Annotated in this window: 48 protein-coding genes, 1 tRNA gene, 5 pseudogenes and 1 riboswitch (2 of these 55 running past the window's edge); of the genes and pseudogenes, 17 read left to right on the top strand and 37 right to left on the bottom strand. The window is 73.8% G+C overall.

Features of this window, described 5'->3' with window-relative positions:
* Window positions 1-401, top strand: partial view of a glycosyl hydrolase family 18 protein gene (locus tag AB0D08_RS06140; protein ID WP_359886396.1) — the 3' portion only. It extends 1,858 nt beyond the left edge of the window; only the last 401 of its 2,259 coding nucleotides appear in the window; the start codon falls outside the window, past its left edge; it ends in the stop codon at window positions 399-401.
* Between the two features lie 46 nt (window positions 402-447).
* Here AB0D08_RS06140 and AB0D08_RS06135 read toward each other — a convergent pair whose 3' ends face one another.
* The 7 genes from AB0D08_RS06135 to AB0D08_RS06105 form a co-directional block, all read right to left on the bottom strand.
* The gene (locus AB0D08_RS06135) at window positions 448-1,146 is read right to left on the bottom strand and encodes a spermidine synthase (RefSeq protein ID WP_051812427.1); all 699 of its coding nucleotides are present in this window, start codon (window positions 1,144-1,146) and stop codon (window positions 448-450) included.
* 135 nt (window positions 1,147-1,281) lie between these two features.
* Window positions 1,282-2,331 carry a putative sulfate exporter family transporter gene (locus AB0D08_RS06130; RefSeq protein WP_359886407.1) on the bottom strand — a complete coding sequence of 350 codons (1,050 nt, stop codon included), beginning with the start codon at window positions 2,329-2,331 and terminating at the stop codon, window positions 1,282-1,284.
* Window positions 2,332-2,344: 13 nt separating this feature from the next.
* On the bottom strand, window positions 2,345-2,911 hold the full coding sequence (locus tag AB0D08_RS06125) for a cysteine dioxygenase family protein (RefSeq protein WP_359886393.1): 567 nt from the start codon (window positions 2,909-2,911) through the stop codon (window positions 2,345-2,347).
* A gap of 132 nt (window positions 2,912-3,043) precedes the next feature.
* Window positions 3,044-3,952 (bottom strand): LysR family transcriptional regulator, encoded by a 909-nt coding sequence (locus AB0D08_RS06120; protein ID WP_033820506.1) that lies wholly within the window; start codon window positions 3,950-3,952, stop codon window positions 3,044-3,046.
* A gap of 108 nt (window positions 3,953-4,060) precedes the next feature.
* Window positions 4,061-4,309: a lipopolysaccharide assembly protein LapA domain-containing protein gene (locus AB0D08_RS06115; protein WP_051812428.1), complete on the bottom strand. Its 249-nt coding sequence runs from the start codon at window positions 4,307-4,309 to the stop codon at window positions 4,061-4,063.
* Between the two features lie 144 nt (window positions 4,310-4,453).
* Window positions 4,454-6,226 (bottom strand): ABC transporter ATP-binding protein, encoded by a 1,773-nt coding sequence (locus AB0D08_RS06110; RefSeq protein WP_033820507.1) that lies wholly within the window; start codon window positions 6,224-6,226, stop codon window positions 4,454-4,456.
* Entirely contained in the window at window positions 6,223-8,016 is a 1,794-nt protein-coding gene (locus AB0D08_RS06105) for an ABC transporter ATP-binding protein (RefSeq protein WP_359886390.1), read from the bottom strand. The genes AB0D08_RS06110 and AB0D08_RS06105 overlap by 4 nt, the downstream gene beginning before the upstream one ends.
* A 370-nt stretch (window positions 8,017-8,386) precedes the next feature.
* Between AB0D08_RS06105 and AB0D08_RS06100 the strand changes: the two genes are divergently transcribed.
* A complete protein-coding gene (locus AB0D08_RS06100) occupies window positions 8,387-9,241 on the top strand; it encodes an aldo/keto reductase (protein WP_033820509.1) in 855 nt (284 codons plus the stop codon).
* Between the two features lie 124 nt (window positions 9,242-9,365).
* Here AB0D08_RS06100 and AB0D08_RS06095 read toward each other — a convergent pair whose 3' ends face one another.
* Window positions 9,366-10,232, bottom strand: a complete 867-nt coding sequence (locus AB0D08_RS06095) for a MarR family winged helix-turn-helix transcriptional regulator (RefSeq protein ID WP_233289030.1) — start codon at window positions 10,230-10,232, stop codon at window positions 9,366-9,368.
* Between the two features lie 467 nt (window positions 10,233-10,699).
* Between AB0D08_RS06095 and fabG the strand changes: the two genes are divergently transcribed.
* The 4 genes and pseudogenes from fabG to AB0D08_RS06075 all read left to right on the top strand — a co-directional run.
* Window positions 10,700-11,461: a 3-oxoacyl-ACP reductase FabG gene (fabG, locus tag AB0D08_RS06090; protein ID WP_033820510.1), complete on the top strand. Its 762-nt coding sequence runs from the start codon at window positions 10,700-10,702 to the stop codon at window positions 11,459-11,461.
* Window positions 11,462-11,598: 137 nt separating this feature from the next.
* Entirely contained in the window at window positions 11,599-11,790 is a 192-nt protein-coding gene (locus tag AB0D08_RS06085) for a hypothetical protein (protein WP_033820511.1), read from the top strand.
* A 162-nt stretch (window positions 11,791-11,952) separates the two neighbouring features.
* Window positions 11,953-14,694: an NPCBM/NEW2 domain-containing protein gene (locus tag AB0D08_RS06080; protein ID WP_359886385.1), complete on the top strand. Its 2,742-nt coding sequence runs from the start codon at window positions 11,953-11,955 to the stop codon at window positions 14,692-14,694.
* Between the two features lie 332 nt (window positions 14,695-15,026).
* A pseudogene (locus tag AB0D08_RS06075) lies at window positions 15,027-15,614 on the top strand (phosphatase PAP2 family protein); the annotation flags it as partial.
* A 201-nt stretch (window positions 15,615-15,815) separates the two neighbouring features.
* On the opposite strand, the gene AB0D08_RS06070 reads toward AB0D08_RS06075, so the two are convergent.
* Window positions 15,816-15,998 (bottom strand): I78 family peptidase inhibitor, encoded by a 183-nt coding sequence (locus AB0D08_RS06070; RefSeq protein WP_033824334.1) that lies wholly within the window; start codon window positions 15,996-15,998, stop codon window positions 15,816-15,818.
* Window positions 15,999-16,065: 67 nt separating this feature from the next.
* Here AB0D08_RS06070 and AB0D08_RS06065 point away from each other — a divergent pair, with 67 nt between their 5' ends.
* Both AB0D08_RS06065 and AB0D08_RS06060 read left to right on the top strand, forming a co-directional pair.
* On the top strand, window positions 16,066-16,341 hold the full coding sequence (locus AB0D08_RS06065) for a DUF6343 family protein (RefSeq protein ID WP_033824333.1): 276 nt from the start codon (window positions 16,066-16,068) through the stop codon (window positions 16,339-16,341).
* An 89-nt stretch (window positions 16,342-16,430) separates the two neighbouring features.
* Window positions 16,431-16,940, top strand: coding sequence for a hypothetical protein (locus AB0D08_RS06060; RefSeq protein WP_033824332.1), 510 nt, complete (start codon window positions 16,431-16,433; stop codon window positions 16,938-16,940).
* A gap of 35 nt (window positions 16,941-16,975) precedes the next feature.
* Here AB0D08_RS06060 and AB0D08_RS06055 read toward each other — a convergent pair whose 3' ends face one another.
* The 17 genes and pseudogenes from AB0D08_RS06055 to AB0D08_RS05975 all read right to left on the bottom strand — a co-directional run.
* Window positions 16,976-17,710, bottom strand: coding sequence for a YoaK family protein (locus AB0D08_RS06055; RefSeq protein WP_051813977.1), 735 nt, complete (start codon window positions 17,708-17,710; stop codon window positions 16,976-16,978).
* A 21-nt stretch (window positions 17,711-17,731) separates the two neighbouring features.
* Entirely contained in the window at window positions 17,732-19,132 is a 1,401-nt protein-coding gene (locus AB0D08_RS06050; protein ID WP_033824331.1) for an aspartate aminotransferase family protein, read from the bottom strand.
* A complete protein-coding gene (gene dxs / locus AB0D08_RS06045; RefSeq protein ID WP_359886380.1) occupies window positions 19,122-21,032 on the bottom strand; it encodes a 1-deoxy-D-xylulose-5-phosphate synthase in 1,911 nt (636 codons plus the stop codon). The genes AB0D08_RS06050 and dxs overlap by 11 nt, the downstream gene beginning before the upstream one ends.
* A 122-nt stretch (window positions 21,033-21,154) precedes the next feature.
* Window positions 21,155-22,180: an adenosyl-hopene transferase HpnH gene (hpnH, locus tag AB0D08_RS06040; RefSeq protein WP_359886377.1), complete on the bottom strand. Its 1,026-nt coding sequence runs from the start codon at window positions 22,178-22,180 to the stop codon at window positions 21,155-21,157.
* Window positions 22,181-22,182: 2 nt separating this feature from the next.
* Window positions 22,183-22,866 (bottom strand): hypothetical protein, encoded by a 684-nt coding sequence (locus tag AB0D08_RS06035; RefSeq protein WP_063794500.1) that lies wholly within the window; start codon window positions 22,864-22,866, stop codon window positions 22,183-22,185.
* Entirely contained in the window at window positions 22,863-24,830 is a 1,968-nt protein-coding gene (shc, locus tag AB0D08_RS06030; protein WP_033824349.1) for a squalene--hopene cyclase, read from the bottom strand. Before shc ends, AB0D08_RS06035 begins: the two co-directional genes overlap by 4 nt.
* A gap of 82 nt (window positions 24,831-24,912) precedes the next feature.
* Window positions 24,913-25,989: a polyprenyl synthetase family protein gene (locus AB0D08_RS06025; protein ID WP_033824348.1), complete on the bottom strand. Its 1,077-nt coding sequence runs from the start codon at window positions 25,987-25,989 to the stop codon at window positions 24,913-24,915.
* Window positions 25,990-26,090: 101 nt separating this feature from the next.
* Window positions 26,091-27,497, bottom strand: coding sequence for a hydroxysqualene dehydroxylase HpnE (hpnE, locus tag AB0D08_RS06020; protein ID WP_359886374.1), 1,407 nt, complete (start codon window positions 27,495-27,497; stop codon window positions 26,091-26,093).
* A 109-nt stretch (window positions 27,498-27,606) separates the two neighbouring features.
* Window positions 27,607-28,464 (bottom strand): presqualene diphosphate synthase HpnD, encoded by an 858-nt coding sequence (gene hpnD, locus AB0D08_RS06015; protein ID WP_082527054.1) that lies wholly within the window; start codon window positions 28,462-28,464, stop codon window positions 27,607-27,609.
* Between the two features lie 41 nt (window positions 28,465-28,505).
* A complete protein-coding gene (hpnC, locus tag AB0D08_RS06010; protein WP_359886403.1) occupies window positions 28,506-29,432 on the bottom strand; it encodes a squalene synthase HpnC in 927 nt (308 codons plus the stop codon).
* A 254-nt stretch (window positions 29,433-29,686) separates the two neighbouring features.
* Window positions 29,687-30,481 (bottom strand): ABC transporter ATP-binding protein, encoded by a 795-nt coding sequence (locus AB0D08_RS06005; RefSeq protein WP_233289320.1) that lies wholly within the window; start codon window positions 30,479-30,481, stop codon window positions 29,687-29,689.
* A gap of 19 nt (window positions 30,482-30,500) precedes the next feature.
* Window positions 30,501-31,433, bottom strand: coding sequence for an ABC transporter permease (locus AB0D08_RS06000; RefSeq protein ID WP_033824327.1), 933 nt, complete (start codon window positions 31,431-31,433; stop codon window positions 30,501-30,503).
* A gap of 143 nt (window positions 31,434-31,576) precedes the next feature.
* A complete protein-coding gene (locus tag AB0D08_RS05995) occupies window positions 31,577-32,482 on the bottom strand; it encodes a glycosyltransferase (protein ID WP_051813976.1) in 906 nt (301 codons plus the stop codon).
* Complete coding sequence (locus tag AB0D08_RS05990) at window positions 32,479-33,216, bottom strand: CDP-alcohol phosphatidyltransferase family protein (RefSeq protein WP_199520484.1); 738 nt, start codon at window positions 33,214-33,216, stop codon at window positions 32,479-32,481. The genes AB0D08_RS05995 and AB0D08_RS05990 overlap by 4 nt, the downstream gene beginning before the upstream one ends.
* Window positions 33,217-33,310: 94 nt before the next feature.
* Window positions 33,311-34,372: an iron-containing alcohol dehydrogenase family protein gene (locus AB0D08_RS05985; RefSeq protein ID WP_033824326.1), complete on the bottom strand. Its 1,062-nt coding sequence runs from the start codon at window positions 34,370-34,372 to the stop codon at window positions 33,311-33,313.
* Complete coding sequence (locus AB0D08_RS05980; protein ID WP_033824325.1) at window positions 34,360-35,115, bottom strand: phosphocholine cytidylyltransferase family protein; 756 nt, start codon at window positions 35,113-35,115, stop codon at window positions 34,360-34,362. Before AB0D08_RS05980 ends, AB0D08_RS05985 begins: the two co-directional genes overlap by 13 nt.
* 188 nt (window positions 35,116-35,303) lie before the next feature.
* Window positions 35,304-35,378: pseudogene (locus tag AB0D08_RS05975) on the bottom strand (DUF5941 domain-containing protein); the annotation flags it as partial.
* Between the two features lie 484 nt (window positions 35,379-35,862).
* On the opposite strand from AB0D08_RS05975, the gene idi reads away from it, so the two are divergent.
* A complete protein-coding gene (gene idi / locus AB0D08_RS05970; RefSeq protein WP_033824324.1) occupies window positions 35,863-36,501 on the top strand; it encodes an isopentenyl-diphosphate Delta-isomerase in 639 nt (212 codons plus the stop codon).
* Window positions 36,502-36,588: 87 nt separating this feature from the next.
* Here idi and AB0D08_RS05965 read toward each other — a convergent pair whose 3' ends face one another.
* Together AB0D08_RS05965 and AB0D08_RS05960 are read right to left on the bottom strand one after the other, a co-directional pair.
* Window positions 36,589-37,140 (bottom strand): ATP-binding protein, encoded by a 552-nt coding sequence (locus AB0D08_RS05965; protein WP_063794499.1) that lies wholly within the window; start codon window positions 37,138-37,140, stop codon window positions 36,589-36,591.
* Between the two features lie 454 nt (window positions 37,141-37,594).
* Window positions 37,595-37,717: a hypothetical protein gene (locus AB0D08_RS05960; protein WP_255369538.1), complete on the bottom strand. Its 123-nt coding sequence runs from the start codon at window positions 37,715-37,717 to the stop codon at window positions 37,595-37,597.
* A 356-nt stretch (window positions 37,718-38,073) separates the two neighbouring features.
* On the opposite strand from AB0D08_RS05960, the gene AB0D08_RS05955 reads away from it, so the two are divergent.
* The 3 genes from AB0D08_RS05955 to AB0D08_RS05945 all read left to right on the top strand — a co-directional run bounded on the left by AB0D08_RS05955 (window position 38,074) and on the right by AB0D08_RS05945 (window position 39,208).
* Window positions 38,074-38,158: transfer RNA gene (locus AB0D08_RS05955), tRNA-Leu, on the top strand.
* 135 nt (window positions 38,159-38,293) lie between these two features.
* Window positions 38,294-38,734 (top strand): AraC family transcriptional regulator, encoded by a 441-nt coding sequence (locus tag AB0D08_RS05950; RefSeq protein ID WP_033824322.1) that lies wholly within the window; start codon window positions 38,294-38,296, stop codon window positions 38,732-38,734.
* A 54-nt stretch (window positions 38,735-38,788) separates the two neighbouring features.
* Window positions 38,789-39,208 (top strand): VOC family protein, encoded by a 420-nt coding sequence (locus AB0D08_RS05945; protein ID WP_033824321.1) that lies wholly within the window; start codon window positions 38,789-38,791, stop codon window positions 39,206-39,208.
* Window positions 39,209-39,326: 118 nt separating this feature from the next.
* On the opposite strand, the pseudogene AB0D08_RS05940 reads toward AB0D08_RS05945, so the two are convergent.
* From AB0D08_RS05940 to AB0D08_RS05930, 3 genes and pseudogenes are all read right to left on the bottom strand, one after another.
* Window positions 39,327-40,442 (bottom strand): annotated as a pseudogene (locus tag AB0D08_RS05940) (ATP-binding SpoIIE family protein phosphatase); the annotation flags it as partial.
* A 213-nt stretch (window positions 40,443-40,655) separates the two neighbouring features.
* Window positions 40,656-41,159, bottom strand: a pseudogene (locus tag AB0D08_RS05935) (ATP-binding cassette domain-containing protein); the annotation flags it as partial.
* Between the two features lie 27 nt (window positions 41,160-41,186).
* A complete protein-coding gene (locus AB0D08_RS05930; protein ID WP_233289317.1) occupies window positions 41,187-43,331 on the bottom strand; it encodes a SpoIIE family protein phosphatase in 2,145 nt (714 codons plus the stop codon).
* Window positions 43,332-43,598: 267 nt separating this feature from the next.
* Here AB0D08_RS05930 and AB0D08_RS05925 point away from each other — a divergent pair, with 267 nt between their 5' ends.
* Window positions 43,599-45,149, top strand: coding sequence for an MFS transporter (locus tag AB0D08_RS05925; RefSeq protein ID WP_359886366.1), 1,551 nt, complete (start codon window positions 43,599-43,601; stop codon window positions 45,147-45,149).
* A gap of 25 nt (window positions 45,150-45,174) precedes the next feature.
* Here AB0D08_RS05925 and AB0D08_RS05920 read toward each other — a convergent pair whose 3' ends face one another.
* Window positions 45,175-46,050: an SDR family oxidoreductase gene (locus AB0D08_RS05920; protein WP_359886363.1), complete on the bottom strand. Its 876-nt coding sequence runs from the start codon at window positions 46,048-46,050 to the stop codon at window positions 45,175-45,177.
* A 121-nt stretch (window positions 46,051-46,171) separates the two neighbouring features.
* On the opposite strand from AB0D08_RS05920, the gene AB0D08_RS05915 reads away from it, so the two are divergent.
* Window positions 46,172-46,666, top strand: coding sequence for a MarR family transcriptional regulator (locus AB0D08_RS05915; RefSeq protein WP_051813973.1), 495 nt, complete (start codon window positions 46,172-46,174; stop codon window positions 46,664-46,666).
* 62 nt (window positions 46,667-46,728) lie between these two features.
* On the opposite strand, the gene AB0D08_RS05910 is transcribed toward AB0D08_RS05915, so the two are convergent.
* The 3 genes and pseudogenes from AB0D08_RS05910 to AB0D08_RS05900 form a co-directional block, all read right to left on the bottom strand.
* Window positions 46,729-49,089 (bottom strand): PQQ-dependent sugar dehydrogenase, encoded by a 2,361-nt coding sequence (locus AB0D08_RS05910; protein ID WP_359886360.1) that lies wholly within the window; start codon window positions 49,087-49,089, stop codon window positions 46,729-46,731.
* 114 nt (window positions 49,090-49,203) lie between these two features.
* Window positions 49,204-49,611: a carbohydrate-binding protein gene (locus AB0D08_RS05905; RefSeq protein WP_233289318.1), complete on the bottom strand. Its 408-nt coding sequence runs from the start codon at window positions 49,609-49,611 to the stop codon at window positions 49,204-49,206.
* A pseudogene (locus tag AB0D08_RS05900) lies at window positions 49,591-50,421 on the bottom strand (hypothetical protein); the annotation flags it as partial. The gene AB0D08_RS05905 and the pseudogene AB0D08_RS05900, both read right to left, overlap by 21 nt.
* A gap of 384 nt (window positions 50,422-50,805) precedes the next feature.
* A riboswitch (cyclic di-AMP (ydaO/yuaA leader) is annotated at window positions 50,806-50,960 on the top strand.
* A gap of 4 nt (window positions 50,961-50,964) precedes the next feature.
* On the opposite strand from AB0D08_RS05900, the gene AB0D08_RS05895 reads away from it, so the two are divergent.
* The 3 genes from AB0D08_RS05895 (at window position 50,965) to AB0D08_RS05885 (ending at window position 54,580) form a co-directional block, all read left to right on the top strand.
* A complete protein-coding gene (locus AB0D08_RS05895) occupies window positions 50,965-52,023 on the top strand; it encodes a transglycosylase family protein (protein WP_359886357.1) in 1,059 nt (352 codons plus the stop codon).
* A 114-nt stretch (window positions 52,024-52,137) separates the two neighbouring features.
* Window positions 52,138-53,100, top strand: a complete 963-nt coding sequence (locus tag AB0D08_RS05890) for an AEC family transporter (protein WP_033821395.1) — start codon at window positions 52,138-52,140, stop codon at window positions 53,098-53,100.
* A gap of 130 nt (window positions 53,101-53,230) precedes the next feature.
* Window positions 53,231-54,580 (top strand): M14 family metallopeptidase, encoded by a 1,350-nt coding sequence (locus tag AB0D08_RS05885; protein WP_033821394.1) that lies wholly within the window; start codon window positions 53,231-53,233, stop codon window positions 54,578-54,580.
* 52 nt (window positions 54,581-54,632) lie between these two features.
* On the opposite strand, the gene AB0D08_RS05880 is transcribed toward AB0D08_RS05885, so the two are convergent.
* Together AB0D08_RS05880 and AB0D08_RS05875 are read right to left on the bottom strand one after the other, a co-directional pair.
* Complete coding sequence (locus AB0D08_RS05880) at window positions 54,633-55,286, bottom strand: DUF6875 domain-containing protein (RefSeq protein WP_051812803.1); 654 nt, start codon at window positions 55,284-55,286, stop codon at window positions 54,633-54,635.
* Window positions 55,286-56,358, bottom strand: the end of a protein-coding gene (locus tag AB0D08_RS05875; protein ID WP_359886353.1) for an amino acid adenylation domain-containing protein. 7,210 nt of this gene lie beyond the right edge of the window; the window shows 1,073 of its 8,283 coding nt (coding positions 7,211-8,283); its start codon lies beyond the right edge, outside the window; its stop codon occupies window positions 55,286-55,288. The genes AB0D08_RS05880 and AB0D08_RS05875 overlap by 1 nt, the downstream gene beginning before the upstream one ends.

Below are 56,358 nucleotides of genomic sequence, written 5' to 3'. Positions count from 1 at the left end.
TCAACGCCTACGTCGGCGGCGGGGCCCCGAAGAGCAAGCTGACCCTCGGCATCCCGTTCTACGGCCGCGGCTGGACGGGCGTGCCGCGCGGCACCACCAACGGCCTGTTCCAGACCGCCACCGGCCCCGGCCCGGGCACCTACGAGCCCGGGTACGAGGACTACCACAAGCTCAAGGACATGGCCACGAGCGGCGGTTACACCATCTACCGGGACCCGGTGGCCGGCTTCTCGTACATCTACAACGGCAGCGTGCTCTACACCTACGACGACCCGACCGAGATCGCCCGCAAGACCGCCTGGATCAAGTCCCAGGGGCTGGCCGGCGCGATGGTCTGGTCCTTCGACGGTGACACCGCCAACGGGGAGCTGATGACCGCGGTCAGCAACGGCCTGAAGTAGCCGCCTCGACAGCGGCCCGGGGCCACAGCGGCCCGAGCGGCCCGCGTCACGCGCGGCGTGCCAGATGGACGACGTCCGGCACGCCGCGCACCACGTCGATCTCCAGCGTCCGGACCCCGGTGAACCCGGCCTCCGCCAGCGCCCGTTCGAAGGACGCGGACGGCCGGGCGCTCCACACCGCCAGCACCCCGCCCTCGGTGAGCCTGCCGTACGCGGCGGCCAGTCCGGCCGGGCCGTAGAGACCGGAGTTGGCCTCGGTGACCGTCCAGTCGGGACCGTTGTCGATGTCCAGGCAGAGCGCGTCGAAGCGCTCCCCGGGCCCGGCCAGGTACGCCAGCAGGTCGGTGGCCAGCACCTCCACCCGCGGATCGGCCAGCGCCCCGGCCGAGAACGCGCCGAGCGGGCCGCCGCGGTGCCAGTCGATGACGGCACTCTCCCGCTCGACCACGGCGATCCGCCGCCAGCACGGTTCGGCGGCCGCGTACGCCAGCGAGAAACCCACCCCGAGGCCCCCGATCAGCACCGACGGGCGGGCCCCCCGCGCCGCACCGCCCAGCTCGTCCAGGGCCGCCTGCACCAGCAGCCGCTCCGAGCGGCCGTCGGCGGTGTCCATCAGGAAGCAGCCGTTGGCGATGATCTCGTAGTGCTCACCGCGCTGCCGCAGCACCACCTCCCCGTACGGCCCGTCCCGCCGGTCGAGCGTCGCGGGGGTCTGCTGGCCGTCCCGGCTGGGCAGTTCGGACATGGTAGGGATTCCTTCGGGCTGGGGCGGCTTCCTCACCGACGGGCATCGGTCGTGGCCGATCAGCCGACTCTAACCGAGCGGGTGCGGCGGGCTCAGCGGTTTTCACCCCGCCGGCCGGCCCGGCCGCAGACGCCGTCAGGTGGTGAGCAGCACCCCCGCGTACGACACCCCGGCGACCACCACCCAGGAGGCCAGCCCGAGCGCGGCCACCCGGCCGCCGGTGCGGGCCAGGGTGGGCAGGTGGACGGCGCTGCCGAGGCCGAACAGGGCTGCGGCGAGCAGGAGTTCCTGCGCCTGCTGGGCGCCGTCCAGCAGGCCGTCGGGCAGCGTCAGGACGCTGCGCACCACGACCACCAGCAGGAAGCCCGCCACGAACAGCGGGACCACCGGCGGCCGGCGCGCGGCCGTCGTCCCCGCCCCCTGCCCTGCGGTGCGCCGCCGCTCGCGCAGGGCGAGTCCGACACCGGCCACCAGCGGGGCCAGCAGCGCCACCCGCATCAGCTTCACGAGGACCGCCTCGCGCAGCGCCAGCGGCCCGCCGGTCTGCGCGGTGGCGACCACCTGGCCGACGTCGTGCACGCTGGCGCCGACCCAGCGGCCGAAGCCGGTCGGGTCCAGGCCGAGCGGCTGGTGCAGCAGCGGGAGGACGGCGATGGCCAGGGTGCCGCAGAGCGTGACCAGGGTGACCGAGGTGGCGGCGTCCTCCTCGTTGCTGCCGGCCGCCTCGCCGACCGCGCCGATCGCCGAGGCCCCGCAGATCGAGTACCCGGCCGCGACCAGCAGCGGCTGGTCACCGGGCAGGCCGAGGCGGCGGCCCAGCCACAGCGTGCCGGTGAAGGTGGCCGCGACCACCGCGAGCACCATCACGACGGTGGCCCAGCCGAGGCCGAGCACGTCGTGCAGGCTGAGCTTGCAGCCGAGCAGCACGATGCCGATCCGCATCAGCCGCCGCCCGGCGAGCGAGAGCCCGGGCCGGGCGGCGCCGCGGACCAGCCCGCGCAGGCCCGGCAGGTGGGCGGCGGCGACACCGAGGGCGACGGCGGCGGTGAGCCGGGGAACGGCGGGCACCGCGGCGTGCACGCCCCAGGCGGTGGCCACGCCGAGGGCGGCCAGGGCGAGGCCGGGGCCGTTGCGGCGGAAGGCCGGGGGCGCGGTGACGGGGCGGGCCGTGGCGCGCAGGGTCAGTGCCACGGTGCGGTCAGACCTCGTCGGCGGGGAGGCGGTAGACCCGGCGGATGCTGCTGCCCAGACGGGCCAGGTCGGCGCCGTAGACGTGCAGGGAGATGGCGGTGGAGCTGCCGGAGTTGCGGACCAGGTGGATGTCGCCGGGCGGGGCGAAGCCGCAGACCTCGCCCTGCCGGTTGACCACGTCCTCGGTCGGCACCAGCCGGGCGGTGCGGCCGTCGGAGATCAGCCGGTAGCGGCGCTCGCTCTCCTCGCCGAGGTGGACACCGGTGGTGCACCAGGAGAGGTGGTCGTGGATCGGGGTCCGCTGGCCGGGCAGCCAGACCAGGGCGACCACGGAGAAGCTGCCGTCGGTCTCGGCGTGCAGCAGGTGCTGGCGGTAGCGGTCGGGGTCGCCCTCGCAGTGCTCGGGGCCGAGCAGGTCCGGCGCCCCGAGGTGCGGGGCGATGCGTTCACCGACCAGGTAGGCCGTCAGCTCGGGGGGCAGCCCGCGCCCGACGGTCTCCCGGATCTCCTCGACGAGGCCGCTCATGCGCCGGGTACAGGCGGCGGTGACTGCCCTGGGTGCGGTGGTTGTCATGCTGGCAGGGTCGGACCGGACGACCCATCACGTCCAAGGAGGGATTCTTGGCGAACTCCCCCTTCCCGCTTATGGATGGGCCGTCCTACAGCTGTCCCGCGGGTGGGCCGTCCCGGCGGCGTCCTGCGCCGCTCAGCAGCCGGACCGGGCGGCGGCCGCCCGCCGGAGCTCCTCGACCACCACCGCGGTGGCGGGCACCCGCAGGTGCTCGCGCAGCACGTACGCGCAGACCCGGCGGAACTGGTGCGGCTCGACCAGGCGACCGGTGACCTTCTGGTGGCACATGAAGGCCAGCACCAGCGAGGGCATCAGCGCGATGCCGACCCCGGCGGCGACCAGGCTCTGCACGGCGAGGTTGTCGTCGGTGGTGAACACCACGTCCGGAGCGTAGCCCTGGTCGGCGCAGATCTGCAGCAGATTGGCCCGGCAGCGCGGGCAGCCGGCGATCCAGCGGTCCTCGGTGAGGTCGGCCAGGCGCACCGCGTGCCGCCGCGCGAGCGGGTGGCCGACCGGGAGCAGGACGGTGAGCCGGTCCTCCAGCAGGGGGATCTCGGCGAGTTCGTCCGGGACCGGGACGCTCCCCGCACCGGCGTAGCTGAAGGAGAGGGCGACGTCGCACTCGCCGCGCAGCAGCCGCTGCACCGACTCCGGGGGTTCGGCCTCGGTCAGCTCGACCCGTACGCCCGGGTGCTCGGCCAGCAGCCGGGCCATGGTCTCGGGGATCAGGGTGGCGTTGGCACTGGGGAAGCCGCAGATCCTGACCCGCCCGGCCCGCAGCCTGGCGAGCGCGCCGAGTTGCTGCTGGGCCGCGGCGAGCGAACCGAGGATGGTCCCGGCGTGCCGGGCCAGCGCCTCGCCGGCCTCGGTCAGCCGCAGGCCGCGCCCGGCCCGGGTGAACAGCGGGACGCCCGCGGTGCGCTCCAGCGCCTTCATCTGCTGGGTGACGGCGGGCTGGGTGTAGCCGAGCTCGCGGGCCGCTGCGGAGTACGAGCCGCTGGTGACCACCTGGTGAAAGGTCTTGATGTGCCGTGAGTCGAACACCCCTCAATGATAAGCAGAATTTGGGGTACCGAGGTCAAGTCCCCTCAGCCGCTTTGACATCACCCGTCACGGACCGGCCGCGTCACCGGCGGCGGTCACCCGCGGCCGTCACCGGTCGCGCCGGCCCTTGGCCAGCCAGCCCAGCGCCGCGCCGGCCAGCAGCGTGGCCGCCAGCGCGATCCACAGCGGGGCCGTCACCGTGAACACCCAGAACTGGATCTTCACCCGCTCCAGGTTGGCGAACAGGAACCAGACCGCCAGGATGACGATCACCACGATGGCGATCACCCTGGTCGGGACGCCCGCGATCTCACCGCGCTTGTTGGCCCCCGAGGAGCCGTCGGAAATCTTGGTCACCCCCGCAGTCTGCGCCGCACCCACCCGGACCGGGGCTGCGCCGCCCGGGGTTGGCCCGGGCGGCGCAACGCGGTACACCCGTACGGGCCACCGCGCCCGCCCGGGCCCTCACTCCTGCTGCTGCTCCTGTTCCTCCCCGAGCCGTCAGCGCTCGTCCCGCCAGGACCGCCACAGCGCCGCGTACGGCCCCTCGGCCGCCACCAGCTCGGGGTGACTGCCGTACTCGCTGATCCGGCCCTGCTCGACCACCGCGATCACATCCGCGTCGTGCGCGGTGTGCAGCCGGTGCGCGATGGCGATCACCGTCCGGCCGTCCAGCACCCTGGCCAGCGAGCGCTCCAGGTGCCGGGCCGCCCGCGGGTCCAACAGCGAGGTGGCCTCGTCCAGCACCAGGGTGTGCGGGTCGGCCAGCACCAGGCGGGCCAGTGCCAGTTGCTGCGCCTGGGCCGGGGTCAGCGCGGTACCGCCCGAGCCGACCTCGGTGTCCAGCCCGGCGGGCAGTGCGTCGGCCCACTCGACCGCGTCCACCGCGGCCAGCGCGGCGCGCAGCTCGGTGTCGTCCGCCTCCGGGCGGGCCAGGCGCAGGTTGTCCCGCAGGGTGCCCACGAACACGTGGTGCTCCTGGTTGACCAGCGCCACCTGGGTGCGGACCCGCTCGGCCGGCATCCTGGACAGCTGCGCCCCGCCGAGCGTGACGGTCCCCCGGCCGGGGGCGTAGATCCCGGCCAGCAGCCGGCCCAGCGTCGACTTGCCCGCCCCGGACGGACCGACCAGCGCGACCCGGCTGCCGGGCGCCACGTCCAGGCTGATGCCGTGCAGCACGTCGGCGCCCTCCCGGTAGCCGAACCCGACCTCCCGCGCGGTCACCCGCAGCCCGTCCGGGTGCGCGCCCTCGTCGGTGTCCGGGTCCGGCACCTCGCGCACCCCGACCAGCCGGGCCAGCGAGGCCTGGCCGACCTGCAGTTCGTCGTACCAGCGCAGGATCATGTCCACCGGGTGGGTGAGCGCCTGCGCGTACAGCACGCCCGCGGTGAGCTGGCCGACGCCGATCCAGCCGTTCAGCGCGTACAGCCCGCCGAGCACCAGGGTGCCCAGCATCGCCAGCGCGTACGTCGCCTCCACGGTCGGGAACCAGGTGACCCGCAGCCAGAGCGTGTACCGCTCCCAGGCCAGCCACTCCCGGATCTTCCGGTCGGTCAGCGTGACCCGCTCCTCGCCGAGGCGCAGCGCCTCGACCGTCCGCCCGGCGTCCACCGTCTCGGCCAGCACGGTGTTGACGGCCGCGTACCCGGCCGACTCCGAGCGGTACGACTGCGGGGCGCGGCGGAAGTACCAGCGGGAGGAGGCCAGCAGCAGCGGCAGGCCGATCAGCGCGCTGACCGCCAGCAGCGGTGAGGTGAGCACCAGCGCCCCGGCGACCAGCACCAGCGAGACCACCGCGACGGCCAGCTCCGGCACCGCCTCGCGGACCGACTTGGCGAGCCGGTCGACGTCGGTGGTGCCGCGGGAGACCAGGTCGCCGGTGCCGGCCCGCTCCAGGACACCCGGCGGCAGCGCCACCGAGCGGACCAGGAAGTCCTCCCGCAGGTCGGCCAGCACCTCCTCGCCGAGCACCCCGCCGCGCAGCCGAGACAGCCCGGTGAACGCGGACTGCACCACCAGCGCCGCCAGGTACCAGCCGACCGCGGCCAGTACCTCGCCCTCGGCGGTGCCCGTGCTGAGCGACTCCACCAGCGACCCCAGCACCCACGGCCCGACCAGCCCCGCCAGGGTGGCCACGGTGTGCAGCAGCACCACCCCGGCCAGTCCCGAGCGGTGCCGGCGGGCCATCAGCCGCACGTACGCGCGGACCGCGGCCGGCGAGCCGACCGGCAGCATGGTGGCCGGTCCGCTCTCCTCGACGACGGGCGGCTTCATACCGGCTCCTTCACGGGTCGGTCCCCGGTCACCGGGGTCTCGTCCTCGCGGGTGACCACCGCGCGGTAGTGCGGGTCGGCGGCGAGCAGCTCGCGGTGCCGGCCGGTGGCGGCGACCCGGCCGTCGCGCACCAGGACCACGGTCTCGGCCCGGTCCAGCAGCAGCGGGCTGGTCGCGAGGACCACCGTGGTGTGTCCGGCGCGCAGGCCGGCGAGCGCCGCGGCGATCCGCGACTCGGTGTGCGCGTCGACCGCGCTGGTCGGCTCGTCGAGCACCAGCACCGGCGGGTCGGCCACCAGCGAGCGGGCCAGCGCCAGCCGTTGGCGCTGGCCGCCGGACAGGGAGCGGCCGCGCTCGGTGATCCGGGCCGCCATGGCGTCCCCCGCGCACTCGGGCGAGCCGTCCACCAGGGCGTCCAGCACGTCCCCGGCCTGGGCCGCGGCCAGTGCCTCGGCGGCGGTCACCCGGCCGGAGCGGGGGACGTCGAGCAGTTCGGCGAGGGTGCCGGAGAGCAGCACCGGCTCCTTGTCGTGCACCAGGACGGCGGCTCTGGCGTCGGCCAGCGGGACCTCGTCCAGGACCGTCCCGCCGAGGCGGACCCCCGGCCCCGCCGGCTCGCCGTCGGCCGGTGGCAGGTGGCCGCCGAGCCGGGCGGCCAGTTCACCGGCGAGGTCCGGGTCGCCGCAGACCACGGCGGTCAGCCGGCCGGCCCGGGCGGTCAGCCCGGTGGCCGGGTCGTACAGGTCGCCGTGGCCGGGTCGGGTGAGCGCGGCGGCCGCACCGGTGCCGTCGGTGCCCCTGGTCAGGGCGAGCACCCGGGTGGCCCGCCCGGCGGAGACCCGGGCGACGCTGTAGGCGTGCGCGGCCTCGCCGAGGATCCGCAGCGGGGCGGCCAGGAAGGCGGTGGCGCCGTACACGGCGACCAGCTGGCCGATCCCGATCCGGCCGGTCACGGCGAGGTGAGCGCCGTACCAGGTGACCCCGACCACGAACAGGCCGGGCAGCAGGACCTGCTGGGCCTGCATCAGGGCCCAGATCCGGCTGGCCCGCACCGCCGCGGCCCGCACCCGCTGGGAGGCGGCCCGGTAGCGCTGCAGGAACAGCTCCTCGCCGCCGATGCCGCGCAGCACCCGCAGCCCGGCGACGGTGTCGGCGGCCAGCTCGGTGGCCTTGCCGCCGAGCGCCCGCTGCTCGTCGTAGCGGCGCTCGAACGGGCCGAGCAGCGGCCAGACGGCCACCGCGAGGACCGGGACGCCGAGCAGCACGGCCGCGCCCAGCAGCGGCTGCTGCACCAGCACGACCAGGCTGACCCCGAGCCAGACCAGGACCGCGGCGCGGACCCGGGCGACCAGCTCCACGTACCAGCCGATCTTCTCGACGTCGCCGCTGCTGACGGCGACGATCTCGCCGGTGGCGATCGAGCGGGACAGCCCGGCGCCCAGGTGCGAGGCCTGGCGGGCCACCAGCTGGCGCAGCTGGGAGGCGGCGGTGATCCAGTTCCACACCGCCTGGCGGTGCAGCAGTACGCAGCCGGTGGTCTGCAGGACGGACAGCACGAGGGCGAGGGCTCCGGCCCGCCACAGTCCGGCCCGGTCGTGCTCGACGACGGCCTGGATGCCCAGTCCCAGGGCGGTGGGCAGGGCGGCCATGCCGCCCAGCTCCAGCACGCCCCACCAGGTGGCGAGCAGTTGGCCGCGGCGCTGGCTGCGGCGCAGCCAGCGCAGGAAGGCGGTCGGGGTGGAGATGTCGGGGGTGCCCGGATCCGGCATGGGCAGGGGTTCGAGCGGCATGACGCTCCGATTGCGCTGTGCTGACAGGGGCTACGCGGCGAGCTGCCGGGGCTACGCGGCAGGGTGCCGGGGTCGCGCTCCGGCGGGCGGGCGCGGCGACGCGCCCCGGTTCGCGGATGCGCCGGGGCGGAGCTCTGGGGCTGGGGGGCTGGGGTCTCGTCAGGACGTCATGGGCACCGAGCGTGCCGGTCCGGTGTGACGTACGCAACAGGTTTTCCGGTCGGGGTGGTGCGGTTGCGGGCGCCGTGGCCCCGGGGTCGCGGACGGGTTCACCGGATCCGGTGAAATCCGGCCGGGCGGGAATCATCCGCCGCCCCCGGGAGTTCGCCAATGACGGAATCATTGGACGACCAGAGGGGCACCCCTTCTCGTGAGCACCATCCCCAGCGTCACCCTGAACAACGGCGCGGTGATCCCGCAGCTCGGCTTCGGTGTCTGGCAGGTCCCGGACGCGGAGGCCACGCCGGCCGTGCGCACCGCCATCGAGGCGGGCTACCGCTCGATCGACACAGCCGCGATCTACGAGAACGAGGTCGGCACCGGCCGGGCCGTCGCGGAGGCCGGCGTGCCCCGCGAGGAGCTGTTCATCACCACCAAGCTGTGGAACTCGGGCACCCGTGACTGGTCGGGTGCGGCCGGCCGGGCGGCCGTCCGGCAGGAGTTCGACGCGTCGCTCGAGAAGCTGGGCCTGGACTACCTCGACCTGTACCTGATCCACTGGCCGCGCCCGATGCACGGCACCTTCCTGAACGTCTGGGAGGCGGTCGCCGGGCTGCTCGACGACGGCCGGGTCAAGTCGGTCGGCGTCTCCAACTTCGGCATCCCGCAGCTCGAGACGCTGATCAAGGAGAGCTCGGTGGTGCCCGTGCTCAACCAGGTCGAGCTGCACCCGTACTTCCCGCAGCAGGAGCTGCGCGACTTCCAGGCCCAGCACGGCATCGCCGCCGAGGCCTGGAGCCCGCTCGGCCAGGGCGGCGAGCTGCTGTCGGAGCCCGCGCTGGTGAAGATCGCCGAGAAGCACGGCCGCACGGTCGCCCAGGTGGTGCTCCGCTGGCACCTGCAGAGCGGCGTGATCGCGATCCCGAAGTCCGTGACCCCCTCGCGGATCCGGGAGAACCTCGCGGTGACCGGCTTCGAGCTGGACGCCGAGGACCTGGCCGCGATCGCCGCCGTGCAGACCGGCGTACGGATCGGCCCGGACCCGCAGGGGTTCGACTGGAACTGACCTCCCGGCTCCGCACCCGGGCGGTCGAAGCCTGATGGGCCGTCACCCACGTAGGGGTGACGGCCCATCGGGCGCCCTGGCGAATCGTTACAGCCGATCCGCGGTCGAGATCGAGGAGGACCGGCTACAGCCGGGCCGCCTTGGCCAGCAGGGCCATCGCCGGCTCGTGCTCGTCCGCGTCGAGCGGGGCGAGCAGCAGCTGCTGGACCTCGCGCACGCCCGCCGCCGAGCGGTGCAAGAGGTCCTGGCCGTCCGGCGAGAGCGAGAGCAGGTTGCGCCGGCCGTCCGAGGGGTCACGGCGCCGCAGCACCAGGCCCCGGCGCACCAGCCGGCTGACCATCTCCGCCATGGTCGCCTTGTCGAGCGAGGCCAGCTCGCCGACGGTCCGCTGGTCCGCACCCGGCTCGGTCTCCAGCGCGTCGAGCACCGCGTACTGCGGAGCCGTCAGTTCGGAGCCGACCTTCTCGGACCAGAGCTTGGTGTGCACCTGCTGTGCCACCCGGATCAGATAGCCGATCGCCCGCTGGGCGTCCAGCATCGGCCGGGCGTCGGTCATGACGGCGACCGCCGCAGGCTCCAGCCTGGCTATCTTCGACATCACCCGGACGATTTCGAGCTGCTCGTCGGGGTTGAGCGGTTCGAACAGCGTGCGCTGCACGCGGACCACGCCGCCGGTGGCCTCGCGCACGGCCTGCGCGCCGTTCTGCGAGAGGGCCAGCAGCTTGCGCCGGCCGTCGGCCGGATCGCGGCGGCGGAGCACCAGGCCGCGCCGCACCAGGCGGGCGACCATCTCGGCCATCGTGGCCTTGTCGAGCGAGGCCCGCTCGCCCACCGTGCGCTGGTCGGCGCCCGGTTCGAGGGCCAGTACGAGCAGCACGGCGAACTGCGGAGCCGTCAGCTCGGTACCGACGAATTCGGACCACAAGCGGGTGTGTACCTGCTGGGCCACGCGGATGAGGTGGCCGGGCGACTGCTGCAGTCGGCCGGTCACGCGGGTTGTCGGGATCTCCCCCAGCACCATGAAATCCGTCCCGGTGTCACGCCCGGTGTGTGTGGGACACCCGAGCGGGGCAGTAACGGCGAGTGAGCATCCCGCTGTGATGGAAGGCACGCCAGCCGTGCAGCCGGTGGCTGCTGGCGCACACTATACAAACGGTCGGCCTGTGCTGGCAGGCAGGGGCCAATAGTAGACGCATGTTCGGTGAAGTTGGCATATTTCCCCGGCCTGTCGGGGTCGTGTCAGACGGTGGTTCACCCGCTCGGATCCGAGCCGCCCTCACCCTCCGTCACCTGCGGCGCTGCCCTCTGGCCCGGAATACTACTCGCCGGTAAGGTGGCCGCGCACACGCAGCGCCACCATCCCCCGCCCCGGCCCCGGCCCGGACGGAGCACCCGGGGGAGGCCGCCGTCAACGCTCCGGCCTCGCCCGTCACCCCACCGAGAGAGACGAGTACGAGCATGACCGAGCAGATCACCAGGGTCGCGATCGTGACCGGCGCGGCCCGCGGCATCGGCGCCGCCACCGCCCTGCGGCTGGCAGCGGACGGCTACGCGGTCGCGGTGGTCGACCTCGCCGAGGAGGCGGCCGGGGAGACCGTGCAGCGGATCACCGCCGCGGGCGGCCGCGCACTGGCGGTGGGCGCCGACGTCTCGGACGCCGGCCAGGTGCAGGCCGCCGTCGACCGGATCGCCGAGGAGCTGGGCGCCCCGGTGGTGCTGGTCAACAACGCCGGCGTGCTCCGCGACAACCTGCTGTTCAAGATGTCCGAATCCGACTGGGACACCGTGATGGACGTGCACCTCAAGGGCGCCTTCCTGATGACCCGCGCGGTGCAGAAGCACATGGTGGACGCCGGCTTCGGCCGGATCGTGAACCTCTCCTCCTCCTCCGCCCAGGGCAACCGCGGCCAGGCCAACTACTCCACCGCCAAGGCCGGCCTGCAGGGCTTCACCAAGACCCTGGCGATCGAGCTGGGCAAGTTCGGCATCACCGCCAACGCGGTCGCACCCGGCTTCATCGCCACCGACATGACGGCCGCCACCGCGGCCCGGGTGGGCATGGGGTTCGAGGACTTCAAGGCCGCCGCGGCCACCCAGATCCCGGTCGGCCGGGTCGGCGTCCCGGAGGACATCGCCAACACGATCTCCTTCCTGACCGGCGAGGGCGCCGGCTTCGTCTCCGGCCAGGTCATCTACGTGGCCGGCGGCCCGCTCGACTGAGCACCCCCGGCGGGCGCCACCGGTCGCGACACGCCGGGCGGCTCGCCGTGCGGGCGGCGGGCCGGAAGGTCCACACTCGAGAGGAGGCCGGTCGCCCGCCCGGCGGCCTGCCGACACCCTCTCCCCGGAGGCCCTACATGTCCAAACCCAGTGACGTCGACTCCATGCCGACCCCGGACCACCTGCTGCACACCGGCGCCGAGAACCCCGTCGACCCCGAGGACCTGGTGCGCGCCTCGGGCCGCGAACCCACCCCGGAGCTGATCGAGAAGGCCCGGCAGGATCTGGCCAAGTACGGCGCCGCGGCAGTGGAGCGCCTGCTGCCCTGACCGGCACCGGTAAAGCACCCGTCCGGCACCCGAGGCCCCGCAGTGATGCGGGGCCTCTGGCATGTCCAGACATGGACACTTCACGTCAGAACTGTGGTCAAGCGCCTTGGGCTGCGCTATACCTGCTCAGAGTTGCTCATTACTGCACCGTGAGAGGTGATTATGCGCAAATCTGTGCACCATCCGCTCATACGGCCGGCCGCTCTGGCTCTCGCCGCCGCACTAACCCTCACCGCCGCCGGTCTCACCACCGCACTCGCCCCCACCGCCGTGGCGGCGGTCACCAGCGCGGGCGCCGTCACCGCGTTCAGCGCCGACGGCGCCGTCTACTCGATCTCGGCGGGCACCGCCCGGGCCCGGGTCAGCTTCACCACCGACCGGGTCTTCCGGATCGAGCTGGCCCCGAACGGCACCTTCACCGACCCGACCGGCAGCGACATCGTCCTCCCGCAGGGCGCACCGCCGGCCACCACCTGGCGGGACGCCGGCGACCGGTATGAGATCTCCACCACCGCGGTGACCCTGCGGGTCTACAAGTCGGCCCTGCGGTTCGCGCTGTACCGGGCCGACGGCAGCCAGGTGTGGTCCGAGTCCAAGCCGCTCAGCTGGGACGGCAAGGCCACCACCCAGACGCTGGCCCGGGGCGCCGCCGAGCAGTTCTTCGGCACCGGCGAGCAGAACGGCTCGTTCACCTACCGCGGCCGGACCGTCCAGGTCGGCCAGGACACCAACTGGAACGAGGGCGGCCACCCCAACTCGGTGCCGTTCTACCTCTCCTCGGCCGGCTACGGCGTCTTCCGCAACACCTACGCCCCCGGAAGTTACGCCTTCACCGACCCGGTCGCCACCACCGAGCAGGAACTGCGCTTCGACGCCTACTACTTCGCCGGCCCGAGCGCCAAGGACGTGATCGGCCAGTACACCTCGCTCACCGGCAAGCCCTTCCTGCCGCCGGTCTACGGCCTGGAGATGGGCGACTCCGACTGCTACCTGCACAACGCCAACCGCGGCGAGCGGCACACCCTGGACGCGCTAGCCGTCGCCGACGGGTACCGGGCCAACGACATGCCGAACGGCTGGATGCTGGTCAACGACGGCTACGGCTGCGGCTACGAGGACCTCGCCCGGACCGCCCAGGGCCTCCAGCAGCGCAAGATGCAGCTGGGCCTGTGGACCGAGAACGGCCTCTCCCAGCTCGCCGACCAGGTGAAGGCCGGCCAGCGGATCGCCAAGCTGGACGTCGCCTGGGTGGGCTCCGGCTACAAGTTCGCCCTCGACGGCTGCAAGGCCGCCTACCGGGGCATCGAGGACAACAGCGACGCCCGCGGCTTCACCTGGGCCCCGGAGAGCTGGTCCGGCGCGCAGCGCTGCGGGGTGCAGTGGAGCGGCGACCAGTCCGGCAGCTGGGACTACATCCGCTGGCAGATCCCCACCTACGCCGGCGCCACCATGTCTGGCATGGCGTACAACAGCGGCGACGTGGACGGCATCTTCGGCGGCAGCGCCAAGACCTACACCCGCGACCTGCAGTGGAAGTCCTTCCTGCCGGCCATCATGTCGATGGACGGCTGGGCGCCCAGCGACAAGCAGCCCTACCGGTACGGGGATCCGTACACCGCGATCAATCGCAAGTACCTCAAGCTCAAGGAGTCGCTGCTCCCCTACATGTACAGCTACGCCGCCGAGGCGACCCGCACCGGCGTCGGCCCGGTCCGGCCGCTGGCGCTGGAGTACCCGGACGACCCGGTGACCGCGACGGACGCGGTGAAGTACGAGTTCCTCAGCGGTGCGGACTTCCTGGTCGCGCCGGTGTACTCGGACACCTCGGTGCGGGACGGCATCTACCTGCCCAAGGGCACCTGGGTGGACTACTGGACCGGCCGCAGCTACCAGGGCCCGACCACCGTCAACGGCTACCAGGCACCGCTGGACACCCTGCCGCTGTTCGTCAAGGCGGGTGCCGCGGTCCCGATGTGGCCGGGCGTCAGCTCCTACCTCGACCGCACCGCCGCCTCGCCGCTGGCCTGGGACGTCTATCCGCAGGGCCACAGCTCCTTCACCCTGTACGAGGACGACGGCGTGACCCGGCAGCACCGCAGCGGGAAGTCCGCGACCCAGACCGCCACGGTGGACGCCCCCGCGAGCGGCGCCGGTCAGGTGCGGATCGACGTCGGCGCCAGCGTCGGCGACTTCACCGGTAAACAGACCGCCCGGCCGTACGCCTTCACCGTGCACTCCACCACCGCGCCCACCCGGGTCGCGCTGGGCGGCCGGGCCCTGCCGCAGCAGGCCTCCAAGGCCGCGTTCGACGCGGCGGCCGAGGGCTGGTGGTACGACCCGGCGGACCGCGCCGGGGTGGTGAACGTGAAGACCGCGGCGCTCTCCACCGGGTCCGCGTTCCAGCTGGTGCTGGACGGTGCGAGTGCGGTCGGCGGCACCACCACGCCGCCCGACCCGGGCGGCCCGCGGGCCGACAGCTGGGCGAGCGACCTGCCCTGGGTCAGCTCGGTGAACGGCTGGGGCCCGGCCGAGCGGGACCGCAGCAACGGCGAGCAGGGGGCCGCGGACGGCGGGCCGATCACGCTGAACGGCACCGTGCACCAGAAGGGGATCGGCGCGCACGCCGCCTCCGACATCGAGTTCCTGACCGGCGGCCACTGCTCCTCCTTCACCGCCTCGGTCGGGATCGACGACGAGATCAGCGGCTACGGGGACGTCACCTTCTCGGTCCGGGCGGACGGGGCCACCCTGTGGACCTCCCCGACCCTGGGGTCCTCGTCGGCGCCGCTGGCGGTCGACGTCCCGCTCGGCGGCGCGCAGCGGGTGGACCTGGTGGTGACCAGCGTCGGCACCGCCACCGGTGACCACGGCGACTGGGGCTCGGCCCGCTTCCACTGCTCCTGACCGGACGGCGGCCGTCCCCTACCAGGGGCGGCCGCCGTCCGGCCACACCGTCCCCATTTTCCGGCCATTCCCGGGTGGTGACGTGAAATCAATTGGAGATTCCTCCTCCGCTCGGCACTCGAGGACCCGCGGAGGGACACGCACGCACATTTACAGTATCATCACACCATTCTGACCAGCAGATTTCCGGCAATCGCCGGAGCGCTCCGCCGGGCCCGGGTAATCTCTGGTGCGTGCCAGCCAGAATTGAATCCACCGACTCCGAAAATGCCTCCGCCCAGGACGGATCCGCCACCGAGTCGGGATGGCCGCCGATCAGCAGACGGCACGCCATGGTGTTCGCTCTCACCGGCATCGGCTACCTGCTCGTGGTGGTCGGAATTCTCTGCGACACCCCGCTGGTCGACCTCGACTGGGCGTTCAAGCAGCTGCGGCCGTACCGCCGCTGGCCCGAGCTGGAGCCCTTCCTGGACGTCTGGGTGGTGGCCGGCCAGCGCGGCCCCACCGCCATCGCCGCCTGCCTGTGGCTGGGCTGGCGCTCGCACCGCACCGGGACACTGCGCCCGCTGCTGGTGATGGGCCTGGCCCTGCTGCTGCTCAACGTCACCGTGGGCAGCGTCAAGATCGTCACCGGTCGGCTCGGCCCGCACTACGCCCACTACGTGGGCTCCCCCGAACTCTTCTCGGGCGGGAACATCTTCCCCTCCGGCCACACCGCCAACGCGGTGGTCACCTGGGGCGTGCTCGCGTACCTGGCCACCCGGCTCCGGCGCACCGGCGCGGTGCTGGCCGGTGCCACCGCCGTGTCGATCGGCCTGACCACGGTCTACCTGGGCACCCACTGGCTCTCGGACGTGCTGGCCGGCTGGGCCGCCGGGCTGCTGGTGCTGCTGGTGCTGCCGCCGGCCGAGCCCCTGATCGCCGCCGTCGACGCCCGGATCGCCGCCCGCCGCGGACGCCGCCGGGCCGCCACCGGGCCCGCCGGACCGCCGACGGCCGCCGACCGCTCGCCCCGCGCCGCCACCCGGGTCCCGTTCCCGGCCCAGCGGTCGGTCGCCGGGTCCGCCCCGTGCCAGGCCCCCGCCCCGGCCAGGCGGCCGGGCGAGGGCCCCGCCCGGCGCTCAGCCCTGCCAGGCCCGCTCCACCACGCCGTCCCGCACCAGGAGGTTGAGCCGGTCCGCGCGGTACTCCAGGGTGATCAACGCCCCCGGCGCCAGCTCCCGGACGGTCTCCACCCCCAGGCGGACGGCCAGCTCCCTGGCCCGTTCGACCGGCAGGCCCACGTACTGCGCGGTGCCGGACATCAGCGTCCCCCTTGCCTCTCGTCCTACTCTGGAAGGGTAGACCGACCCGGATCCGAGGCGACCGCCGATGCGTCCAGCGAAGACCCCGAAGGTGTGGCGGAGCGGCACCGAGCCCGCCACCGCCCGGAGTGACCTGAAGCTGCGATTCCTGCTGTCGGTGCTGTTCACCCCGCTGTTCGCCCTGATGACGGCCGGCTTCGCGATCTGGGCCGCCCGGGCCACCTCCACCGACGATCCCAGCCAGGCGCTGCTCACCGTCTTCGCCGTGGTCTGCGGGCTGCTCACGCTCTTCGCCGTGCTGGACCTGGTGGTGGTGGTCCGCCGCCGGCGCACCGAACTCTGACACCCCGCCGCCTCGGCGGCCCGACAGGGCGTCACCGGCCGCGCTGTCAAGGGCTACCGCAGCGGACGCGAGCATGACACCGTACGGGCATGCGTCTTCGAGCCACCCTGCTGGCCTGTACGGCCGCCGCCGCCCTCACCCTCTCCGCCTGCTCCAGCTCCGGCAGCACCGCCGCCGGGACGGCGCCGAGCACCTCCGCGCCTTCCGCAGCGTCCTCCGCCGCGGGCTCCCCGTCCGGTGCCGTCGCGCCGTCCGAGCCCGCCCCGCAGGGGTCCTCGGCCGCGCCGGAGGCGTCCAAGCCCGCGCCCCCGGCCGACGCCGGACTGCCGCCCGCCCCCGACGCCGCGGCCACCGCGAAGCTGGTCGCCGCCCTGGACGCGATCGACCCCGACATCGTCGCGGGCAAGCCGGAGAAGGCCGTCGAAGCCGCCCGCAACCAGTGCCAGGCCATCTTCAGCTTCCCCAAGGACCGGCAGAAGCTGATCGACCTGACCAACCAGCGCTTCACCTCCGCCAAGCACCCAGAGGGCTTCGGCGCCCAGAAGGCGGAGCAGATCCTCACCGCCCTCCAGGCCGACCTCTGCCCGGCACCCCGCTGAGCCGGCCGCGTCCGGGGGACCCGGCCGACCGCTCCTCAGCCGTGGCCCAGTCCCTCCGGCGCCGGCCGGTGCAGCTGGGGTGAGCGCGAGTACACCAGCGCGGTCAGCGCCACCGCGCTCCCCACCCCCAGCAGCACCACACCGAGGCCGAGCGGCAGCGCCACCGCCCCCAGCAGACCGCCGGCGAACATCCCCAGGACGGTCGCCAGCCGCTGCAGCCTGGTCAGGCTGCCCGGCGTGCCGGCGGTCCGGGCCGAGCGCGGCGAGGCGACGTCGGCGACCAGCTTGACCAGGGTGGTCTGCGCCAGGGTGGTGGGCATCTCCGGGATCCCGGCCTGCAGGATGACCCGGCTGCGCCACCCCATCGCGAAGGTGAGCAGCACGAACACGGTCGTGGCGTGGCTCCCCTGCAGCGTCCCGCCGTGGCCGGCCGTGGCGACGGCGTAGCCGCCGGCGGCCAGCAGCAGGGTGGACTCCACCGACATGCCCACCACGAACCACCGCCGCCGCCGGGCCAGCCGCCGGCTGACCATGAGGTGGGCGGCGGCCGCCCCGGCCACGAAGCCCGCCAGGGCGAGCGCCGGGCGGCCGATCGGCAGTCCCTCGGAGCCGCCGATGCCGAAGGCGAGCAGCAGCAGGTTCCCGGTGGCCAGCGCCGCGAAGGCGTGCCCGAGCCCGAGGAAGCTGACCGCGTCCACCATGCCGCTGGTGACGGTGAGCGCGGTCAGCACGCCGGTGATCCGGACCTCGATCCGATCGGCCATCCGCATCCCTCGCCTCCCCCCGCGGGGCTACTTGCCGCCCACCGCCTGCTTCACCAAGGTCCGCCCGAAGTCCCACATCAGGCCGCTCCCCCGGTGCGCGTCGTCCATCACCTCGGTGAACGCGGCCATGAAGCGCTCCACCTCCCGTTCGGTGATGATCAGCGGCGGGATGAGCTTGATGACCTCCAGGTGGTCGCCGGAGACCTGGGTGAGGATCCGGTGCCGCTGGAGCAGCGGCACCACCACCATCTGCGCGAACAGGCCCTTGCGGGCCGCCTGCAGCGCCGTCCACCCGGTCCGCAGCTTGAGCGACTTCGGCCGGCCGAACTCGATGCCGATCATCAGCCCGCGCCCGCGGACCTCGGCCAGCAGCTCGTACTTCTCCACCAGCGCGGTCAGCTGCTCCCGGAACAGGTCCCCGATCCGGCGGGCGTTGGCCACCACCTGCTCGTCCCGCATCACCTGCAGGGTGGCCAGCCCCGCCGCCATCGCCTGGGCGTTGGAGCCGAAGGAGGCCGAGTGCACCAGCACCCGGTCCATCGAGGAGTACACCTTCTCGAAGATCCACCCCTTGCCGAGGGTGGCGCCGACCGGCACGTACCCGCCTGAGAGCGCCTTGGCGGCGCACACCAGGTCGGGCAGCACGCCCTCCTCGTGCTGGTACGCGAAGAAGTCGCCGGTGCGGCCGATCCCGGTCTGCACCTCGTCGCAGATCAGCAGGGCCTTGTGCTCGTGCAGCAGGTCCTGGGCGGCCCGCAGCCAGCCGGGCGGGGCCGCGTGCACGCCCTTGCCCTGCACCGGCTCCACGATCAGCGCCGCGACGTCGCCCCGGCGCAGCTCCCCGGCCAGCGCGCCGAGGTCGCCGAGCGGGATCGCGGTGTCCGGCAGCAGCGGGTCGAAGCCCTTGCGGAAGCCCTGCTCGCCGTTGACCGACAGCGAGCCGGCGGTCAGCCCGTGGAAGGCGTGGTCGCAGTAGAGCACCCGCCGCCTGCCGGTGGCGTACCGGGCGAACTTCAGCGCGGTCTCGACCGCCTCGGTGCCGCTGTTGCCGAAGAAGACCCGGTCCAGGCCGGGGGCGTACGACAGCAGCTGCTCGGCGAGCAGGCCGGGCAGCGGGGAGCAGTCGAAGCGGGTCAGGTCGGGCAGGCCGAGGTCGATCACCTGGTGGATCGCGTCGCGGACCACCGGGTGGTGCCGGCCGAGGGCGAAGATGCCGAACCCGGCCAGCATGTCCAGGTAGGAGTTGCCCTCGGCGTCGTAGAAGTACGGGCCCTCGGCGCGCTCGTAGTAGCGGTCGAAGCCGATGGTGTGCAGCATCCGGGGCAGCTGCGGGTTGAGGTACTCGGCCTGGAGCCGGTAGCGCTCGGCGCCGCGTTCGGCGATCAGGGCGGCGAGGTCGAGGGGGCGGGCGGGGCGGTCAGCCGGCATGGTGCGGGTTCGCTCCTCGGATCGGCAGCAGGCGCTTGGCGAAGGCGGCGGTCTGGGCGGCGACGCCCGTTCCGGTGAGGCCGATCTCCTCGAGGATCTCGCCCCGGCCGGCGTGGTTCAGGAACTCCTGCGGGATGCCGAGCTCGCGCAGCGGGGTGTCGACGCCGCCGTCGCGCAGGGCCTGGGCGACGGCGGAGCCGACCCCGCCGGCCCGGCCGTTGTCCTCGACGGTGACCACCATCCGGTGCGCGGCGGCCAGCGAGACCAGGGCCGGGTCGACCGGCTTGACCCAGCGCGGGTCGACCACGGTGGCGGTGAACCCCTCGGCGGCCAGCAGCGCGGCCGCGTCCAGGCAGGCGGGGGCCATCGCGCCCACGGCGACCAGCAGGACGTCCGGGTTGGGCCCGGTGCGCGCCAGGACGTCGACCCCGCCGATCCGCTCGATCGCGGGCACCGCCGGGCCGAGGTCGCCCTTGGGGAAGCGCAGCACGGTCGGCGCGTCGGACACCGCGACGGCCTCGCGCAGCTGGGCGCGCAGCTGTTCGGCGTCGCGCGGGGCGGCCAGCCGCAGCCCGGGGACGACCTGGAGGATCGACATGTCCCACATGCCGTTGTGCGAGGCGCCGTCGTTGCCGGTGACCCCGGCCCGGTCGAGCACGAAGGTGACGCCGAGGCGGTGCAGGGCGACGTCCATCAGGACCTGGTCGAAGGCCCGGTTGAGGAAGGTCGCGTAGACGGCGACCACGGGGTGCAGCCCGCCGGTGGCCAGGCCCGCGGCGCTGGCGACGGCGTGCTGCTCGGCGATGCCGACGTCGAAGGTCCGCTCGGGGTAGGCGGCGGCGAACTTGGCGAGGCCGACCGGCTGGAGCATCGCCGCGGTGATGGCCACCACGTCCGGGTACTCGGCGCCCAGCGCCAGCAGCTCGGAGCCGAACACCGAGGTCCAGGAGGTCCCGGCGGAGGGCGAGATGGGCAGGCAGGTGTACGGGTCGATCGGGTTGACGGCGTGGAAGCGGTCCGCCTCGTCCTGCTCGGCCGGGCGGTAGCCGCGGCCCTTGACTGTCAGGCAGTGCACGATGACCGGGCCGCCGTAGTGCCGGGCCTGGCGCAGCGCCTGTTCGACGGCGCCGATGTCGTGGCCGTCGATCGGGCCGAGGTACTTCAGGCCGAGGTCCTCGAACAGGCCCTGCGGGGCGAAGGCGTCCTTGAAGCCCTTCTTGGCGCCGTGCAGCGCGTCGAAGATCGGCTGGCCGACCAGCGGGGTGCGCTGCAGGGCCTCCTTGCCGCGGGCCAGGAAGCGTTCGTAGCCCTGGGTGGTGCGCAGGGTGGCGAGGTGGTGGGCGAGGCCGCCGACGGTACGGGCGTAGGAGCGCTCGTTGTCGTTGACGACGATGACCAACGGGCGGTCCTTGGCGTCGGCGATGTTGTTGAGCGCCTCCCAGGCCATCCCGCCGGTGAGTGCGCCGTCGCCGATCACCGCGACGGTCCGGCGGTCCTCGCGGCCGAGCAGCTGGTTGGCCTTGGCGATGCCGTCGGCGTAGCCGAGCGCGGTGGAGGCGTGCGAGTTCTCGATCAGGTCGTGCTCGGACTCGGTGCGCGAGGGGTAGCCGGACAGGCCGTCGCGGCCGCGCAGCCGGGTGAAGTCCTGGCGGCCGGTGAGCAGCTTGTGGACGTAGGCCTGGTGGCCGGTGTCGAAGAGGATGCGGTCGTGCGGTGAGTCGAAGACCCGGTGCAGCGCGATGGTCAGCTCGACCACGCCGAGGTTGGGGCCGAGGTGGCCGCCGGTGCGGGTGACAGCGTCGATCAGGAAGTCGCGGATCTCGTCGGCCAGCGGCGGGAGGTCCTCGGCCGCCAGCCGTCTGAGGTCGGCGGGCCCCTTGATGGTGGGCAGAAGTGACATGGCTTCACCTCGCGGCTCGTTCAAAGCGATGACTGTCGGTGTCCAGCCTGCGGCCGCGGAGGGCCGCTCGCCTGTTTTCCCCGGGCCGCCCGCCGCGGCGGGCGGCCCGGGGAAGGGGCCGGTCAGCTTCCCCGGTTGGCGGAGATCGTCTCGCGGGCGGCGCGCAGCGACTCCTTGAGCGATCCCATGGTGGCGAGGACGGCGGTGGGCTCGTAGCCGCAGTGCGCCATGCAGTTGTCGCAGCGCGGGTCCTTGCCGCGGCCGTACTTGGCCCAGTCGGTCTTCTCGATCAGTTCGCGGTAGGTCGGGACGTAGCCGTCGGCCATCAGGTAGCAGGGGCGCTGCCAGCCGAACAGCGAGTAGTTGGGGATGCCCCAGGCGGTGCACTCGAAGTCGACCTTGCCCTCCAGGAAGTCCAGGAAGAGCGGGCTGTGGTTGAGCCGCCAGCGCAGCCGGTTGCCGCCGGCGAAGGCCTTGCGGAAGAGTTCCCTGGTCTGCTCGACGCCGAGGAAGTGCTCCTGGTCGGGGGCCTTCTCGTAGGCGTACGCCGGGGAGATCATCATCTCGTCGACGTGCAGTTCGTCGTTGAGGTAGTCCAGCACCTCAATGATGGTCTGCGGGGTGTCGGTGTTGAAGAAGGTCGAGTTGGTGGTGACCCGGAAGCCGCGCCGCTTGGCCTCCTTGATCGCCTCCACCGCCTCGTCGAAGGTGCCCTCCTTGGCCACCGAGGCGTCGTGCCGCTCGCGCAGCCCGTCGATGTGGACGGTGAAGGTGAAGTACGGCGAGGGGGTGAACTTGTCGAGCTTCTTGCGCATCAGCAGGGCGTTGGTGCACAGGAAGACGTACTTGCGGCGGGCCACCAGCTGGCGGACGATCTCGTCGATCTGCGGGTGCATCAGCGGTTCGCCGCCCGCGATGGAGACCATCGGGGCGCCCGACTCCAGCACCGCGCCGACCGCCTGGGCGACCGGCATCCGCTGCTTGAGCACCCCGGCCGGGTGCTGGATCTTGCCGCAGCCCTCGCAGGCCAGGTTGCAGGCGTAGAGCGGTTCCAGCTCCACGATCAGCGGGAACTTGTCCCGCCGCTTGATCTTCTGCTGCATGAGGTAGGTGCCGACCCGGATGGTCTGACGCAGCGGCATGGCCATGACTAGCTCGCCTCCTGAGGGAGCGTCGAGGGCTGTGGGTGGGGCTGGTGGGGGGCAGGGGCGGACGCCGGGACGGCGATGGTGTGCCGGTGCCAGGCGGTGAGCGCCGGTACGGCCGCGCGCAGCGACCGCCAGGCGCGCACCCCGGCCGGCAGGGTGCCGGGGCGGATCAGCTCGCGCTCGGGGGTGTCGACCACGATCCTCAGCACCGCGGTCGGCAGGCCGGGCCGCCGCTCGGCCCGGGCCGCGAGGACGGCGGCGGCCTCCATGTCGACGGCCAGCGCGCCGGAGGCGTGCAGCGCGGCGCGCTCGGCGCCGCGGACCACGTGGTCGGCGGTGTGGTGCAGGCCGGTGTGGGCGGCCAGGCCGCGCGAACGCAGTTCCTCGGCCAGTACGGGGGCGGAGTCCAGCTCGAACCGGCGGCCCTCGCCGTCCCGGACGGCGTCCGCGACGATCACCTCGCCGGGCCGGACCCCGGGAGCCACCGAGGCGCCGAACCCGGCCACCACCAGCGCGCCGTACCCGTCGTCCGCGAGCAGCCGGGCCACGCTGCGGCCGGCCCGGCGGCGGCCCATGCCGGTGCGGGCGAGCACCGGCGGCTCGGTGGCGCCGGTCCAGTCGCCGCCGCGCAGCGCCCACAGTTCGGGGCCGAGCGCGCACAGCACCAGCAGCGGGCCTGCCGTCATCGTCCGCCTCCGCCCAGGGGGGTGCCGTTCACGTACCGGCCGAGCGCGGTCACCGGGAAGACCAGCCGGTACAGGTGGTAGTTGATGGAGAAGTCCCAGGGGAACCCCGTCCCGGTGAACTGCGGTTCGTCCCAGGTGCCCTCGGGCAGCTGGGTGTCCACCAGCCAGCGCACCCCGCGCTCGACGGCCGCGCCGTCCCCGGCCGCGGACCCGCCGGGGCCCTCGCCGGCCGCCAGCAGCGCCATCAGCGCCCAGGCGGTCTGCGAGGCGGTGGACTCGCCGCGCCCGGCCCAGCTGCCCGGGTCCTCGTACGAGCGCATGTCCTCGCCCCAGCCGCCGTCGGGGTTCTGCCGCTCCTTCAGCCAGGCCACCGCGCGGCGCACCGCCGGGTGGCCGGGCGCGGTGCCGGCCGCGACCAGGGCGGGCACCACCGAGCCGGTGCCGTACACGTAGTTGGTGCCCCAGCGGCCGAACCAGGAACCGTCGGCCTCCTGGTTGGCCAGCAGCCAGGCGACGCCGCGGCGGGTGCGCGGGTCGTGGGCGAGGCCCACCTCGGCGAGCATCTCCACCACGTGCGCGGTGACGTCGGCGGACGGCGGGTCGATCACCTCGCCGAAGTCGCAGAACGGCAGCCGGTTGGGGAGCCTGCTGGTGTTGTCGACGTCGAAGGCGCCCCAGGCGCCGTTCTTGGACTGCATGCCGAGGTTCCACCGGACCCCGCGGTGCACCGCGCCGGCCAGCCGCTCACCGTCCGGATGGGCGATCCGGCGCAGTGCCAGCACCACCTCGGCGGTGTCGTCGATGTCCGGATAGGTGTCGTTGTGGAACTCGAAGGCCCACCCGCCGGGGTCCAGCCGTGGACGTTTGACCGCCCAGTCACCCTTGACGGTGATCTCCTCGCCGAGCATCCAGTCCGCGGCGGCGACCAGCGCGGGGTGGTCGGCGGGCAGTCCGGCGTCGCGCAGCGCGATGGCGGCCAGGCAGGTGTCCCAGACCGGGGACTGGCAGGCCTCCATCCAGCGCCGCCCGTCGGGGGTGTGCACGGTGAAGCCGTCGAAGGAGGCCAGCCCGGCCTTCATCACCGGGTGGTCGAGCGGGTAGCCCAGCAGGTGCAGGGCGATCAGCGAGTAGACGGCGGGCGGCTGGATGCCGCCCCAGCAGCCGTCGGCCTCCTGCCGTTCGACGATCCACCGGCCGGCCCGGCTCAGGGCGAGGCGGCGCAGCGGGCGCAGCGCGTAGCGGTGGTAGACGTGCATCAGCCGGTCGAGCCGCTGGAAGAGGCCGTCCCAGCTGCGGGCGGGGGCGAGCGGCCGGGCCGGGTACGGGTCGGCCGGGTCGGTGTGCAGCTCGGTGAGGGCGAACGGGGCGGGCCGCACCGGGCGGCTGGCGGAGACCACCGTCAGCGGCACGATGGTCTGCCGGGCCCAGCAGCCGAAGTCGTAGATGTTCAGCGGTGCCCAGCTGGGCAGGAAGATCAGCTCGGGGGGCAGCTCGGGGAGTTCGTCCCAGGGCCACCAGCCGAACAGGGCGAGCCAGATCCGGGTGAAGACCCGGCTGGCGGCGATGCCGCCGCGGGCGCGGACGAACTCGGCGGCCGCCCGCATGTGCCCGGCCTCGGGCGGGTCGCCGGCCAGCCGCAGCGCCACGTACGCCTCGACCGTGGCGGACAGCTCGGGCGGGCCGCCGTGGAAGGTGGCCCAGGTGCCGTCCTCGCGCTGCTGGGAGCGGATCCAGGCGGCACTGGCCGCGGTCTGCTCCTCGGTGCGGATGCCCAGGAACTGTCGCAGTAACAGGTCCTCGGCGTCCATGGTGACGTTGGTCTCCAGGTCGCCCTTCCACCAGCCCTCGGTGCTCTGCAGCGATAGCAGGTGGGTGGTGGCCCGGGCCAGGGCGGCCGCGGCGGGTGAAGAATCGTTTGGCCCGGTCGGGACCGGGGCCCGGCGCGGGCCGGGTCCGTCGGGCACCGGCGGGCGGGTGCCCACCGCGGCCGGCTCGGGATCGTACTCGGGGTCGAGCCGGCCGCCCGCGGTTGCTGTCACCTTGACGTCACCTCTCTCGTACCACCACGAATTCGGCGAGTGCCACGAAGTGCTCGCGCACCGTGCGGTCCATCGGCACCTCGTCCAGAGCGGCGAGGGCGGTCTCGTACTGGCGGCGGGCCTCGTCCTGGGTCCAGGCGCGGCCGCCGGCCTGCTCGATCAGGGCGGCGCGGGCGGCGAGCTGCGGCTCGCTCTCCTCGCCCCGGCCCTTGGGGTCGGCCAGCTGCTCGGCCAGCAGCCGGGAGGCCTCGCCGCCGTCGGCCAGCGCGGCGGCCACCGGAAGCGACTTCTTGCGCTGGCGCAGGTCGCCCCAGTGCGGCTTGCCGGTGACCTCGGTGGCGCCCCAGATGCCGAGCAGGTCGTCCACCGCCTGGAAGGCCAGGCCCAGGTGGTGGCCGTAGCGCTGGAGCGCGTCGGAGACCCGGTCGTCGGCACCGGCCAGCACCGCGCCGACGGCGGCGGAGGCGGCCAGCAGCGCGCCGGTCTTGTTGCCCTCCATCTCCAGGCACTCCTCGACGGTGACCAGGTCACGGTGTTCGAAGGAGAGGTCCTGGGCCTGGCCGTCGATCAGCTTGCGGGTCGCGGTGGTGATCAGCCGGACGGCGCGGGCGGCGTCCGCGGCGGTCGCCTTGCCGCTGACGGCGGCGTCCAGCAGCACCTCGGTGCCGAGCGTGGCCAGCGCGTCGCCGACCAGGATCGCCTGGGCCGGGCCGAAGACCGTCCACGCCGTCGCCCGGTGCCGCCGGAACTCGTCACCGTCCATCAGATCATCATGGAGCAGGGAAAAGTTGTGCACCATCTCAACGGAGACGCCGCCGGGCACCCCGTGCTCGGCGGGGGCCCCGGCCGCCTCGGCCGACAGCAGCGCCAGGGCGGGGCGGACGGCCTTGCCGCCGTCCCCCGCGGCCGGCTTGCCGTCCCGGTCGATCCAGCCGAAGTGGTACGCCGCGACGGTGTCCATCGGTGCGGCCAAACGGGCGATGGCGGAGCGCAGCGGCGGGGTGCACAGGCTCCGGCCGCGGGCCAGCAGCTCCACCACCGACGAGGTGTCCTTGACCGGTGCGGCCCCCGCGGCCCGAGCCATCGAGCCGGTGCGTGCCTCCACGTGCGTTCCCTCTTCCTGCGTGTTCCCGGCCGTGGGGGACGGCCGGTCTGGTGCGATGTCGGTGGTGGTGGGGCGGGCCGTCATCGGGGCCACCGCCCGTCGCCGCGGTCGACCCGGATCCGCACCGCGGCGCCGGCCCGGGCCAGCGCGGCGTCGGCGGCGGCGTGGCCGCTGCGGACCGCGCTCTCCATGGTCGCGGGCCAGCCGGTGGCGGTCCACGAACCGGCCAGCAGCACGCCGGGCACCGCCGTCCGGGCCGCCGGGCGCAGGGCCGCGGTGCCGGGCGCCGGGTCGAAGGTGGCGGTGCGCTCGCGGGTGACGAAGAAGTCCAGCACCCGGGCGCCGCGGGCGGCCGGCAGCAGCCGCTCCAGCTCCGGCAGGTAGCGCTCGCGCAGCTCGGCGACCGGCAGGTCGATCTCGGCCTCGACGGCCGACTGGGAGAGCGCGAGGTACTGGGCGCCGGGCACGTCGAGACCGGAGTGCGCCGTCCGGTCGAACACCCACTGCACCGGGGAGCCCAGTGCGGCGAAGAACGGCCGCCGCAGCAGCTTGCGGTCGTAGACCACGTGCACGTTGAGGATGGGCGCGTGGCCGAGCTCCCCGAGCCGCTGCTGCTGCTCGATCGCCCCGGGCGGCAGCAGGGCGGCGGCCGACTCCTGGGCCCCGGCCAGCACCACGGTGTCGGCGGTGAGCAGCTCGCCGCCCTCCAGCCGGACCGCGTGCTGGTCGGCGGGCTTGAGCTCGGCGGCGCGGGTGCGCAGCAGCACCCGGACGCCGGCGCGCTCGAGCTCGGCGAGCGCCGCGTCGTGGTGGATCCCGCCGAGCGGGACGTTGGCCATCCCGATGTCGGAGGCGCCCGGGTCGGAGAGCAGGCCGGTCTTGAAGACCATCGCGGCCAGCGCCAGCGAGGTCCGGTCGGCCGTGGCGTTCAGCGTGGCCACGCCGACCAGGTCCCAGAGCGCGGCCAGGGTGGCCGGGGTCTGGCCGTGCCGGCGCAGCCAGTCGCCGAACGAGAGCCGGTCCAGGGCCGGGTCGGTGAGGTCGAGCGCCTTGAGCGCGATCGCTCCCCGCACCACCCGCAGCCGGTCGGCCGGGGACAGGTGGGGGTAGCCCGCCAGGCTGGCGGCGAGGTGCAGCGGGACCGGCAGGCCGGCCCGGCGCAGCCGGCCGAGGGTGCGGGAGCCGTCCGGACCGAGACCGAGCACCGGGACGTCCAGCCGGGGCTGGAGATCCACCAGATGGCCCGCGCCCAGCCGGTCGACCAGGCCGCGGTAGGCGGTGCAGCAGCGCAGGAAGACGTGCTGGCCGTTGTCGACGGTCAGGTCGCCGCGGCGGAAGGAGAAGGCCAGGCCGCCGAGGCGGGGGCGGGTCTCCAGCAGGGTGACCCGCTGGCCGGCCTCGGCCAGCCGCAGCGCGGCGGTGATGCCCGCCAGGCCGCCGCCGACCACCACGGCGGTGGGCCGGTGGACCGCAGCTCGTGCCGACATCAGCCTCTCCCCCCGTCGTTGTGGTCCTTCCGTCGCCCGGCGGTGGACAACGCTCTCCCAGGCATGCGTGGTTCCCTGCTGACACAGCGTGACATAACTGGCGAGAGAATCAAGAACGCCCTCCGGCGAGCCCGGACAGTGCCACGTATGCCTTCTGCCATCCGGGCAGCGAGACCCGGCCGCGCAGCACCGACTCCGGCTCGGCGGCGATCCGTCCGAGCAGCCGGTGGTAGATGCCGGCCATCGCGGCGGTGCAGGCGCGGCTGCGGCGGTCGAGCAGCGGCAGCAGCCGCAGGCCCTCCTCGAAGGCCCGCTGGGCCCGCTCGGCCTCGAAGGCGACCAGGCCGGTGAAGTCGGCCCCGGCGGGCAGCACGGGCTGCCCGAAGCCCTGCTCGCAGCCGAACCGGGCCAGGTCCTCGGCGGGCAGGTAGGTGCGGCCGTTGGCGGCGTCCTCGCGCAGGTCGCGCAGGATGTTGGTGAGCTGCAGCGCGAGGCCCAGGGTGTCGGCGTAGCGCTCGCCGAGGGCCGGGTCCTCGCAGCCGTACACGCCGAGCGAGAGGCGGCCGATCGAGCCGGCCACGCAGCGGCAGTAGACCTTGAGGTCCTCGAAGGTCTGGTACTCGACGCCCTTGAGGTCCATCTCGACGCCGTCGATCAGTTCGTCGAAGCCGCCGAGCGGGATCGGGAAGCGCCGGGCGGCGTCCGCGAGCGCGACCTTGATCGGGTCGGTGTCCTCCTCGGACACCGACCCGGCCCTGATCTGGTCCAGCAGCGCCCGGGTCTGCCCGAGCTGCTCGGTCTTGCGGTCGGGTGGCAGTTCGCCGTCGCCGATGTCGTCGACCCGCCGGGCCAGCGCGTACAGCGCCGACATGGCGAGCCGCTTGGACTCGGGCAGCAGCCGGATGCCGTAGCTGAAGTTGCGGGCCTGCAGCGCGGTGACCGCCTCGCAGTACCGGTAGGCCGCCATGACCGGCGCCGACGCCAGTGGTGATGCCCCCACTCGGGCGCTCACCTTCCCTTCGCGAAGAGTGCGGCCGCCTTCACTGCGAGGCGGCGCTTGTCCGGCTTGGCCTGGATGGCCAGTACGTCGTACCCGGCGGCCTCGATGGCCGCCAGGGCCGCGTACCCTCCGGCGGTGAATCCCGCCAGCAGCAGTCGGAGCCTTCCTCGAACCGTACCTACCAGCGGTGACCCGTGGTCGAGCAGGGTCCGGGCCCGGGCCGCCTCGAAGGCGATCAGCTCGCGGACCCGCGGCCCGGCGGCGGGGGCGGCGAGGTCGGCCTCGGTGACCCGGAAGCGGGCCATGTCCTCGGCCGGCAGGTAGATCCGGCCGCGGGCGAGGTCCTCGGCCACGTCCTGGAGGTGCTCGATGATCTGGAGCGCCGTGCAGATCTGGTCCGAGCGGGTGATCCGCTCGGGCGTGGAGCGTCCGGCGATGGCCAGCACCAGGCGGCCGACCGGGTCGGCGGAGAGCGTGCAGTAGTCGAGCAGGTCCTGGTACCGGGGGTAGCGGGCGACCCGCTGGTCCACCCGGTTGGCCTCGATCAGCCGGCGGAACGGCTCGGGGGTCAGGCCGTGCCGGTCCACCAGCGGCACCAGCGCGCGCATCAGCGGGTGGCGCGGGCCCTCGGCGGCGGGGCGGGCGGCGTCCGGGGACAGGGCCGCCTCGAAGGCACGGTCGAGGTCGCGCTCCAGGCCGTCCAGCAGGGCGGGCCGGAAGCCGGGGTCCTGGGGAGCGCTCTCCACACCCAGCAGACGGGCCACCCCGGCCGGATCGGAGAGGTCGCCGTCGCCGGCGTCGTCGATCAGACGGGCGAAGCCGTAGACCGCCATCAGGTCGGCGCGCCAGGCGGCGGGCAGGAACACCGGGGCGACCGGGAAGTTCTCCAGGTCCGCCTTGCCGAGGGTGCCGTCGTCCAGCGTGCCGCCGCCCAGGGCGCCGCCACCCGCCCCACCATCAGTCGGGTTATCTGATTTAGCTGAAGCCGCCACTGCCGTCACTCCCCCGTTGTACACCGGCCGACCCTCCGGGCCCGCCTCGGACACGCCTCGCGGACCCACTCGGGGCGGCTCCCCGGCCAGGTCCCAGCCTTGCAGCCTCCCGCCGTCCGGGGGAAGACCGCCGGTACACGACGCAGGGCCGGTCCGGGGAAGCCCCGGCACCGGCCCCGCAGGTCGGGAGCGCCCGCTCAGGGGCGCTCACCCCGCTCGTAGGCGGAGACGACGTCCTCGGTGAGGCCGTCCATGACCAGCTCGCCGTGCTCGATCCAGATGGTCCGCTCGCAGACCTCGCGGATCGAGTTGTTGTCGTGGCTGACCAGGAAGACCGTACCGGCCGCCTTGCGCAGCTCGTTGATCCGCTGCTTGCTGCGCTGCTGGAAGGCCTGGTCACCGGTGGCCAGCGCCTCGTCGATCAGCAGCACGTCGTGGGTCTTGGCCGCGGCGATCGAGAACCGGAGCCGGGCGCCCATGCCGGAGGAGTACGTGCGCATCGGCAGCGAGATGAAGTCGCCCTTCTCGTTGATGCCCGAGAAGTCGACGATCTCCTGGTACCGGCTGCGCACCTCCTCCTTGGTCATGCCCATCGCCAGGCAGCCGAGCACCACGTTGCGCTCGCCGGTGAGGTCGTTCATCAGGGCGGCGTTGACGCCCAGCAGCGAGGGCTGGCCGTTGGTGTAGATGCCGCCGCGCTCGGTCGGCAGCAGGCCCGCGATGGCCGCCAGCATGGTCGACTTGCCGGAGCCGTTCGACCCGATCAGGCCGACCGCCTCGCCCTTGTACGCGGTGAAGCTGATCCCGCGCACCGCGTGCACCTCGCGGATCGAGGGCGAGCGCTTCTTGCTGATGATCCGGCTCAGCGCCGAGGTGGCGCTGCCCTTGCCGGCGCCGGCGCCGTGCACCCGGTAGACGATGTGCACGTCGTCGACGACCACGGTGGGGACCCGGGCGCTGTCGTTCTGGGCGTCGCGCACGGCGCTCTCCAGGCTCTCGGTGGTTGCGGTGTCAGCCACGGCCGTACTCCTCCTCGGCCTTCCAGAAGAACACGTAGCCGACCACGAAGGTGACCACGGCCCAGGCGATGCCCAGTTCCCACTGGTGGTGCGGCAGCTTCTGGTGGTTCTTGGTCGCCGGGTCGTAGATCTCCGGGACCATGGCGTACCGGATCAGGTCCATGTAGACCGAGGCCGGGTTGATCGTCATGATCACCTGGATGTAGTGCGGCCACTTGTCGATCCGGTCCTGGATGCTGTACATCACGCCGGACATGTAGAGCCAGGCGCGCATCACGAACGGGATCAGCTGCGAGATGTCACTGGTCTTGGCGCCGATCCGGGCCATGATCAGGGCCAGGCCGGTGTTGAACGCGCTCTGCAGGATCAGCGCCGGGATCACCAGGATCCAGGTGTCGGTCGGCGGGATCCCGCTGCCCAGCACGATGGCGACCAGCACCACCATCGAGATCAGCAGCTGCTGGAGCTGGATCACGGTGAAGGCGATCGGCATCGAGGCACGGGGGAAGTGCAGCGCGCGGATCAGCCCGAGGTTGTCCGAGATCGCCCGGGTGCCGGCCTGCACCGCGCTCTGGGTGAACTGGAAGACGAAGACACCGATGCACAGCCAGGCGACGTAGTGCGGGATCCCCTTGTTGCCGAGGATCACGCCGAAGACGATGTAGAACACCAGGCAGTTCAGCAGGGGCGTGGCCACCTGCCAGACCTGGCCGAGCTTGGCCGTGGTGTACTGCGCGACCAGCCGGGCGGTGGCGAACGCCATGATGAAGTGGCGCCGGTTCCACAGCTGCCTGCTGTACGCGAACAGCCCGGGGCGGCGACCGCTGACCGTCAAGCCGTACTTGTCCGCCAGCTGCTTGGGGGTCAGGCCCGCGTCCGCCCCCCTCGGGGCTGAGAGGCTGACGGAATCACTCACTGTCGACACATTCGTCCTTTAGCGGGATCGATGGTCCGGTCCGCACCTGTATCGGCTGAGCAGGCGGGCCGGGGCCGGATCCGGGGGGATCACGGGGGGACAAGCCGGTCGGCAGAGGGGCTGCTGCCGACCACAGCGATCACAACATGCGATCAGATGATTGGCGGTCTGCCCAACCTGGTCAGTCGCCATACAGTACGCCATCGCATCGGACGGCGAGGACCGCAGGGCTCCCGCCAGCCGGCCAGGAAACCGCCCAGCCACGCCTTGACCGCGGCACCCGAGGGGCGGCGGGCCAGCGTGAGCAGGAACCAGGTTCCCAGGTAGAGAGGGACCAACGGCACCGGGAGGTTCCGTCGGGCCAGCCACACCCGGTTCCGGGCCACGTTGTGCAGGTACGTGGCGTGCCGGCCCGGGGAGGTCGTCGGGTGGTGCAGCACGATGTCCGCCCGGTAGTCGATCGACCAGCCGGCGTCCAGCGCGCGCCAGGCCAGGTCGGTCTCCTCGTGGGCGTAGAAGAAGTCCCCGGGCAGCTGCCCGGCCGTCCGGAACACCTCGCTGCGCACCGCGCTGGCGCCGCCCAGGAAGGTGGTCACCGGCGAGGAGACCAGCGGGTCGCCGACGCGCAGCCGCGGGACGTGCCGGCGCTGGGTGACGCCGGTGTCCGGGTCGGCGATCCGGAACGAGACGATGCCCAGCTCCGGGTCGGCGGCGAAGGCCTGCCGGAGCAGCTCGGCCGAGTCCTGCCCGGGCAGCGAGCCGTCGTCGTCCAGGAAGAGCACCGCGTCGACGTCCCGGCCGTCCTCGCCGAACAGCTCGATGCCGACGTTTCGGCCGCCGGGGATGCCCAGGTTCTCGGGCAGCTCGGCGGTGCGCACACCCTCCGGCAGCGGCGGCAGCGGGGCGCCGTTGCCGACCACCGCCAGTTCGACGGCCGGGCCGTGCTGGGCGCGCACCGAGTCGATCAGTGCGGTCAGCTCGGCCGGGCGGTCGCCCATCGTGATGATGACGGCGCCCAGCCGGAAGCCCTCGGTGCCCTCGCCGGACCCGGTGCTCATCGCAGCCTGCTGGACAGGACGATGCTGAGCAGGTGCAGCACGGTCTGGAGCATGGCGATGGCGGCCAGCACGACCACCGCGAGGCGGGTGAAGAACAGCCCCCCGTGCACGGCGTCGGCGATCCCGGCCGCCAGGATGAACAGCGAGGCCTCGACCGCGCCGACCAGGCGGTGGAACTTCAGCAGCGAGGCCGCCCGGCGGGCCTTGGCCACGGCGGTGGAGCGCGGCACCGAGGCCTCGTCCTGCACGGCGGTCAGACCGCTGCGGGCACGGGCCACGTCGACCAGGTCGGTCTCCGACTTGATCAGGATCGCACCGAGCGCGGCCAGCGTGCCGAGGAAGGCCCACTGCCACTGCGAGGCGGAGCCCTCCTGGTGGAACAGGTCGGCGGCGCGCAGGCCGAGGCCGGTGAGCAGCGCGGCCTCGGACATGTAGTGGCCGACCCGGTCCAGGTAGACGCCGGTCAGCGAGGTCTGCCGGCGCCAGCGGGCCACCTCGCCGTCGACGCAGTCGAGCAGCAGGTAGATCTGGATCAGCAGCGCGCCGAGCACTGCTCCGGTGATCCCCGGCACCAGCAGCGCGGCGCCGGCCGCGATGCCGGTCAGCATCATCAGGTAGGTCAGGCCGTTGGGCGTGATCACCGTCATGGTGGACAGGACCCGGGTGATCCGCAGCGAGATCTTGCGCATGTAGAGGCGGCCGGCCCAGTGCTCGGCGCTCCGGCGCTGGAGCATGCCCTCCGGGTGGATGACGGCCCGCAGCTCCTCGATCGAGGGGCGGCGGGTGAGGTCGACCGGCGGGCGCTCGGCCGGGGTCCCGGCGGGGCGGTCAGCTGTTGACGGCTTGGACATAGTCGGCGTACGCGTCCCTGATGTCTGATGGGGAGAGGTCGAGGTGCTCGAGGATGGTGAAACGACCCGGACGGGTGTTCGGAGCGTAGTGCACCGCTTCGGTGAACTCCGCCTCGGTGAAGCCGATCTCGTCCGCGGTCACCGGAAGGCCGTGGAACCGCAGGCGGTCCACGACCAGGCCGGTCAGCTCGCGCTCGCCCCGCAGGAAGCAGGCGAAGGCCGCACCGAGGCCCACCTGCTCGCCGTGCTGGGCGGACCGCTTGGGATACAGCACGTCCAGGGCGTGCGAGATCTCGTGGCAGGCCCCCGAGGACGGCCGGGTACTGCCAGCGATGTTCATCGCGATGCCGGACAGTACCAGGGCTTCCGCGAGCGCCGTCAGCAGGTCCTGGTCGGCCAGGCTGCCGGGGTGGCGCAGCAGGTTCTCACCGGCCGCGCGGGCCATCGCGACCGCCAGTCCGTCCACCGGCTCGCCGGTCACGGTGTGCGACAGCTCCCAGTCCGCGCAGGCGGAGATGTTGGAGATGACGTCGCCGATCCCGGAGGCCACGAACCGCGCCGGGGCCCGGCGGACCACGTCCAGGTCGACCACGATGCCGATCGGGCTGGGCACCCCGTACGAGCCGCGCCCGGCGTCGTTGTCGAGGGTCGAGACCGGGGAGCAGATGCCGTCGTGGGCCAGGTTGGTGGCGACCGCGACGACCGGCAGGCCGACCCGGGCCGCGGCGTACTTGGCCACGTCGATGATCTTGCCGCCGCCGAGGCCCACGATCGCGTCGTAGTGCCCGGCGCGCATCTGGTCGGCCAGCCGTACCGCGCTGTCCAGGGTGCCGTCCGGCACGTGGTACCAGTCGGCGCCCGGCAGCAGCGGCTCCAGCCGCTCCCGCAGGACCGCACCGGAGCCGTTGCTGACCGCCACCGCTATCCGGCCGGAGGCCGACAGCCGCTGGTCGGCGAGGATCCCGCCGAGCGCGTCCAGGGCGTCCGGGCGGATCTCGACGAAGACCGGCGAGGGCACCAGTCGGGTCAGTACCGGCACGCGATCTCCCGCGCCTTCGCCAGGTCGTCGTGGTTGTCGACCTCGACCCAGGAGACCTCGCCGATCGGCTGGACGTCGATCCGCAGGCCGCGGTCGACCATCTCCTGGTAACCGTCCTCGTAGTACAGCTGCGGGTCGCGCTCGAAGGTGGCGCGCAGCGCGTCGCTCAGGTCGGCGGCGGCGGCGGGGTTGATCACCGTGACGCCGATGTACTCACCGGTGGCCTCGGCCGGGTCCATCAGCTTGGTGATCCGCCGCATGCCGGCCGCCGGGTCGACGACGACCTTCATCTCCTCGTCGGCGAGCTTCTTCACGGTGTCCAGGGCGAGCAGGATGCCGGGGGCGGTGCCCTCCTTGATCCGGCGGTCGTTGCCGTCCAGCATGGTGCGCTGCACCGAGGCGGGGTGCACGGTGTCGCCGTTGGCGAGCAGCAGCCCCTCGCCGAACAGGTCCCGGGCGCACCACAGGGAGTAGGCGTTGTTCCACTCCTCGGCCTTGTCGTTCTCGACCAGGGTCAGCTTGACGCCGTACTTCTGCTCCAGGGCGTCCTTACGGTCGTACACCGCCTCCTTGCGGTAGCCCACGACGATCGCGGCCTCGCGCAGGCCGACCTCGGCGAAGTTGCCGAGGGTGAGGTCCAGGACGGTCCGCTCCCCGTCGACCGGCACCAGGGCCTTGGGCAGGGTGTCGGTGTACGGGCGGAGCCGGCGGCCCGCGCCGGCTGCCAGGACGAGGCCGATCATGCGGTGTCTCCTGTTTCGTCGTGTGCTGCTGTGACGCCGCGGGGCACCCGCACGTGGATGCCCGCGGCGCTGCGGTCGGCGCACCGGCCGCCGCGCACCCGGCGACCACGCACCCGGTCGCCGCGACGGGGAGCGGCGGGCCCGGCCGTCCTGCCCGCCGTCGTCCCGCACCGGCCCCCGGGACGGCGCCCGGCCCCGCCCTCGGGGCGGTACACCGTGTCGTAGTGATGGTAGGCGACCACGGCGACCAGCCCGAACGCGGCCGCGGTGGACGGCGCGAAGCCGCACCGGCCGAGCGAAACCCCAGGTGAGGGGCCCGGTCCGTGTGGATCATCATCCCGGACGACCGGGCGCCGCGACAAGCGACCCGGGGACGCTTCCGGCGGCGGTCCGGCGGCCCCGCACCGGTCCGGGCGGGACTCGTGAATCATCCGCGCGCATCCGTACGCATCCGCGCGACGGAATCGAGCGGACTTGCCAGAAGGTGAACGAACGGTCGACAAAATTGACCACTGGTCGAACAGTTTCACCATTCATCCATACCGGTACGGCCCGGTAAGCGCCCAGATGTGCGTCGGACCAGCACCGACGCTGGGCCATACGGCAGACTGGGGCCCCGACGCCCCCTGGTGCACCCCGGGCGACCCCGGGGACGCCCGGCGGCGCAGCCGACCACCGGACCGGGGTGGACGGACCCGGGCCCGCACGCCCGGGTGGCGGCTCCGGTCCCCGCGCGAAAGGGGCCTCATGCCCACGAGCCCATCGACCAGCCGGCCGGATCTCGCTGACGCCCCCGCGGGCCTCACCGGCAGAGAACCGGGCACCGACCCCGGTCTGGGCGCCGCCGGGCCGGAGATCCTGCTGGAACTCGTGGACGACGACGGCGTCACCGTCGGCACCGCCGAGAAGCTCTGGGCCCACCAGCAGCCGGGCCGCCTCCACCGGGCGTTCTCCGTCTTCCTGTTCGACCAGCAGGGCCGGCTGCTGCTCCAGCGCCGGGCGCTCGGCAAGTACCACTCGCCGGGCGTGTGGTCCAACACCTGCTGCGGCCACCCCTACCCCGGCGAGCAGCCCTTCGTGGCCGCCGCCCGGCGCACCGCGGAGGAGCTCGGCGCGGCCCCGGCGCTGCTCTGCGAGGCCGGGACGGTGCGCTACGACCTGCCCGACGAGGCCTCCGGCCTGATCGAGCGGGAGTGGAACCACCTGTTCGTCGGCCTGGTCACCGCCGAGCTGGCGCCCGACCCGGACGAGGTCGACTCCACCCGCTTCGTCACCGCCCAGGAGCTGAAGGACCTGCGGGCGCAGAAGCCGTTCTCGGTGTGGTTCGAGACCGTCTTCGACGCCGCGCTGCCGGGTATCCAGGAGATCGCCGGACGGGACTGGTAGGGGCACCCGCCCCCGCGGGGCACCCCGGCCCGGGGTGCCCCACCCGGGCCCGGTCCCGCCCGGTCCCGCGCGGGGCGGGCCGGAGCGTCACTCGGGCCAGGCGTGCCGCCCGGCGGTCTCCCCCTCCGCGGGCGCGTCCTCGTCGTCCTTGACCGCCTCGGTGATCGCATCGAGCATCGCCACGTCGGGGAACCCCGGCCGGACACCGGCTCGGCCCTGCGGCGGTACCGCCGGGCCGGGCAGCGGCAGGGCCGCCCAGATCACCTTGCCGCCCTCCTCGGTCCGCTCCACGTCGCACACCCCGCCGGCCTGCAGCGTGATGCTCTTGACCAGCAGCAGCCCGCGTCCGCCCAGCCGTCCCAGATCGCTCTCCTGCGCCTTGGGCCGGTACGGATGCCCGTCCTCGACGGCGACCCGCACCCGGCCCTCCCCGATCCGCAGCTCGGTGACGACCCGGGGGGAGAGCGCCGCGGCATGGGTGACGGCGTTGCCCACCAGCTCGGAGACGATCAGCAGCAGGTCGTCGATCAGTTCCTGGTAGCGCTCCCCCGCCATCCCCTCGGCCAGCAGCCGGTCGCGCACGGCATGGCGGGTGCGGGGCACCGAGGCCTCGCTGGACTCCGCCGGGAAGCGCCACACCCCGGGCCGCGGCACCTGCTCGGTCCGCCCGGCGCGGGACCCGGCGGCGGCGCCGGTGCCGGTCCCCCTGCCGGTGTCGATGCCGATTCCGGTTGGTGCTGCGGTCGGGGCCGATGAGGATGAGGTGGGGAGAGGGGGAAGTGGTTCGGGGCCGTCGGACGGTCTCGTCGTCGGCCCGGTCGCCTCGCTGGTCTGTTCCACGGTCAAGCCGCCCTTCGCACGGTGACGGGAGGCTCTGCCGCCGACCGCAGCTCATGCCACCGGCGGCCTCTCGGGAATCGGGCGTTCCGCTCAAGGCTCCCTAGGTTCACAGAGGCTAGGAGACCAGCTGTCAGCGGCTGGAGCGGGGACTGGAACTAGGCATCGGCTGAACTCTTACGACGGATTCTGAACGGAAGCAGCCGAATGCGGTCCATTCATGGCACCGATCACGGGGCCGTGCCAGCGAGATCGATCAACCCGGCGGCGGCTGCGACGGTGGCCCGGCGGCCTTGCGGGCGTCCGCGGCCATCCCGATCACCCGGCGCGAGCCGATCCCCACGCCGATCAGCCCGAGGCCGCCGAAGAGCAGCGACACGCGAGCGCCCCCGTACGGTGATCCCGCCGACCACCCGGAAGGCCCCGGCGCGCAGGAACAGCAGGGCGGTGAACTGCGTCAGCCCTCGGGCTCGGCGTCCGGCCGCACCACCAGGACCAGGCCGGCCGCGAGGTCCAGCCGTCCAGCAGCATGCAGGCGCGCCAGCCCGCGCTCCGCCACCACCTCCGGGTCGCCCGTCGGTCCGTCCTGTCCGTGTTCGTCAGTATTCGTCCCAGCACACCTCCAGGCACCCCGCCGGGCGGCAGATACGCAGGTGAGAAGCGGTCCGCGGGCCTGGTAGTGTTCTCTCTGTCGCCACGGGAAGAACACAAGTGAAACCCGCGGCAACACACCCGGTCCGGGTGGCGGAATGGCAGACGCGCTAGCTTGAGGTGCTAGTGCCCTTTATCGGGCGTGGGGGTTCAAGTCCCCCCTCGGACACAGACCGCTCGCAGTCGCGAGCGAGCCGGTGCCGGTCAGGAGAGATCCTGGCCGGCATCTTGCGTTGTGCGCGCCCGTCCGGGCGCCCTTTCGGCGGCGGCTCCGCTGTCACACCCCTTCACTACGCTGGACCACGTGGCCGCACACCCCCCTGCCCGCCATCTGCTCCGGGCCAAGGACCTCGCCGACGCGCGGTACGCCGAGCCGCTCACCGTCGCCGAGCTCGCCGCGGCGGCCGGCCTGTCGCGGGCGCACTTCAGCCGCGAGTTCCGGCGGGCGTTCGGCGAGTCCCCGCACGTGTACCTGCTGACCAGGCGGCTGGAGCGGGCCGCCACCCTGCTGCGCACCACGGACCGCCCGATCGCCACCGTCTGCTTCGACGTCGGGCTGAACAGCCTGGGTTCGTTCACCACCAGCTTCACGCGGATGTACGCGCGCACGCCCGCGGCCTACCGGGCGGCGTTCCCGCCCGCGGCCGCGCACGCCATCATCCCGGGCTGTGTGCAGCGCGCCTACGGCCGCCCGCAACACCGCACGTTTCGAGAAGACGCCGCCGAGGGCCCCGGAATAGCGTGACGGTATCGCCGCTACGGAACACCATGCCGACGGCCCGCCCCACCGGAGGACTCGATGATCAGGATCGCCACCGCTCAGCTCTGGGTGCACGACCAGGAGGAGGCGCTCGCCTTCTACACGAAGAACGTCGGGATGGAGGTCAGGTCCGACGTCACCCTCCCCGAGATGGGGGACTTCCGCTGGCTCACGGTCGGTCCGGCCGGGCAGGAGGACGTGGCCATCGTGCTGATGGCGATCCCCGGTCCGCCGGTGCTCGACGCCGAGACCCAGGGTCAGGTGCGCGAGCTGACCGCCAAGGGCGCGGCCGGCACCGTCTTCCTGACCACCGACGACTGCGACGCCGCCTACGCGGAGCTCTCGGCGCGCGGCGTCGAGTTCAACGAGAAGCCGACCGACCAGCCGTACGGCCGTGACTGCGGGTTCCGCGACCCGTCCGGCAACAACATCCGGCTCACCCAGCTCCGGGAGATGTGACCCGCGCCGGGCGCACGCACCTCGCGGACGGCGGGCGCACCCCGCGGACCCGCCGACGGACCCTTCCCGGTCCGTCGGCGGGTCCGCGGCGCGTGCGGCCGGCACCGCGGAGCGCCGCTCAGCCGCGGGGCAGCGGCTGCTCCGCCCAGATGATCTTCCCCTCGGCGGTGTACCTGGTCCCCCAGCGCTCGGCGAACTGGGCGACCAGGAACAGGCCGCGGCCGCCCTCGTCCGAGTCCGCGGCGTAGCGCAGGTGCGGGGCGGTGCTGCTGGTGTCCGAGACCTCGCAGATCAGGGTGCGGTCGAACAGCAGCCGGACGGTGATCGGCCCGGAGGCGTAGCGGACGGCGTTGGTGACCAGTTCGCTGAGGATCAGCTCGGTGGTGAACGACAGCTCCTCCAGCCCCCAGTCGGCCAGCCGGCGGCCGGCGTCGGCCCGGGTGCCGGCCACCGCGGCCGGGCCGAACGGGACCTCCCAGCAGGCGATCCGGTCGGCGGGCAGGGCCTTGGTGCGGGCGACCAGCAGGGCGACGTCGTCGGTCGGCTGGGTGGGCAGCAGGGCGTCGAGGACGGCGTCGCAGGCCTGTTCCGGGGTGCGGCCGCCGTCGCCCGCCAGCGCGGCCCTGAGCTGCTCGAGCCCGAGGTCGATGTCGCGGCGGCGGTTCTCCAGCAGGCCGTCGGTGTAGAGGACCAGGTGGCTGCCTTCGGGCAGTTCCAGGCGGACGGTCTCGAACGGCAGGCCGCCGAGGCCGAGCGGCGGGCCGGCCGGCAGGTCGAGGAACTCGACCGCGCCGCCGGGCCGGACCAGGGCGGGCGGCAGGTGGCCTGCCCTGGCGAGTTCGCAGCCGCGCGAGACCGGGTCGTAGACGGCGTACAGGCAGGTCGCCCCGGTGAGCGCGGCGCCGCCGGCCGCGGACTCGTCCTTGTCGATCCGGGCGACCAGGTCGTCGAGGTGGGCGAGCAGGTCGTCGGGGGGCAGGTCGAGCATGGAGAAGTTGTGCACCGCGGTGCGCAGCCGGCCCATCGAGGCGGCGGCGTGCATTCCGTGGCCGACGATGTCGCCGACCACCAGGGCGACCCGGGTGCCGGCCAGCGGGATGACGTCGAACCAGTCTCCGCCGACGCCGTCCTGGGCGGGCAGGTAGCGGTACGCGACGTCGAGGGCGCCCTGGTCGGGCAGGCCCCGGGGCAGCAGGCTCTGCTGCAGGGTGACGGCCATGGTGTGGTCGCCGGTGACGGCGGAGACGATCTGCTCCTGGGTGGCGTACTTGGTGTCGAAGACGCCGCCGTTGCACCCCAGGCGCAGCACCGCCACCCGGTCGGCGACCGCGCGGACGGTGTCCAGGTCGTGGCTGACCAGCAGGACGCCCAGGCGTCGTTCGCGCAGGCGCTCGATCAGTTCCAGCACCAGGGCGGTCTGGGCGACGCCGAGGGCGGCGGTCGGCTCGTCCAGGATGACCATCCGGGGTCCGCCGATCAGGGCCCGGGCGATGGCCACGCTCTGGCGCTGGCCGCCGGAGAGCGAGCCGACCGGGACCCGCAGGCTGGGGATCCGGATGGACAGGGCGGCCAGCAGGCGGCGGGCGCGCTTCTCCATCCCGACCTCGTCGAGGATCCCGAAGCGGCGCAGTTCGCGGCCGAGGAAGAGGTTGGCGACGGTGTCGAGGTTGTCGCACAGGGACAGGTCCTGGTGGACGGCGGCGATGCCCAGGTCCTGGGCGTCGGCCGGGCGGCGCAGGCCGACCGGCCGGCCCTCCCACTCGATCACCCCGCTGTCCGGTTCGAGGACCCCGGAGACGGCCTTGACCAGGGTGGACTTGCCGGCGCCGTTGTCCCCGACCAGGGCCACCACCTCGCCGGCGGCGACCTCCAGGTCGACCTCGCTCAGCGCCTGGACGGCGCCGAAGCGCTTGGAGATCCCGCGCACGGCGAGCAGCGGCGGCGGTGCCATGGCGCAACCTCCTGTCCGGCTCTGGGTTCAGCGGGGGACGGATCGGATCAGCAGCAGGGCGATGTCGTCGGTCCGGTGCTCGGCCCGCCGGGCCTGGCCGATCAGGGTGTCGGCGAGGCTGGCGAGCGGCTCGTCGCCGTGCCGGGCGAGTTCGTCGGACAGCGCGGCGAGGGCCAGGTCGAGGTCGGCGCCGGGGGTCTCGATCAGGCCGTCGGTGTAGAAGGCGAGGGTGGTGCCGATCGGCAGGCCGATCCGGGTCAGCGGGTACTCGGCGGCGGGGTCGACGTTGAGCACCAGGCCGCTCTGCGGTTCCAGCACCTCGGCCTGCCCGTCGGGGCGCCGCAGCAGCGGTGCGGGGTGGCCGGCGTCGGCGAGCCAGGCCTCCCGCCGGGCCAGGTCGACCCGCAGGCAGGCGCAGCTGGCGAGCAGGGTGGTGTCCAGGTCCGTGAGCAGGCGGTTGGTGCGGGCGAGCACGGTGCTGGGGTCGGCGTCGGCGGTGGCGAAGGCGCGGACGGCGGTGCGGATCTGGCCCATCAGGGCGGCGGCGTTGACGTTGTGGCCCTGGACGTCGCCGATGACCACGACGGCGGTGTCCCGGTCGATGGGGACCAGGTCGTAGAAGTCGCCGCCGACGTCCATGCCCTCGGTGCCGGGCAGGTAGCGGGCGGCGCTCTCCAGGCCGGGGACGGTGGGCAGGGCGCGGGGCAGCAGGCTGTCCTGGAGGCCGTGGGCGAGGCCGAGTTTGGTGTCGTACAGGCGGGCGCGGTCGAGGGCCTGGGCGATCAGGCCGCCGAGGGAGGTGAGGACGGCGCGTTCCTCGACGCCGAAGTGGTGGGGTTCGGCGAAGGCCAGCACGCAGGTGCCGATCAGCCGGCCGGAGGTGACCAGCGGGAGGTACGCCCAGGCGGCCATGCCGTCCTGGGTCTCGTGGCGGCCGGGGTAGAGCCGTTCGAGTTCGGTGCGGTTCTCGAAGAAGGCGGGCACCGGGTTGGTGGCGGCCTGGACGCCGGGGGTGGACTCGTCCAGTGCGGTGCCGTCGAACTGGTCGACCAGGCCGGGCGGGTAGCCGCGGTGGCCGACGATCCGCAGCCGGCCGGCCTCGGCCATCAGGACGGCGACGGCCTGGGCGCCGAAGGCGGGGACGATCTGGTCGGAGACCATGCTGACCACGTCCTGGACGCTGACCGCCTCGGTGAGCGCGCCGGCCAGGTGGAGGATGTGGTAGAGCGCGCCGGGTCGGGGGTGGACGGCGGGCTGGGCGTCCGGCCGGGGGCCGGTGGGGTGCTGTCCGTCCGCGGCGGGGGTGATCCGGACGGTGAGGCCGGTGGCGTCGGGGTGGAGCTGGAAGGTCAGCCAGTGGTCGGGGGGCCGCAGGGCGACGAAGGAGGTGGACGTACCGCCGATCACGGCCGCCCGGTAGTGATACTCGTAGACCGGGTCGCGCAGCCAGGGCAGCGCGGACCAGGGGCGTTCGCCGGTCAGCCGGTCGGCGCTCTCGCCGAGCAGGGCGGCGGCGTTGGGGGTGACGAGGGCGATCCGGCCGTTCAGGTCCAGGCCGCACAGGCCGTCGGGGAGCCGGGCGAGCGCGAGGGCGAGCGGGTCGGCCGGGCCGTCGGCGGTGGTGACCGCGAGGGGGCTGCGGCGTGGCCGCAGCGGGTGGCCGGCCCGGTCGGCGCGGGCGAGTTCGGCGGTGAGGAGGGCGGTGAGGTCGGTGAGGTCGCGGCTCTCCTGCGGCGAGAGCTCCGCGGGGTGGGAGGCCGGCCAGAGCAGGAACAGTGCGCCGTAGCCGGCCGTGCCGTCGGTCAGCGGGGCGGCGGCGAGGCTGAAGGCGTACGGCATGGCGACGGCGACCCGCGGGTACCGGCGGGCCATCGCGTCGGGGCCGCCGATCCAGACCAGGTGGTCGCCGCGGACGGCGTCGGCGACCGGGATGGGGGCGGACAGGCCGACCCGGTGCCAGGGGCGGGTGAACTGCCGGGCGGCCCCGAGGGTGAGGGCGAGTTCCAGCAAGTCGCCGTCGGCCGACCGCAGGTAGAGCCCGCCGAGCTGGGCGTCCAGCGGGCCGGTGGCCGCCCGGCGCAGGATCCGGGCCAGGGTGTCGAGGCCGTCCTCGGTCGCCGGCTCGGCGCCATCGCGTCCGGGCCGCGGGGACGCCGGCCCTGACGTGTCCACGCAACCACCTCGATCCGGGCCGTCGGGTCGCCCGCCCGGCCTTCCTCCCATACTGGCCCGTCCTGGCTCCGGTCGCCCCGCAGTCCCGGCGACCGGCGGTTCCGCGGCCGGGCGGGCGGCGGAATCACCCCGGGGCCCGCTCGTGTCCCGCGCCCGGCGCGCGCGCCGGTGCGTACCGTCGGATTCCACAGCGGCGGCCACCGGACGCCGGGGCGAGGCGACCCGGGCGGTCGGGGCAACGGCCGGGGACAAGGAGCGGGGCTTTCCGTGGAACGCAAGTGGTGGACCCTGATCGCCGTCTCGGTGGCGACCTTCATGCTCCTGCTGGACATCACCGTCGTGAACGTGGCGCTGCCGTCGATCCGCCGCGACCTGGGGGCCAGCTTCACCGACCTGCAGTGGGTGTTCGACGCGTACGCGCTGACCCTGGCCGCGCTGGTGCTGACGGCCGGCTCGCTGGCCGACCGGCTCGGGCGGCGGCGGACCTTCGCGGCCGGACTGGTGATCTTCTCGGTGGCCTCGCTGCTGTGCGCCCTGGCCCCCAACCCGACCTTCCTCAACCTCTCCCGCGCGCTGCAGGGCGTCGGCGGCGCGGTGATGTTCGCGGTGTCGCTGGCCCTGGTCGCCCAGGAGTTCCCGGCCGGACGGGAGCGCGGCACGGCGATGGGCCTGTACGGGGCCACCATCGGGGTCGCGGTGGCGGTCGGCCCGCTGGTCGGCGGCGCGCTGACCGACTGGCTGGGCTGGGAGTCGATCTTCTACCTCAACCTGCCGATCGGGGCGGCGGCGCTGCTGGTCACCTTCCTGAAGCTGCGCGAGAGCCGCGACCCCAACGCCACCCGGATCGACTGGGCGGGCGTGGTGACCTTCTCGCTCTCGCTGTTCCTGCTGGTCCTGGCGCTGGTACGGGGCAACGCGGAGGGCTGGGGCAGCGCCCTGATCGTCTCGCTGTTCATCGGCGCGGCGCTGCTGATGGCCGCGTTCGTGGTGATCGAGCTGCGGGTGGCGGAACCGATGCTGCCGCTGACGCTGTTCCGGCGCGGGGCGTTCACCGGGGTGCAGCTGGCCGCGTTCGCGGTCTCCGGCTCACTGTTCGCGCTGTTCCTGTATCTGACCCTGTACCTGCAGAACTACCTCGGCCTGTCGCCGTTCGCGGCCGGCGTGCGGTACCTGCCGATCACGGCGCTCAGCTTCCTGGTCGCGCCGGTCGCCGGGGCGCTGCTGTCCCGGGTGCAGGCCCGGCTGCTGCTCGGGATCGGGCTCGCGGCGGTCGGCGCGGGGCTGCTGCTGATGGGCGGCATCCAGGCCGGCGACACCTGGTCGACCCTGCTGAGCGGCTTCGTGGTGGCGGGCGCGGGGGTCGGTCTGATCAACCCGGTGATCGCGGACGTGGCGGTGAGCGTGGTCCCCAAGGAGCGCAGCGGGATGGCCGCCGGCATCAACGACACCTTCCGGCAGGTCGGCATCGCCGTGGGCATCGCGGTCTGGGGCGCGGTGTTCGTCGGCCGGGGCACCGAGCGGGTCCGAGAGCTGGCCGCCGGGACCCCGGCCGCCGAGGGCGGGCGGCCCCGGCAGCTGGTCGAGGCGGCCTCCTCGGGCGCGCTGGACGAGGCGGTGGCAGCGTTCCCGGAGCCGGTCCGCGGGGCGGTGGTGGACGCCGCCCGGGCGGGGTTCCTGTCCGGCCTGAACACGGTGCTGTGGATGGGTGCGGTGCTCAGCTTCGCGGGGGCCGTGCTGGCCCTGTGGCTGGTCCGGGAGAGCGAGATCGAGCGCGACCGGCCCGAGCCCGACCCGGCGCCCGCGGGTGCCGGGGGCTGAGCGGGCCCCCGGCGGCGGTCCGGACTCAGGACACCCAGGTGGTGGTGGCGCCGAGCACGGCGGACCCGTCGAGGTCGGCCAGCTTGAGCCCGACGAAGGCCCGGGCGGCCTCGGAGGTCTGCACCCGCAGTGCCGGACGGTCCGCGCCGAGCGCGTCGACGATGGTGGCGGCGGCGCCCTCGGCGGACTGCGCGCCGTTCGCGAAGGCGGCCGTGGTGCGGTCGAGGTAGCCCTTGAGGGCCGGGGCGTACGGGCCGGCGGCGCCCAGCACGGCCTCGAGGTCGACGCCGACGTTGGCCACGAACTCGCTGGCCACGGCGCCGGGCTCGACCAGGGTCACGCCGACGCCCTGGGCGGCGGCCACCGGGGCGAGCGACTCCAGGAAGCCCTCGACGGCGAACTTGGCCGCGCAGTACGCCTCGTTGAAGGGCTGGCCGACCACGCCGCCGACGCTGCTCACCGCGATCAGGCGGCCGCCGGAGGCCCGCAGGTGGGGCAGGGCGGCGCGGGTGACCTCCACGACGCCGAAGAAGTTCACCTCCATCACCGCGCGGACGTCCGCCACGGTCTCCTGCTCGATGGTGCCGAGGTGGCCGGCGCCCGCGTTGTTGACCACCGCGTCCAGTCGGCCGTGCTCGGTGATCACGCCGGCGACGCAGGCAGCCACCGACGCGGGGTCGGTCACGTCCAGCTGCCGCACCTGGACCAGCTCGGCGACGCCGGCCTCGGCGGCGGCCCGCTCCAGGGCGCCGGAGCGGGTGAGGTCCCGCATGGTGGCGACCACCAGCCAGCCGGCCCGGGCGGCGGCGACGGCCGCGGCCAGGCCGATGCCGGACGAGCAGCCGGTGATCAGGACGGTCCGGTTCGGCGTGGTGGCGTCGCGGGGGGCGGTGCTGGACATGGGGGTACCTCGTTCGGGGTCGGAGGGCGGTCGACCGGCTGAGGTCGGTCATCCCAGCCGATTGCGTGTACACACACACTAATACTGTGTGCGCGCACACGCAAGCAAGTACGATGCGGTCATGACGCGCGCCGAGCTCTCCCTGGGGCCCCTGTCCGACCAGGACCACGCCTTCTACGGCCTGGTCTGGGCCGGCACCACGCTGGCCGCGCACGTGGACCGCGAGCTGACCCGCACCCACGGCCTGCCGATGTCCTGGTTCGAGGTGATGCTCTGGCTCAACGGCCAGCCGGAGCCGGTGGCCGCCTCCGACCTCGGCGCCCGCACCATGCTCAGCCGCAGCCAGGTCTCCCGGGTGGTGGACGCGCTCGCGGCCCGCGGCCTGGTCGCCCGCAGCCCCTCCCCCTCCGACGCCCGTTCGGTGCGGATCGCGCTGACCGAGCACGGTCGGCGGACCTTCGCCGAGGCGGACGCGGCCCGCCGGGAGATCCTCCGGCCGGTCTTCAGCGGGCTCCTGGACGAGACGGACATCCAGGCCCTGGAGACCGTCTGGCGCAAGCTCAAGCAGCCCCACGCCGAGAAGCGGCCGGACGGCCCGGCCGAGGCCGGGAACTGACCCGGGGGGCGCGGGGAGAGCCGTCGCGCTCCCCCCACGCCCCCGCGGGCGCGTACGCCGGGTCAGCCGATCGCGATCCGGAAGACCTTGTCCGCGCCGTCGGCCGCGCCGCCGTTGTTGTCGGCGTTGGTGGTGGTGAGCCAGAGCTGGTCCGCACCCGGCACCTTGGCGACCGTGCGCAGCCGGCCGTAGGTGCCGACGTAGTACGAGGTGGGCGTGGAGACGCTCTCCGAGTCGCCGTTGATCGGGATCCGCCACATCCGCTCACCGCGCAGCGCGGCCATGTAGACCACGTTGCGGACGATCGCGATGCCGCTCGGCGAGGCCTGGTCGACCGGCCAGCTCGCCTTGGGGTTGGTCATGCCGGCGACCGTGCAGTCGCCCTCGCAGGTCGGCCAGCCGTAGTTGGCGCCGGGCTTGATCAGGTTGAGCTCGTCCCGCTTCGCGTTGCCGAACTCGGCCTCCCACAGGCGGCCGTTGCGGTCGAAGGCGAGGCCCTGCGGGTTGCGGTGGCCGTAGCTGTAGACGTAGTTGCCGAACGGGTTGCCGGGGGCCGGCCGGCCGGCGGTGGTGAGCCGCAGGATCTTGCCGTTCAGGGAGTTCTTGTCCTGCGCGTCGGCGGGGGTCTCGGCGTCGCCGGTGGAGGCGTAGAGGTAGCCGTCCGGGCCGAAGGCGAGCCGGCCGCCGTTGTGGTACTGGTTCTTGCCGATGCCCTGGAGCAGCACGGTGTAGCCGCCGAGCGAGGTGCCGGTCCAGGTCATCCGGACGATCCGGTTGCCCTCGGCCGCGGTGTGCATGAAGTAGACGTAGTGGTTGCCCGACCAGTTGGGGTCGACCGCGACCCCGAGCAGGCCGCCCTCGCCGTTGGTGGTGACGGCGTCGGGCACCGTACCGGCCAGGGTGCGGGTGCCGCCGGTGGTGAGGGTGAAGACCTTGAAGCTGTCCCGTTCGGTGACCAGCGCGCTCCTGCCGTCCGGCAGCCAGGCGATGCCCCAGGGGACGGTCCAGCCGCTGGAGAGCACGGACGGGGAGCCCGGGACGCCGCCGTCGGATCGGCAGGCGCCGGTGGTGAAGGAGACCGGGGCGGACGGCGGTGACCAGCCGCCCGCGGTGTCCTCGGCGACCACCGTCAGGGTGAACGGGGCGTCACAGGCGAGACCGGTGACGGCCGTGGTGGTGGCGGGCGGGGTGCCGGCCACGGTGGCCAGTACGGCGGCGCCGCTTCGGACCTGGTAGCCGACCACGCCCCGGTCGTCGGTGGAGGCGGCCCAGCTGAGGGTTGCGCCGGTGGAGGTGACCGCCGAGACGGCCGGGGTGCCCGGCCGGCTGGGCGGCGGGTCGGAGCCGGCCGGGGTGGTGCACTCGGTCGCGACGCTGGCGGGTGAGGCGTTGCCGGACGCGTCCCGGGCGACCACGGCCAGGGTGTAGGTGGTGCCCGGGGCGAGGCCGGTGAGCCGCTGCCCGGTCGCGGTGCCGGGCGCCTCGGCGATCTTGTTGCCGTGCTCGTAGAGGTCGTAGGCGCTGACGCCGACGTCGTCGGTGGCGGCGCCCCAGGACAGGGTCAGGGCGTTCGGGGTGAGGCCGGAGCAGGACGGCGTGCCGGGGCGGGTCGGGGCGGTGGTGTCGGCCGCGGTGCCGACCTGCAGCCGGTCCAGGTTGGGGCCGCCGGACGCGGTGACGGCGGTGGCCCGGACGGTGTTGGAACCGGCCCGCAGCGGCGCGCCGACGGTCCTGGTGGCCCAGGTGTTCCAGTCGGCGGTGGACGGGAAGGAGACGCCGGCGGCGACCACGGTGCCGTTGACGGCGATGTCCATCGGCCGGTCGGTGGTGCCCGCGTTGGCGTACCGGAAGGCCAGCGGGGCGGTGCCGGCCGCGGTGGCGCTCACCGTGAACTCGACGGCCGAGCCCGCCGCGTTGGTGTAGTCGACGAACCCGGTGCCGGTGTAGCCGGTGTGGTTGGTGGCGACGGCCGCCCGGGTGAGCGCGGCGTCCTCGGCCTGGTAATCGGCGCTGGGCGCGGTCGGTTCGACGTCCAGGCTGTCCAGGTCGGGCAGGCCGGCGGCACTGGTCGAGGTCAGCCGCACCCGGTTGGCGCCGGCGTCCACCGCGGCGGTCACCGTGGCGGTGGCCCAGTCGTCCCAGGTCCCGGTGGACGGGAAGGACCGGGCGGCCGATACCACCGTCCCGTTGACGGCCACGTCGCCGTGCCGGTCGACCGAACTGCCGATCACGTTGTCCCCGTTGACGAAGCCCGTGCCCGAGTAGCCGCGGTGGTCGGACGCCACCGCGCCGAGCGTGACGGTCGCGGACTCGGCCTCGTACCGGGTGGCGGCGGCCGAGGCCGTCGGCGCGGCGCCGACCGTGGTGGCCGTCAGGAGGGCGGCGGCGGCCATTGCGGCGCCGATGCTGTGCAGGTGCTTCATCGGGGACTCCTCGGCCCTGGTGCCGGACGACGGTCCCGGTGGACCGGTACGGGGTCCGCGCGGCGGCGGGGCCGGCTGCGGTGGGAGATCTGCACGGGTGGTCGGTCCTTCGGGTCAGCGGAGTTCGATCCGGTCGAGGTTGGGGCCGCCGGCCGCGCCGGTGGCGGTGAGCCGGACCGTGTTGGTGCCCGCCCGGAGGGCGACCGGCAGGGAGGTGGCGGCCCAGGTGTCCCAGTCGGCGGTGGGCGGGAAGGACACCGCGGCGGCCCGCGCGCCGTTGACGGTGACGTCCATCGGGCGGCCGGCGGCGGTGCCGTTGGCGTAGCGCACGGTCAGCGTGGCGCTCGCCGCGGCGGCCGAGTGCAGGGTCCACTCGGCGTGGCTGCCGGCGGCGTCGGACAGGTTGACGAAGCCGGCGCCGGTGTAGCCGCGGTGCCCGGTGTCCAGGACGCCCTGCGAGAGCCGGGCCTCCTCGGCCCGGTAGACGCCGCTCGACCCGGACACCAGCTGGTAACCGCGCATCGAGGTGGTGAGCAGGTGGCAGTCGCGCAGGGATCCGGAAGTGTCGCCGAGCGAACGGTAGATCCCCCACTTGGGCCGTACCCGGTCGGCGAGGAAGGTGTCGACGCCGGTCCTGGTCACGTCCGTCACCACGGCGCCCGCGCTGCGCAGGATCCAGCGCACCGAACCGGACGTCCCGTCGCCGACCCTGACCTGGAGGTCGACGTCGATCCAGCGGTCGTGCAGCGGCTCGAGCGGGGTCCGGCCGACCAGGACCCCGGCGACGGGCAGTTGGAGTTCGACGGTCGGGGTGCCGGAGACCCGGCGCAGCGACTGGACCAGGATCGGCGAGGTGCCGTCCCCGGGCTGCTTGAGCTGCATGATGTGGGTGAAGGAGGTGGTCGCCCGCAGCGAGCCGGGGATGAACAGGGCGTAGGCGGCGCGCCAGGTCTGGCCGGGCTTCCACTCCAGGAAGGAGCCGGGGCCGGTCCGCATGCCGGTCACCTCCTGGCGCTGGCGGTCCGTCATGGAGTCGCGGTCGACCAGGTGCATGTCCCAGCGGAAGGCGTCGCCCTCGGTGCGGATGTGCGGGTGTCCGGCGGGGTGCGAGCCGGCCCGGTCGTCCTCGACGGTCTCGAAGGCGGCGAGGCCGTCGGCCGCGGCCGAGGGCGACCAGCGCAGGTGCCAGGAGTCGACCGAGAGGCCGGACCCGGCGGCGGCCGGGGCGGTGGGCGGTGGGCCCGGGGCGGCGGCCCGGGCGGTGGACGGTAGCGCGGCGGCGGCGCCGGCGAGGGCCGCGCCGAGGACGGACCTGCGTGAGAGCGTGCTCATCTCTCTCCTCACAGCGGGGGTGGGGGTCCGGGAGTGCACAGCGCTCGGCCTGGGCTCCCCGGGGGAGGAGGGGCCTGAGTACCGTTCAGAATCGACGCCTGAACGAGCACGGTCAATGACTTCGGTTAGGAAAGTTTCCCAATCATTCGAGGAGCGGCCCGCGCGGGGCCCGCCGACCGTGCGTCACCGAACCTCCGTTGCAGGTCGCGGACGGTTCCGGCACGCGCCGCATGCGGTTCCCGCCGAGGGCCCCGAAGTCAACCGTGATGATTGTGTGATGCTCGGTATGCAGGCTTGTTATTGAGGTGTTGATCCCTCTAATCTCCCAGGCAGCCCGCCGCTGCGGGCGCCCGGAACGCGGCACGCCCAACCCTGCCCACCGCGCCACCGGGACGACCGGACACCCTGGGCAGGGGCGGGGGACCCAGGTTATTGCGCCGACCCCCATCGGCTCGGGGTGAAGCCGCGCCCGACGCGCGGCCGGGCCACCTCCCGGCCCGAACCCGACAGCTCACCTCGCAGGCGTGCGGAGAGGGATAACTGATGGTGTTTTCGGGTTCCGGGCGTCACCGCCGTCCCACCCAGGCCGACCGGGCCGTCGCGGCCGCCGGCGTCGCCGGGGTCGGCCTCGCGCTCCCGCTGCTCACCGCGACCGGCGCGCACGCGGCACCGGCCGTCGCGCCGGACACCTGGCAGGCGGTCGCCCAGTGCCAGACCGACGGGGACTGGCACGGCAACCCCGGCACCGGAACGTACGGCGGCCTCGGTCTGACCCTGCGGACCTGGGCCGCGTACGGCGGCGACGAGTTCGCCGCGCAGCCCGACCACGCCACCCCGCAGCAGCAGATCATCGTGGCCGAGCGCCTGCTCGCGGCCCGCGGCTCCAGCCTGTGGCCCACCTGCGGCCCGGCGGCCGGCCTGCCCGCCCCGGTGGTCGACACCCCGCCCGCCGCCGACCCGGGCGTGCCCAGCCTCGACGCGTCCACCCCGGTCCGGGGCGACGGCGGGTACGTCCCGCACTTCGTGCTGCCGTACCTGGAACCCTCCGCGACCCCCGCCGTCCCCGGAACCACCGGGACCACCGGTGAGCTGCCGCCCGCCGCCCCGGCCCAGCCCGGCGGCCTGCCGACCGACCTGCCCGGCACCACGGTGCCCGGCACCACCCCGGTCGACCCCACCACGGCCGCCCCGGTCACCCCGGCCCCGGGCACCACCCCGGCGCCCGGCACCGGTGCCACCACCCCCACCACCTCGCCGAGCCCGGACGCCACCACCACCCCCGCCACCGGCCTGCCGGTGCCGGGCGCCTCCGGCACCACCGCGCCCGCCACCACCGGGCAGCCGGCCACGCCGGACCCGGCCGCGACGGCGACGGCGACGGCGACGGCGACGACGGCCGCCACCGCAGCAGCCACCACCACGCCCGCGGCCACCGCACCGGCGCCCGCGACCACCTACACCGTCGCCCCGGGCGACACCCTCTCCACCATCTCCAACAGCCTGACGCTGGGCGGCTGGCAGCACCTCTACGAGAGCAACTCCCCCACGGTCGGCACCAACCCCGACCTGATCCACCCCGGCCAGGTGCTCAACCTCCCCTGACCGGCCGGGACCGGCCCCGGCCGGCCCCACCCGAACCCCGCACCGGACCACCGGGCACGGGCCTGGCAGACTGCTGCCGACGGCCCGTGCCCGAACGATCCCAGCCGAGGTTCCATGCAGTCCCTGCTCGCCGGCTTCGCCCCGATCTGGGTGCTCACCGCCGTCGGCCTGCTGATCGCCCGGACCGGCCTGCTCGGGGAGCAGGCCGAGGCGGTGCTCGGCCGGTTCGTCTTCCATGTGGCCATGCCCGCCGCACTGTTCACCATGCTCGCCGGGGCCCGCCCGGCCGGCCTGGTGGGCGCCGCGATGCTGGCCTTCGCCGCGGGCACGGTGCTCACCGCCGGGCTGGGCTTCCTGGCGGGCCGGGTGCTGTTCCGCCGGGCCCCGGCCGACCGGGCGATCAGCGGGATGGCGGCGGGCTACGTCAACTCGGCCAACCTCGGCATCCCGGTGGCCGTCCAGGTGCTCGGTGACGCCTCGTTCGTGGCCCAGATCCTGCTGTTCCAGGTCCTGCTGGTGTCCCCGGTGATCCTCGCCCTGCTCGACGCGGGCACCGCGCCGGCCCGCGCGGCGGCCGGCTCCGGGACGGCGGCGCCCGGCCCGCTGCGGCGGCTGCTCACCATGCCGGTCCGCAACCCGGTCATCCTGGCCTCCGCCCTCGGTGTGCTGGTCTCCGCCGCGGGGTGGCGGCTGCCGCCGTTCCTGGCCCGGCCCGGCGAACTGCTCGGCGCGGCGGCGGTCCCGACCGCGCTGCTCACCCTCGGCATGTCGCTGCACGGCCGCCGGGCCGGGGCCGGCCCCGGGCTGCGGGCCGAGGTCGGCGTGGCCGTGGCCCTGAAGACGCTGGTCCAGCCGCTGGTCGCGCTGGCGGTCGGCGGCCCGCTGCTGCACCTGCCCCGCCATCAACTGCTGGCCGTGGTGCTCTGCTCGGCGCTGCCGACCGCCCAGAACGCCTTCGTCTACGCCCGCGAGTACGGGCTGAGCACGGCCGTGGCCCGCGACTCGGTGCTGTCCTCGACGCTGGTATCGATGGGCACGCTCTCCCTGGTGTACCTGGCCCTCGGTCCGACGCACTGAGCCGGACTCCCGGCGGACTGCGGCAACCTGCCGTCTTGACGAAACCATGACACTGACGGACCATCATGCTGGCGCGCGCCGCACCTCCTCCCCTGTTCCGTCCCTACGGATCCCCCACCGGAGGACAGTCATGCGACTGCCCAGTCGAGGGAAGCCCGCCGCGGCCACCGCCGTCCTGCTGGCCCTCGCCCTCGCGTCACCGCTCACCACCCAGGCCGCCGCGCACCCGGTTCCCGCCGGGTCCGCCGTCGGCGCGGACACCGCCCGGCAGTACGTCCTCGACGGCCCGCGGACCGTCGCCGAGCGCACCGCCATCGCCGCCACCGGCGCCTCCGTCGACGCCGTCCGCAGCGACTCCGTGGTGGTCACCGCCACCGCCGCCGAAGCCGGCCGGCTGCGGGCGCTCGGCTGGTCCGCCACCCTGCTGCCCGGCCCGCAGGACGGCGCCGACGGCGCCCAGGAGTCGGCGGGCGCCGCCCTGTACGACTTCCCGTCCGCGGACTCCGGCTACCACAACTACGCCGAGGCCACCGCCGACATCGACGCCGTGGTCGCCGCCCACCCCGACATCATGAGCAAGCGCGTCATCGGCACCTCGTACGAGGGCCGGGCGATCGTCGCGATCAAGATCAGCGACAACGTCGGCACCGACGAGAACGAGCCCGAGGTGCTGTTCACCGCCCACCAGCACGCCCGCGAGCACCTCACCGTCGAGATGGCGCTCTACCTGCTGCACGAGTTCGGCGACAAGTACGCCACCGACAGCCGGATCGCGAACGCCGTCAACAGCCGCGAGATCTGGGTGGTCCCGGACCTCAACCCCGACGGCGGCGAGTACGACATCGCCACCGGCCGCTACCGCAGCTGGCGCAAGGACCGCCAGCCCAACCCCGGCAGCAGCAGCGCCGGTACCGACCTCAACCGGAACTGGAACTACAAGTGGGGCTGCTGCGGCGGCTCCTCCGGCTCCACCTCCAGCGAGACGTACCGGGGCAGCGCGGCGGAGTCCGCCAAGGAGACCAAGGTGGTCGCCGACTTCGTGCGCAGCCGGGTGGTCGGCGGCAAGCAGCAGATCACCGCGGCGATCGACTTCCACACCTACAGCCAGCTGGTGCTCTGGCCGTTCGGCTGGACCACCGCCAACACCACCACGGGCATGACCGCCGACGAGTACAACACCTTCGCCACCCTCGGCCGCACCATGGCCGGCACCAACGGCTACACCCCCGAGCAGTCCAGCGACCTGTACATCACCGACGGGGCGATCGACGACTGGCTGTGGGGCACCCAGCGGGTCTTCGCGTACACCTTCGAGATGTACCCGGGCCCGAACGGCAGCAGCGGCTTCTACCCGCCCGACGAGGTGATCGGACGGGAGACCAGCCGCAACCGGGAGGCCGTGCTGCGGCTGGTGGAGACCGCCGACTGCGTGTACCGGGCGATCGGCAAGCAGCAGCAGTACTGCGGCATCGCGACCTGAGCGGCGCCGCTCCGGACGGGCCCGCGCAGGGCCCGCCCGGAGCGGCAGACCGTCAGGAGCGCACCGGGCGCCGGGCCGGCTGGTCGCGGTCGCCGAACAGCCGGTGGTAGGCGGCCAGGTGGCGCGGGTCGGCCAGCAGGAACGGCAGGTCGGTCGGCACCATGTGGCGGATCACCAGCATCGGCAGCGGGCTGCGCAGCGGCCGGAAGTCGGGGTTCCACAGGCCCGGCTGGTCCGGCGGCAGGTCGTGGAACTGGCCCAGCATCAGGCCGTCCTCGACGAAGGCGGTCTTCAGCTCCAGCTGGGTGCGGTCGACGAGTTCGGGAGCCTCGGCGGTCGGCAGGTCGGGGAAGACGATCAGGATGGTGGTGAACTGCGCCCGGACGCCGCCGGGCGGCGCCAGCCGCAGGAACCAGTCCCGGTACAGCGCGACGGCCTCCGCCACCTCCCCGCGGTCCTCGGGCCGCCCCGGCCACAGGGCCAGGTGGAACCGCCCGTCGCGCAGCGAGGCGCCGACGAACGGACAGACCGGGCCGGTGCGGCCGAGTTCCGGGTGCGGCGCGGTCAGGTACGCCCGGGCCCAGCCGAGCACACCGCGCAGTGCGTCCGCGTACCGGCGGGCGTGCGGCGGCAGCCCGGCGGCGGGCGGCTCCAGGTCGGCGGCGGTGAACAGGGCGTGCTCGGGTCTGCCGGGGTGGGTGAGCATCAGGAGTCCCGCGGGTCGGCCGGGCGGGCGCCGGTCGGCCGCCCGGAGTCCGGAAGTGAGTCGTCGGCCTCGCGCAGCGGCCGGTACCCGTAGCCCGCGGCGGTCCAGGCCAGTGCGGCGAGGCCGGTGAGGACCACGACGGCGGCCATGCCGCGTCCCGGGCCGGTGCCGAGGACGGCGCCGATCAGGGTGCCGGGCAGGGTGGCGGGGTCGCGTAGCAGCGGTTCGAAGACGTGGTCGGTGAGCGGGCCGGTGACCAGGTAGCCGAGCGGCATCACCAGCCGGGCCAGCATCAGGCAGGTGGCGAGTACCCGGCCCTGCAGGTCGAGGCCGACCTTGAGCTGGACCAGGGCCAGCCAGTGGGCGTTGATCAGGGCCGCGCAGACACCGATGCCGAACATGCCGGCGGTCGGGAAGAACGCGGTCGGGCGCAGGCCGATCACCACCGCGGAGGCGGCGAACAGCCCGACGAAGGCGATCATGCCGGCGGCCCGGCGGCGGGTGCCGCCCCAGAGCGCCATCAGGGCGCTGCCGGCCAGCAGTCCGGCGCCCTGGGCGGCCAGCACCATGCCGAGGGTGGCGGGTGAGCCGAAGGCCAGGACCAGCGGGGTGACCAGGACCGTTACCACGCCACCGAGCGCGTTGGCGACGGCGAAGAAGACGGCGAGGGCGATCAGGCCGCGGCGGCGGGCCAGGAAGCGCCATCCCTCGGTGATCTCCCGCAGCAGCGGCCCGTCCCGGCGGACGAAGCCGAGATCGGGGAAGCGGACCACCAGCAGGGTGGTGAGCGAGATCGCGAACGAGGCCACGTCCAGCCACACCACGGTGGCCAGGCCGACGGCCACCGCCAGTGCGCCGCCGAGGAGTTGGGCGAACAGGGTGCCGGTGGCGGTGCCCAGTCCGACCACGCCGTTGGCCTGGCCCAGGTAGCGCTTGGGAGTGAGCTGGGTGACGGCCGCGAGGTAGGCGGGCTGCCGGAAGGCGGTGGCGACGGCCCCCACGATCACCACCGCGTACAGCTGCCACAGCCGCAGTGACCCGGCGGTGAGCAGGGCGGCGGCGGCCGCGCCGG

Source organism: Kitasatospora sp. NPDC048540, assembly GCF_040651175.1.
In the GTDB taxonomy this organism is placed as follows: Bacteria; Actinomycetota; Actinomycetes; order Streptomycetales; family Streptomycetaceae; genus Kitasatospora.
Note: the sequence above shows the minus strand (reverse complement) of the source record. Positions and strands in the feature narration are given on the sequence as shown.

Bases quoted from the DNA above. Each gene is read 5' to 3' on its own strand.
- AB0D08_RS05995 (WP_051813976.1), bottom strand. From the start codon at position 32,482: ATGAGCACCGGGTCCGGCGAGGGCACCGAGGGCTTCCGGCTGGGCGCC.
- fabG (WP_033820510.1), top strand. From the start codon at position 10,700: ATGACCGAGCAGATCACCAGGGTCGCGATCGTGACCGGCGCGGCCCGC.
- AB0D08_RS06070 (WP_033824334.1), bottom strand. From the start codon at position 15,998: ATGTCCGGCACCGCGCAGTACGTGGGCCTGCCGGTCGAACGGGCCAGG.
- AB0D08_RS05990 (WP_199520484.1), bottom strand. From the start codon at position 33,216: ATGCTCCAGCGCCGGAGCGCCGAGCACTGGGCCGGCCGCCTCTACATG.
- AB0D08_RS05885 (WP_033821394.1), top strand. From the start codon at position 53,231: ATGCGACTGCCCAGTCGAGGGAAGCCCGCCGCGGCCACCGCCGTCCTG.
- AB0D08_RS05880 (WP_051812803.1), bottom strand. From the start codon at position 55,286: ATGCTCACCCACCCCGGCAGACCCGAGCACGCCCTGTTCACCGCCGCC.
- AB0D08_RS05910 (WP_359886360.1), bottom strand. From the start codon at position 49,089: ATGAAGCACCTGCACAGCATCGGCGCCGCAATGGCCGCCGCCGCCCTC.
- AB0D08_RS06035 (WP_063794500.1), bottom strand. From the start codon at position 22,866: ATGACGGCAGGCCCGCTGCTGGTGCTGTGCGCGCTCGGCCCCGAACTG.
- AB0D08_RS05895 (WP_359886357.1), top strand. From the start codon at position 50,965: ATGGTGTTTTCGGGTTCCGGGCGTCACCGCCGTCCCACCCAGGCCGAC.
- AB0D08_RS05920 (WP_359886363.1), bottom strand. From the start codon at position 46,050: ATGTCCAGCACCGCCCCCCGCGACGCCACCACGCCGAACCGGACCGTC.
- AB0D08_RS06055 (WP_051813977.1), bottom strand. From the start codon at position 17,710: ATGCGGATGGCCGATCGGATCGAGGTCCGGATCACCGGCGTGCTGACC.
- AB0D08_RS06065 (WP_033824333.1), top strand. From the start codon at position 16,066: ATGCGTCCAGCGAAGACCCCGAAGGTGTGGCGGAGCGGCACCGAGCCC.
- AB0D08_RS05945 (WP_033824321.1), top strand. From the start codon at position 38,789: ATGATCAGGATCGCCACCGCTCAGCTCTGGGTGCACGACCAGGAGGAG.
- AB0D08_RS06060 (WP_033824332.1), top strand. From the start codon at position 16,431: ATGCGTCTTCGAGCCACCCTGCTGGCCTGTACGGCCGCCGCCGCCCTC.
- AB0D08_RS05890 (WP_033821395.1), top strand. From the start codon at position 52,138: ATGCAGTCCCTGCTCGCCGGCTTCGCCCCGATCTGGGTGCTCACCGCC.
- AB0D08_RS06110 (WP_033820507.1), bottom strand. From the start codon at position 6,226: ATGAAGCCGCCCGTCGTCGAGGAGAGCGGACCGGCCACCATGCTGCCG.
- AB0D08_RS06025 (WP_033824348.1), bottom strand. From the start codon at position 25,989: ATGGCTCGGGCCGCGGGGGCCGCACCGGTCAAGGACACCTCGTCGGTG.
- AB0D08_RS06080 (WP_359886385.1), top strand. From the start codon at position 11,953: ATGCGCAAATCTGTGCACCATCCGCTCATACGGCCGGCCGCTCTGGCT.
- hpnE (WP_359886374.1), bottom strand. From the start codon at position 27,497: ATGTCGGCACGAGCTGCGGTCCACCGGCCCACCGCCGTGGTGGTCGGC.
- AB0D08_RS05980 (WP_033824325.1), bottom strand. From the start codon at position 35,115: ATGATCGGCCTCGTCCTGGCAGCCGGCGCGGGCCGCCGGCTCCGCCCG.
- dxs (WP_359886380.1), bottom strand. From the start codon at position 21,032: ATGTCACTTCTGCCCACCATCAAGGGGCCCGCCGACCTCAGACGGCTG.
- AB0D08_RS06105 (WP_359886390.1), bottom strand. From the start codon at position 8,016: ATGCCGCTCGAACCCCTGCCCATGCCGGATCCGGGCACCCCCGACATC.
- AB0D08_RS06135 (WP_051812427.1), bottom strand. From the start codon at position 1,146: ATGTCCGAACTGCCCAGCCGGGACGGCCAGCAGACCCCCGCGACGCTC.
- AB0D08_RS06050 (WP_033824331.1), bottom strand. From the start codon at position 19,132: ATGCCGGCTGACCGCCCCGCCCGCCCCCTCGACCTCGCCGCCCTGATC.
- AB0D08_RS05915 (WP_051813973.1), top strand. From the start codon at position 46,172: ATGACGCGCGCCGAGCTCTCCCTGGGGCCCCTGTCCGACCAGGACCAC.
- AB0D08_RS06085 (WP_033820511.1), top strand. From the start codon at position 11,599: ATGTCCAAACCCAGTGACGTCGACTCCATGCCGACCCCGGACCACCTG.
- hpnH (WP_359886377.1), bottom strand. From the start codon at position 22,180: ATGGCCATGCCGCTGCGTCAGACCATCCGGGTCGGCACCTACCTCATG.
- idi (WP_033824324.1), top strand. From the start codon at position 35,863: ATGCCCACGAGCCCATCGACCAGCCGGCCGGATCTCGCTGACGCCCCC.
- AB0D08_RS05905 (WP_233289318.1), bottom strand. From the start codon at position 49,611: ATGCGCGGTTACCAGCTGGTGTCCGGGTCGAGCGGCGTCTACCGGGCC.
- hpnD (WP_082527054.1), bottom strand. From the start codon at position 28,464: ATGGCGGCCTACCGGTACTGCGAGGCGGTCACCGCGCTGCAGGCCCGC.
- AB0D08_RS06125 (WP_359886393.1), bottom strand. From the start codon at position 2,911: ATGACAACCACCGCACCCAGGGCAGTCACCGCCGCCTGTACCCGGCGC.